This is a genomic window from Paraburkholderia sp. HP33-1 (assembly GCF_021390595.1).
Classification (GTDB): domain Bacteria; phylum Pseudomonadota; class Gammaproteobacteria; order Burkholderiales; family Burkholderiaceae; genus Paraburkholderia.
In genome coordinates this window covers 914947-971348 of record NZ_JAJEJR010000001.1, presented here as the reverse complement: position 1 = coordinate 971348, position 56402 = coordinate 914947, and the positions used below count along the sequence as shown (strand labels likewise).

General features: G+C 63.6%; 54 protein-coding genes, 1 tRNA gene and 1 pseudogene (2 of these 56 only partly in view). 32 read left to right on the top strand and 24 right to left on the bottom strand.

The window, feature by feature from the left end:
* A protein-coding gene (locus L0U81_RS04420; RefSeq protein ID WP_233800360.1) for a GNAT family N-acetyltransferase crosses the window boundary here: on the top strand, positions 1 to 275 show its 3' portion. The gene continues 220 nt to the left of window position 1, outside the view; 275 of the gene's 495 nt are visible here — the last part of the coding sequence; its start codon lies off the left edge, out of view; it ends in the stop codon at positions 273 to 275.
* A gap of 85 nt (positions 276 to 360) precedes the next feature.
* On the top strand, positions 361 to 591 hold the full coding sequence (locus L0U81_RS04415) for a YlcI/YnfO family protein (protein WP_233800359.1): 231 nt from the start codon (positions 361 to 363) through the stop codon (positions 589 to 591).
* Positions 592 to 829: 238 nt separating this feature from the next.
* Here the strand turns inward: L0U81_RS04415 and L0U81_RS04410 are convergent, their stop codons facing one another.
* Positions 830 to 1612 (bottom strand): ABC transporter substrate-binding protein, encoded by a 783-nt coding sequence (locus L0U81_RS04410; RefSeq protein WP_233800358.1) that lies wholly within the window; start codon positions 1610 to 1612, stop codon positions 830 to 832.
* 892 nt (positions 1613 to 2504) lie between these two features.
* On the opposite strand from L0U81_RS04410, the gene L0U81_RS04405 reads away from it, so the two are divergent.
* Genes L0U81_RS04405 through L0U81_RS04395 form a run of 3 tightly spaced genes read left to right on the top strand, consistent with a single transcriptional unit; the run spans position 2505 to position 4641 of the window.
* Positions 2505 to 2999, top strand: coding sequence for a DUF305 domain-containing protein (locus L0U81_RS04405; RefSeq protein WP_233800357.1), 495 nt, complete (start codon positions 2505 to 2507; stop codon positions 2997 to 2999).
* Positions 2999 to 4477, top strand: a complete 1479-nt coding sequence (locus L0U81_RS04400) for a YncE family protein (protein WP_233800356.1) — start codon at positions 2999 to 3001, stop codon at positions 4475 to 4477. The genes L0U81_RS04405 and L0U81_RS04400 overlap by 1 nt, the downstream gene beginning before the upstream one ends.
* Positions 4474 to 4641, top strand: coding sequence for a hypothetical protein (locus tag L0U81_RS04395; protein ID WP_233800355.1), 168 nt, complete (start codon positions 4474 to 4476; stop codon positions 4639 to 4641). The genes L0U81_RS04400 and L0U81_RS04395 overlap by 4 nt, the downstream gene beginning before the upstream one ends.
* Positions 4642 to 4665: 24 nt before the next feature.
* On the opposite strand, the gene L0U81_RS04390 is transcribed toward L0U81_RS04395, so the two are convergent.
* From L0U81_RS04390 to L0U81_RS04375, 4 genes are all read right to left on the bottom strand, one after another.
* Positions 4666 to 5142 (bottom strand): DNA-deoxyinosine glycosylase, encoded by a 477-nt coding sequence (locus L0U81_RS04390; protein WP_233800354.1) that lies wholly within the window; start codon positions 5140 to 5142, stop codon positions 4666 to 4668.
* Positions 5142 to 5858, bottom strand: a complete 717-nt coding sequence (locus tag L0U81_RS04385; RefSeq protein WP_233800353.1) for a chorismate--pyruvate lyase family protein — start codon at positions 5856 to 5858, stop codon at positions 5142 to 5144. Before L0U81_RS04385 ends, L0U81_RS04390 begins: the two co-directional genes overlap by 1 nt.
* A gap of 186 nt (positions 5859 to 6044) precedes the next feature.
* Complete coding sequence (gene htpG / locus L0U81_RS04380) at positions 6045 to 7943, bottom strand: molecular chaperone HtpG (RefSeq protein WP_233800352.1); 1899 nt, start codon at positions 7941 to 7943, stop codon at positions 6045 to 6047.
* A gap of 106 nt (positions 7944 to 8049) precedes the next feature.
* Positions 8050 to 9507, bottom strand: coding sequence for an aminotransferase-like domain-containing protein (locus tag L0U81_RS04375; protein ID WP_233800351.1), 1458 nt, complete (start codon positions 9505 to 9507; stop codon positions 8050 to 8052).
* A 223-nt stretch (positions 9508 to 9730) separates the two neighbouring features.
* Here L0U81_RS04375 and L0U81_RS04370 point away from each other — a divergent pair, with 223 nt between their 5' ends.
* The 6 genes from L0U81_RS04370 to L0U81_RS04345 all read left to right on the top strand — a co-directional run bounded on the left by L0U81_RS04370 (position 9731) and on the right by L0U81_RS04345 (position 17378).
* Positions 9731 to 10444, top strand: coding sequence for a VOC family protein (locus L0U81_RS04370; RefSeq protein ID WP_233800350.1), 714 nt, complete (start codon positions 9731 to 9733; stop codon positions 10442 to 10444).
* 106 nt (positions 10445 to 10550) lie between these two features.
* Positions 10551 to 11747 carry an aminotransferase-like domain-containing protein gene (locus L0U81_RS04365; protein WP_233800349.1) on the top strand — a complete coding sequence of 399 codons (1197 nt, stop codon included), beginning with the start codon at positions 10551 to 10553 and terminating at the stop codon, positions 11745 to 11747.
* 102 nt (positions 11748 to 11849) lie between these two features.
* Positions 11850 to 12314 (top strand): RidA family protein, encoded by a 465-nt coding sequence (locus L0U81_RS04360; protein WP_233800348.1) that lies wholly within the window; start codon positions 11850 to 11852, stop codon positions 12312 to 12314.
* Positions 12315 to 12510: 196 nt separating this feature from the next.
* Positions 12511 to 13410, top strand: a complete 900-nt coding sequence (locus L0U81_RS04355) for a PhzF family phenazine biosynthesis protein (protein ID WP_233800347.1) — start codon at positions 12511 to 12513, stop codon at positions 13408 to 13410.
* A 358-nt stretch (positions 13411 to 13768) separates the two neighbouring features.
* Positions 13769 to 16132, top strand: a complete 2364-nt coding sequence (locus L0U81_RS04350; protein WP_233800346.1) for a bifunctional diguanylate cyclase/phosphodiesterase — start codon at positions 13769 to 13771, stop codon at positions 16130 to 16132.
* A 37-nt stretch (positions 16133 to 16169) separates the two neighbouring features.
* Positions 16170 to 17378: a chromate transporter gene (locus tag L0U81_RS04345; protein WP_233800345.1), complete on the top strand. Its 1209-nt coding sequence runs from the start codon at positions 16170 to 16172 to the stop codon at positions 17376 to 17378.
* Positions 17379 to 17426: 48 nt separating this feature from the next.
* On the opposite strand, the gene L0U81_RS04340 is transcribed toward L0U81_RS04345, so the two are convergent.
* From L0U81_RS04340 to L0U81_RS04330, 3 genes are all read right to left on the bottom strand, one after another.
* Positions 17427 to 17885, bottom strand: coding sequence for a CopD family protein (locus tag L0U81_RS04340; RefSeq protein ID WP_233800344.1), 459 nt, complete (start codon positions 17883 to 17885; stop codon positions 17427 to 17429).
* Between the two features lie 193 nt (positions 17886 to 18078).
* Entirely contained in the window at positions 18079 to 20400 is a 2322-nt protein-coding gene (gene parC / locus L0U81_RS04335) for a DNA topoisomerase IV subunit A (protein ID WP_233800343.1), read from the bottom strand.
* 71 nt (positions 20401 to 20471) lie between these two features.
* On the bottom strand, positions 20472 to 22457 hold the full coding sequence (locus L0U81_RS04330; protein ID WP_233800342.1) for a DNA topoisomerase IV subunit B: 1986 nt from the start codon (positions 22455 to 22457) through the stop codon (positions 20472 to 20474).
* 53 nt (positions 22458 to 22510) lie between these two features.
* Here L0U81_RS04330 and L0U81_RS04325 point away from each other — a divergent pair, with 53 nt between their 5' ends.
* Entirely contained in the window at positions 22511 to 22702 is a 192-nt protein-coding gene (locus L0U81_RS04325) for a hypothetical protein (protein ID WP_233800341.1), read from the top strand.
* A 241-nt stretch (positions 22703 to 22943) separates the two neighbouring features.
* Here the strand turns inward: L0U81_RS04325 and L0U81_RS04320 are convergent, their stop codons facing one another.
* A complete protein-coding gene (locus tag L0U81_RS04320; protein WP_233800340.1) occupies positions 22944 to 24878 on the bottom strand; it encodes an ATP-binding cassette domain-containing protein in 1935 nt (644 codons plus the stop codon).
* A gap of 133 nt (positions 24879 to 25011) precedes the next feature.
* Positions 25012 to 25413 (bottom strand): DUF4399 domain-containing protein, encoded by a 402-nt coding sequence (locus L0U81_RS04315; RefSeq protein WP_233800339.1) that lies wholly within the window; start codon positions 25411 to 25413, stop codon positions 25012 to 25014.
* A gap of 308 nt (positions 25414 to 25721) precedes the next feature.
* Between L0U81_RS04315 and L0U81_RS04310 the strand changes: the two genes are divergently transcribed.
* The 4 genes and pseudogenes from L0U81_RS04310 to L0U81_RS33790 all read left to right on the top strand — a co-directional run.
* Positions 25722 to 25913, top strand: coding sequence for a rubredoxin (locus L0U81_RS04310; protein WP_230559936.1), 192 nt, complete (start codon positions 25722 to 25724; stop codon positions 25911 to 25913).
* A 235-nt stretch (positions 25914 to 26148) separates the two neighbouring features.
* Positions 26149 to 26223: transfer RNA gene (locus L0U81_RS04305), tRNA-Arg, on the top strand.
* Between the two features lie 211 nt (positions 26224 to 26434).
* Positions 26435 to 26686, top strand: a complete 252-nt coding sequence (locus L0U81_RS04300; RefSeq protein WP_233800338.1) for a hypothetical protein — start codon at positions 26435 to 26437, stop codon at positions 26684 to 26686.
* Positions 26589 to 27083, top strand: a pseudogene (locus L0U81_RS33790) (hypothetical protein); the annotation flags it as partial. The gene L0U81_RS04300 and the pseudogene L0U81_RS33790, both read left to right, overlap by 98 nt.
* 226 nt (positions 27084 to 27309) lie before the next feature.
* On the opposite strand, the gene L0U81_RS04295 reads toward L0U81_RS33790, so the two are convergent.
* The 3 genes from L0U81_RS04295 to L0U81_RS04285 form a co-directional block, all read right to left on the bottom strand.
* Positions 27310 to 28149: a hypothetical protein gene (locus L0U81_RS04295; protein WP_233800337.1), complete on the bottom strand. Its 840-nt coding sequence runs from the start codon at positions 28147 to 28149 to the stop codon at positions 27310 to 27312.
* Positions 28150 to 28338: 189 nt separating this feature from the next.
* Entirely contained in the window at positions 28339 to 29046 is a 708-nt protein-coding gene (locus L0U81_RS04290; RefSeq protein ID WP_233800336.1) for a glutathione binding-like protein, read from the bottom strand.
* Positions 29047 to 29175: 129 nt separating this feature from the next.
* A complete protein-coding gene (locus L0U81_RS04285; protein ID WP_233800335.1) occupies positions 29176 to 29397 on the bottom strand; it encodes a hypothetical protein in 222 nt (73 codons plus the stop codon).
* Between the two features lie 197 nt (positions 29398 to 29594).
* Here L0U81_RS04285 and L0U81_RS04280 point away from each other — a divergent pair, with 197 nt between their 5' ends.
* The 5 genes from L0U81_RS04280 to L0U81_RS04260 all read left to right on the top strand — a co-directional run bounded on the left by L0U81_RS04280 (position 29595) and on the right by L0U81_RS04260 (position 34289).
* Positions 29595 to 29918 (top strand): hypothetical protein, encoded by a 324-nt coding sequence (locus L0U81_RS04280; RefSeq protein WP_233800334.1) that lies wholly within the window; start codon positions 29595 to 29597, stop codon positions 29916 to 29918.
* 314 nt (positions 29919 to 30232) lie between these two features.
* The gene (gene dcm, locus L0U81_RS04275; RefSeq protein ID WP_233800333.1) at positions 30233 to 31525 is read left to right on the top strand and encodes a DNA (cytosine-5-)-methyltransferase; all 1293 of its coding nucleotides are present in this window, start codon (positions 30233 to 30235) and stop codon (positions 31523 to 31525) included.
* Between the two features lie 39 nt (positions 31526 to 31564).
* Positions 31565 to 32011, top strand: a complete 447-nt coding sequence (locus tag L0U81_RS04270; protein ID WP_233800332.1) for a very short patch repair endonuclease — start codon at positions 31565 to 31567, stop codon at positions 32009 to 32011.
* A gap of 231 nt (positions 32012 to 32242) precedes the next feature.
* The gene (locus tag L0U81_RS04265; protein ID WP_233800331.1) at positions 32243 to 32746 is read left to right on the top strand and encodes a YbhB/YbcL family Raf kinase inhibitor-like protein; all 504 of its coding nucleotides are present in this window, start codon (positions 32243 to 32245) and stop codon (positions 32744 to 32746) included.
* A gap of 124 nt (positions 32747 to 32870) precedes the next feature.
* Positions 32871 to 34289 (top strand): MFS transporter, encoded by a 1419-nt coding sequence (locus L0U81_RS04260; protein ID WP_233800330.1) that lies wholly within the window; start codon positions 32871 to 32873, stop codon positions 34287 to 34289.
* 42 nt (positions 34290 to 34331) lie between these two features.
* On the opposite strand, the gene otsA is transcribed toward L0U81_RS04260, so the two are convergent.
* The 6 genes from otsA to L0U81_RS04230 all read right to left on the bottom strand — a co-directional run bounded on the left by otsA (position 34332) and on the right by L0U81_RS04230 (position 38940).
* Positions 34332 to 35759, bottom strand: coding sequence for an alpha,alpha-trehalose-phosphate synthase (UDP-forming) (gene otsA / locus L0U81_RS04255; RefSeq protein WP_233800329.1), 1428 nt, complete (start codon positions 35757 to 35759; stop codon positions 34332 to 34334).
* Between the two features lie 232 nt (positions 35760 to 35991).
* Positions 35992 to 36204: a hypothetical protein gene (locus L0U81_RS04250; RefSeq protein ID WP_233800328.1), complete on the bottom strand. Its 213-nt coding sequence runs from the start codon at positions 36202 to 36204 to the stop codon at positions 35992 to 35994.
* Positions 36205 to 36402: 198 nt separating this feature from the next.
* Entirely contained in the window at positions 36403 to 36639 is a 237-nt protein-coding gene (locus L0U81_RS04245) for a hypothetical protein (RefSeq protein WP_233804208.1), read from the bottom strand.
* A 55-nt stretch (positions 36640 to 36694) separates the two neighbouring features.
* Positions 36695 to 38095, bottom strand: coding sequence for a sigma-54-dependent transcriptional regulator (locus L0U81_RS04240; protein ID WP_233800327.1), 1401 nt, complete (start codon positions 38093 to 38095; stop codon positions 36695 to 36697).
* Positions 38096 to 38311: 216 nt separating this feature from the next.
* Positions 38312 to 38563, bottom strand: coding sequence for a hypothetical protein (locus L0U81_RS04235; protein WP_233804207.1), 252 nt, complete (start codon positions 38561 to 38563; stop codon positions 38312 to 38314).
* Between the two features lie 59 nt (positions 38564 to 38622).
* Complete coding sequence (locus L0U81_RS04230) at positions 38623 to 38940, bottom strand: DUF883 family protein (RefSeq protein ID WP_233800326.1); 318 nt, start codon at positions 38938 to 38940, stop codon at positions 38623 to 38625.
* Positions 38941 to 39285: 345 nt separating this feature from the next.
* Between L0U81_RS04230 and L0U81_RS04225 the strand changes: the two genes are divergently transcribed.
* The 3 genes from L0U81_RS04225 (at position 39286) to L0U81_RS04215 (ending at position 41788) form a co-directional block, all read left to right on the top strand.
* Positions 39286 to 40344 carry a sigma-54 interaction domain-containing protein gene (locus L0U81_RS04225; RefSeq protein WP_233800325.1) on the top strand — a complete coding sequence of 353 codons (1059 nt, stop codon included), beginning with the start codon at positions 39286 to 39288 and terminating at the stop codon, positions 40342 to 40344.
* A gap of 332 nt (positions 40345 to 40676) precedes the next feature.
* Positions 40677 to 41255 (top strand): hypothetical protein, encoded by a 579-nt coding sequence (locus L0U81_RS04220; RefSeq protein WP_233800324.1) that lies wholly within the window; start codon positions 40677 to 40679, stop codon positions 41253 to 41255.
* Positions 41252 to 41788 carry a hypothetical protein gene (locus L0U81_RS04215; protein WP_233800323.1) on the top strand — a complete coding sequence of 179 codons (537 nt, stop codon included), beginning with the start codon at positions 41252 to 41254 and terminating at the stop codon, positions 41786 to 41788. The genes L0U81_RS04220 and L0U81_RS04215 overlap by 4 nt, the downstream gene beginning before the upstream one ends.
* A 90-nt stretch (positions 41789 to 41878) precedes the next feature.
* Here the strand turns inward: L0U81_RS04215 and L0U81_RS04210 are convergent, their stop codons facing one another.
* Together L0U81_RS04210 and L0U81_RS04205 are read right to left on the bottom strand one after the other, a co-directional pair.
* Positions 41879 to 43225, bottom strand: a complete 1347-nt coding sequence (locus L0U81_RS04210) for an ABC transporter ATP-binding protein (RefSeq protein ID WP_233800322.1) — start codon at positions 43223 to 43225, stop codon at positions 41879 to 41881.
* A 19-nt stretch (positions 43226 to 43244) separates the two neighbouring features.
* Positions 43245 to 44996, bottom strand: coding sequence for an ABC transporter permease (locus L0U81_RS04205; protein ID WP_233800321.1), 1752 nt, complete (start codon positions 44994 to 44996; stop codon positions 43245 to 43247).
* A 786-nt stretch (positions 44997 to 45782) separates the two neighbouring features.
* Here L0U81_RS04205 and L0U81_RS04200 point away from each other — a divergent pair.
* Together L0U81_RS04200 and L0U81_RS04195 are read left to right on the top strand one after the other, a co-directional pair.
* Positions 45783 to 47474 (top strand): sensor domain-containing diguanylate cyclase, encoded by a 1692-nt coding sequence (locus L0U81_RS04200; protein ID WP_233800320.1) that lies wholly within the window; start codon positions 45783 to 45785, stop codon positions 47472 to 47474.
* Between the two features lie 169 nt (positions 47475 to 47643).
* Positions 47644 to 47910 (top strand): double-stranded DNA-specific endonuclease, encoded by a 267-nt coding sequence (locus L0U81_RS04195; protein ID WP_008918151.1) that lies wholly within the window; start codon positions 47644 to 47646, stop codon positions 47908 to 47910.
* A gap of 61 nt (positions 47911 to 47971) precedes the next feature.
* Here the strand turns inward: L0U81_RS04195 and L0U81_RS04190 are convergent, their stop codons facing one another.
* Both L0U81_RS04190 and L0U81_RS04185 read right to left on the bottom strand, forming a co-directional pair.
* A complete protein-coding gene (locus L0U81_RS04190; RefSeq protein ID WP_233800319.1) occupies positions 47972 to 49288 on the bottom strand; it encodes an ATP-binding protein in 1317 nt (438 codons plus the stop codon).
* The gene (locus tag L0U81_RS04185; protein WP_018419780.1) at positions 49272 to 49997 is read right to left on the bottom strand and encodes a response regulator; all 726 of its coding nucleotides are present in this window, start codon (positions 49995 to 49997) and stop codon (positions 49272 to 49274) included. Before L0U81_RS04185 ends, L0U81_RS04190 begins: the two co-directional genes overlap by 17 nt.
* 218 nt (positions 49998 to 50215) lie before the next feature.
* Between L0U81_RS04185 and L0U81_RS04180 the strand changes: the two genes are divergently transcribed.
* Positions 50216 to 50740 (top strand): periplasmic heavy metal sensor, encoded by a 525-nt coding sequence (locus tag L0U81_RS04180; RefSeq protein WP_233800318.1) that lies wholly within the window; start codon positions 50216 to 50218, stop codon positions 50738 to 50740.
* Between the two features lie 126 nt (positions 50741 to 50866).
* Here the strand turns inward: L0U81_RS04180 and L0U81_RS04175 are convergent, their stop codons facing one another.
* The gene (locus tag L0U81_RS04175) at positions 50867 to 51577 is read right to left on the bottom strand and encodes a pirin family protein (RefSeq protein WP_233800317.1); all 711 of its coding nucleotides are present in this window, start codon (positions 51575 to 51577) and stop codon (positions 50867 to 50869) included.
* Between the two features lie 563 nt (positions 51578 to 52140).
* Here L0U81_RS04175 and L0U81_RS04170 point away from each other — a divergent pair.
* The 5 genes from L0U81_RS04170 to L0U81_RS04150 form a co-directional block, all read left to right on the top strand.
* Positions 52141 to 52917 carry an ABC transporter substrate-binding protein gene (locus L0U81_RS04170; RefSeq protein WP_233800316.1) on the top strand — a complete coding sequence of 259 codons (777 nt, stop codon included), beginning with the start codon at positions 52141 to 52143 and terminating at the stop codon, positions 52915 to 52917.
* 265 nt (positions 52918 to 53182) lie between these two features.
* Positions 53183 to 53872: an ABC transporter permease gene (locus L0U81_RS04165; RefSeq protein WP_233800315.1), complete on the top strand. Its 690-nt coding sequence runs from the start codon at positions 53183 to 53185 to the stop codon at positions 53870 to 53872.
* Complete coding sequence (locus L0U81_RS04160) at positions 53869 to 54582, top strand: ABC transporter permease (protein ID WP_233800314.1); 714 nt, start codon at positions 53869 to 53871, stop codon at positions 54580 to 54582. Before L0U81_RS04165 ends, L0U81_RS04160 begins: the two co-directional genes overlap by 4 nt.
* Positions 54583 to 54621: 39 nt before the next feature.
* Positions 54622 to 55401 (top strand): ABC transporter ATP-binding protein, encoded by a 780-nt coding sequence (locus tag L0U81_RS04155; RefSeq protein ID WP_233800313.1) that lies wholly within the window; start codon positions 54622 to 54624, stop codon positions 55399 to 55401.
* Positions 55402 to 56015: 614 nt separating this feature from the next.
* Positions 56016 to 56402 carry the 5' end (the start) of a porin gene (locus L0U81_RS04150; RefSeq protein WP_233800312.1) on the top strand. It continues 777 nt past the right edge of the window, so the window shows 387 of its 1164 coding nt (coding positions 1–387); its start codon is at positions 56016 to 56018; its stop codon lies off the right edge, out of view.

Sequence of the window (56402 nt, the reverse complement as noted above, 5' to 3'; positions counted from 1 at the left end):
CCGGTTGCGCGGGGCTGCTTCGTCATACGGCAGAGACCGCGGAAATCAAGCGGCTCTATGTTCGCGAAGCATTCAGAGGGTTGTCGCTTGGCGAAACGCTGGTCACATCGGTGATCAGGAAAGCGAAGTCATTGGGATTCTCGACGCTGGTTCTCGACTCAGTTCCGCAAACCCGTTTTGCACAGGGCATTTACGAGCGGTTGGGGTTCGTCGAAACCGCGCCCTACTACGAGAATCCGGTGGACGGCACCCGGTTCCTTGCACTCAAGCTATGACGGTGGATTCGGCCGACCGGTTGACTTGCGCCAGCATGGCTAGCGGCGGATAAAGCATCGCAATTGCGATGCTTTGTGAGACCCCATGAAATTTGCCGCCTTTCCATCCATCCGGGTTGAACCGGAACTACGCGACGCCGCCGAAAGCGTCCTCGGCGAAGGAGAAACGCTGTCGGGTTTCGTCGAGCAATCGATCCGCGAGAGCATTGAACGCCGTCGCAACCAAAGCGAATTCATTGCCCGTGGCATCGCATCGCGCGAAGCGAGCAGACATACCGGCGACTGTTCGAGCAACGCGTCGAGCCGGGCCGGATAGTCCATGTCAACCAGATCCCGTTCTATCACCTCACCGACCAGGAACCAGAATATGTTGGGGTTTTGGTCAATTTGACATCGACGAGCCCCTGACCGGCCGGCCCTTCCCGTAGCCCTCCTCCATGCGGGCCGTTGCCTCCGAGGTTGCGCGGCGCGCGTAGCTCGCGTTTTATCGCAGCATCGCGCGCTTCCAATCTCAGGCATCGTGCGCAGGGCTACGCCCCCCGCACAGCATCCCATCAACCGCCGTAAATGTCGAAGGCGAAGTACTTGGCCGCGAGTTTCTTGTAAGTGCCGTCCTTGAGCATGTCCGCGATGGCTTGATCGATCTTTGCCTTCAGGTCGGGGTCGTCCTTGCGCAGACCGATGCCAGCGCCGACGCCGAGCACCTTTTCGTCGACCAGTTCTTCGCCGACGAACTGGTAGCCCGCGCCGCGGGGCGTCTTCAGGAAGCCCAGGTCAGCCTGCACTTCGTCCTGCAGCGTCGCATCCAGGCGGCCCGACAGAAGATCGGCATAGACCTGATCCTGATTCTCGTATGACACGACGTTCGCTCCCTTCGGTGCCCAGAAGGTCTTCGCATAGGTTTCCTGGGTCGTGCCCTGCTCGACTCCCACCGACTTGCCCTTCAGCGACTCCACAGTCGGCAGGATCGTCGCGCCCTTCTTCACGACGAGGCGTGTCGGCTGGTTGTAGATCTTTGTCGAGAAGGCGATCTGTTCGGCCCGTTGCGGCGTGATCGACATCGACGACAGCACCGCATCGAACTTCCTGGCCTTCAGGGCCGGGATCATCCCGTCGAAGTCGTTTTCGGACCACACACACTTCGCTTTCAGGCGCGCGCAGATTTCATTGCCGAGATCGATGTCGAAACCGACAAGCTTGCCATCGGCTGCCTTCGATTCGAACGGTGCATAGGTCGCGTCGGTGCCAAAGCGGATGGTGCTCCAGTCCTTTGCGTGGGCGGCGCCTGCGGATATGGCAAGCAGGGTAACCGAAAAGGCTGCAATCAGTTTCTTCATCTTATTCGCTCCTAGGAGTGGTGTATCCAGTTCAGAACGGCTTGTTGTAAGGACTGCGCACCGGAGGCCAGCGACCTGAACGGCACTGTCCCCCCGGACGGCGCCCCTGTCCCTGGCGGCGTATCCGCATTGGGACTATAGGCGAAAAATAAAATAAAAGTCTGAAATGGACAAAAAAGACGTTACCGGTGATGATGCTCCGGTGTTGCCGAGCCTTTGGGCACTCCGCCCGAGCGGACGTCGCCTGATGCCGCTCCTGATGCACGCATTGAGCGGGTGCTTGCAGCGCTGCCGTCACTGCTGACAGACGCAATGCTGGGTGCGGGCGTGTTTCGTGACACGCTTGCTATCGGCCCGACATGACCGGGTTGCACGAGCGCCGTGCAGAAAGCGATCCTCGTGTCGAGTGACGCGGCAAGTGAAAACCGCGACGCTGATTCCAAAGGGCTTTTTCACTAACGGTGGCACGCATGTCCTGGCCTGTGCCGTGCGTTGTGAAAATTCCTGATGGTTGCGCCATAAATGATGAAAATTCTCAACGTAGGGCAGCAGGTCTAAATCGACCGGGCAGATTGCAAACCTCTGCAAGCGGTATGCGGCAAGATGCGGCCAACTCCGGCCTCTCCCCCGAGAGCCCGGGCTGTCACTCAAATGTCGGCTCGGCGTCCAGCAACGGACCTTCATGCGGCGATCATGTTCGTCGCGTCCTCGGACAAAGATGCCGTGATTCGGAGCGACACTTTGGTGTGGACTGCGAACATGGGCCTCCGGAAAGCTCGAAAGGTCAAGCCAGCACGTCTTCCGCGAAAAAAGTGTCAGGCACACGGAATAACCTCGCATCCGACGGGTTCACTCGAATGAGACACGTGCCAACCACAACAGGAGAATCATCGTGCGCACCCCCGTTCCTCGTACCGCGCGAACGATCCTGAGCGTCGTCATCGCCCTTGCGATCTCAGCGCTTTGTGATTCGCGTGCATTCACTGCAGGTTTGCAGACCGCGGCTTCTGACGAAGCGCCCTTTCTGGCGGAGAACGATGCCGCCATGACAAGGATGATGGAAGGTATGTCCGTGAAGCCGACAGGCGATGTCGATCGTGATTTCGTCGCAATGATGGTGCCTCACCATCAAGGCGCCATCGACATGGCACAGGCTGAACTGCGCTATGGCCACAACGAACAATTGCGTCGCATCGCGCAAGAAATCGTCGTCGAGCAACAGCAGGAAATTGTCGCCATGCGCGTCGCGCTCGGCCAGCCATTGCCGCCGTCGGCGCCTGCTCAAGACCAGCAAAAGCCGGCTTCCGCTCCCGCCGCCCACACCCACCCGACGCCCCACCCCGGCATGCAAATGGATATGCCGAACACTACGCGAGAGGAGCAGTGATGAAACCCACAACAATTTTCACCATCGCACTGTCTGCAGCCGCGCTGGCCGCAGCGCAGCACGCCTGGGCAGGGCAGGCGCCGGGATCGCTCGCCGATCCCGACATTCCGGTAAGCCACCATGATCGGGTTTATGCCGCCGAGCAGTTTTCGAACACGGTGTCGGTGATCGACCCGGCCGACAACAAGCTGGTCGGCCTGATTCGCCTCGGCGACCCGTCGCCGGGCAATTTCAGTCCGTTGTACAAAGGCCAATTGCTGGTGCATGGGATGGGTTACTCACCGGACCATCGCACGATCGCGGTCGTCTCCATCGGATCGAACTCGGTTTCATTCATCGATACGCAGACGAACGCCATCAATCATGTCACCTACGTTGGCCGCTCGCCTCACGAGGCCTTCTTTACGCCTGATGGAAAGGAAGTCTGGGTGACCGTGCGCGGCGAAAACTACGTCGCGGTACTCGACGGGACGACGTTCGAGGAGAAAACACGCATAACTGTCCCAGCTGGCCCTGGCATGCAAATCTTCTCATCGGACGGGAAGTATGGTTACGTCTGCTCATCCTTCAATCCGGAGACTGAGATAGTTTCCGTGGCTGACCACAAGATCGTCGGCGCAGTCAAGCAGGCAAGCCCGTTCTGTCCGGACATTGCCGCGACCCCTGACGGCAAGCAGGTCTGGTTCACGCTCAAGGACGTGGGTAAGGTGCAGGTGTTCGATGCGAGGCCGCCATTCGCGCTGATCAAGACACTCGACACGGGCCCGATTACCAACCATGTAAACATCGTGCATAACGCCAACGGCATGTTCGCGTACGTGACGGTCGGCGGCCTGAATGTTGTCAAGGTGTTCCGAACGGATGACTTCTCGCAGGTCGCGACAGTTCCGGTCGGTAACCTGCCGCATGGGCTCTGGCCGTCGGGTGACGGTAGCCGCATCTACGTCGGTCTCGAGAACGCCGATGCAATGACTGCAATCGATACGCTGACCAACAAGGTCATCGCAACCATACCGATCGGGCAGGCGCCGCAAGCAGTCACCTATGTGCCGAACGCGGTGCCGGAAGGTGATGGGTCGCAGAACCTGCAGGCACTCGGCCTCGCTGGTCAGAGTGCCCACATTACATTAGTGCCGGCGGGATCGACCAAGCCGACAGACGCCGCCGATGCACCGACGACTGTCGCGTTGTTTGATCAGGGTCTCGTGCAGGTGCTCCAGGCCGCCGTCACCGGCCTGCAAGCGAAGCAGCCCTATGTGCTGGGCCTGGCCGACAATCCCGACGGCACTGGCAACGTGCAAGTTCTCGCGAACTTCATGACCAATCCAGCGGGCTCCGCGATCGTCAACGCGCTCGGCCAGATTCGTCAACTGGTCACGCCAGGTGTGAGTTCCTCCGATGACAAGCACCGCTACCTCGTGATCGCCCCGCAGGCGTCGGGCCAGCCGTGGGCTCCGGTGCAGGTGCAGTCGCCATGAGCGAATTTGCCGCCGGATGCAAAGTTCGTATGGCTTGTTTGGCGCAGGACAGTGCGGCGATCTTGATCATGGCCAACGGCGGTTATAACCTTGGAACTCGCCGTTCGCCAGACCGCGCCGCACTGCCCACGTCGATCCAAACGAATCTATCGCGGCACTACTGATCCTGGAACGGGGATTCGCCGCAGTCAGCAGCGGATTCCCTGCCAAATGACAAGCTTCTGATCGAAAGAAAGCGTCGCATTCGCCGGGCTCGACGAAGGCAGCACGAGCGTTTCATACCCGGCAGCCCCGATCACTTCGGCAAATCGCCCTGCGGTCTTGCCGTTGAAGCAAACCTTCTTCAGCAACGGCGCATGCTCGAGCAGCGAATCGAAGTCGTTCGGCTTCGCATTCCGGATCGCCGAATCAAGACTGCCTTCACGATGGCACGCGGCGAGCACGTCCCAGATGCCGACGCCGTGCTTCAACACGCGTTCGAGACGCGCATCGTAGTCGAGCGCATGCAATTCCGATTCGCCAAACACGGCACCTAATAACTTCCAGAACTGATTGCGCGGGTGCGCGTAGTACTGCACCGCGGCCAGCGACGCTTCGCCGGGAAAACTGCCGAGTATCAGCGTGTGCGTGTCGGCAGCGACGACCGGGGGAAAGCCGCGCAACATCAGCGGCTCCGCTCGTCGGCGCTACGCGGCACGCTGTGCGCGCGCGACGCGGTGTGATCGAGTGGACGACCGTGTTCGCGCATCCGCCCGTGCGCGATATGCGCCGCGCCGGCGCCTGAGGCGGCAGCGTGCGCGCGAGCGGCCGCGTCCAACGCACGCAAATGCTCCCACAATGCCGGCAACATGCATTCGGTCACCATCAGCGGCGCGCCATGACGCTCGAACACCGAGCGACGCGCGACCAGCGCATGCGGCGCTTGCCGATCGCCGCCGTCGAATTCACGCGCGGCCAACCGATACAACGGATGCTGTTCCCCCACCCTGCGGCTCACCAGCGACGAACGCGCGACACTGCTATCGCTATACAGCAACTCCGCGAGGGGCCGCGTGCGCAGCCGCCGCGTCGCCTGCCAGATGCCGACGCTCGCGGCGCGTGGCGTCACGCTATGCGCGGCGACGAACGGCACGTCATCGACCGACAGCACCACTTCGCGCACCCACACCGGCGCGCGCGGCGCGAGTCCGAGCGCGGCGGCTTCGTCGGACCACGGCAGCGCGACCGCTTCGCGCGTCACGCGTACCGCGACCGCTCCGAGCGCGCGCAGATGCGCGGTCAGTGAACCGCCGCGGGTCAGCCAGTCTTTCTGGGCGGCGCTGAAAGTGGCCAAAGGCGCGACGCGCCAGTGGGCGTCAGCGGGATCGAAACGGATAGACATGGTGTCGGATTATAGCGGCGCGGTCTGACTGCATTTTTTCGCAGCAACGCTTGCGCTCATTGCGCGCACTCCTCCAGGCAAGAATCCGACGCAATCCAGAAGACAAAAAAATGCGCTGCCAAAGCAGCGCATCTCTCAACCACGAAGGGTCAATCCAACAACGTGATCAACGCTCCCAACTCACGTTCAACCCGCGCGCGACAGCAGCAACGCATTGGTGCGCTTCACGAAGCTCGCCGGATCTTCCAGCGCGCCGCCTTCGGCGAGCAGGGCCTGATCGAACAGCAGATGGCACCAGTCGTCGAAATTCGCGCTATCCGCATGCAGGCCCTTCACCAGCGCGTGCTCCGGATTCACTTCGAGAATCGGATGGAACTCCGGCGCCTGCTGGCCCGCGGCCTTCAGCATGCGCTGCAGGTAGCCGCTCATTTCGCCGTCGTCGGCGACGAGGCACGACGGCGAGTCGGTCAGGCGGAACGTCAGACGCACGTCCTTCGCCTTGTCCTTCAGCGCATCCTTCATCTTCTCGACGAGCGGCTTGAATTCTTCGCCGATCTTCTCCTGCGCCTGTTTTTCCTCGTCGTTCAGCGCGCCGAGATCGAGGTCGCCGCGCGCGACGCTTTGCAGCGGCTTGCCGTCGAATTCATTCAGGAACGACAGCATCCATTCATCGACGCGATCGGTCAGCAGCAGCACTTCGACGCCCTTCTTGCGGAACACTTCGAGATGCGGGCTGTTCGACGCGGCCTGCCAGGTGTCGGCGGTCACGTAGTAGATCTTCGTCTGCTCAGGCTTCATGCGAGCGACGTAGTCGGCCAGCGCCACCGTCTGCTCAGTCGTTCCCGTATGCGTCGACGCGAAGCGCACGAGCTTTGCGACACGCTCGCGATTGGCGGAGTCCTCGCCGATGCCTTCCTTCAGCACCTGGCCGAACTCTTTCCAGAAGCCCGCGTACTTTTCCTTATCGGCGTCGTTCTCCGAGTTCGCGAGTTCTTCGAGCATCGACAGCGCGCGCTTCGTCACGCCTTCGCGGATCGCCTTCACGTCACGGCTTTCCTGCAGGATTTCGCGCGACACGTTCAGAGGCAGATCGGCCGAATCGACGACGCCCTTCACGAAGCGCAGATACGTGGGCAGCAGTTGCTCGGCGTCGTCCATGATGAACACGCGCTTCACGTACAGCTTCAGGCCGCCACGCTGCTCGCGGTTCCACAGATCGAACGGCGCATGCGCCGGCACGTACAGCAGCTGCGTGTATTCGCTGCGGCCTTCAACACGGTTATGCGTCCACGTCAGCGGGTCCTGATGATCGTGCGAGATGTGCTGGTAGAACTGCTTGTATTGATCGTCGCTGATGTCGTTCTTCGAACGGGTCCACAGCGCGCTCGCCTGATTGACGGTCTCATCCTCGTCCTTCGTGACCATCTCGCTCTTTTCCGCGTCCCACTCTTCCTTGTTCATCAGGATCGGCAGCGCGACGTGGTCCGAGTACTTCTGGATGATCGACTTCAGGCGATACGACGACAGCAGCTCGTCCTCATCGGCACGCAGATGCAGCGTGATGGTCGTGCCGCGCGCGGCGCGCCCGATCGTCTCGACCGCGAAATCGCCCTCGCCCGCGCTTTCCCAGCGCACGCCTTCCGAGGCCGGCAAACCGGCGCGGCGCGTTTCGACAGTGATCTTGTCCGCGACGATGAAGCCCGAGTAGAAACCCACGCCGAACTGGCCGATCAGTGCCGCATCCTTCTGCTGGTCGCCCGACAGCTTGCCGAAGAACTCTTTCGTGCCCGATCGCGCGATCGTGCCGAGGTGCGCGATCGTTTCGTCGCGGCTCATGCCGATGCCGTTGTCGTCGATTGTGACGGTGCGCGCGGCCTTGTCGAACGACACGCGAATCCGCAGGTTCGGATCGTTTTCGTACAGCGCGCTGTTTTCGATTGCCTCGAAGCGCAGCTTGTCGGCCGCGTCGGACGCGTTCGAGATCAGCTCGCGCAGAAAGATTTCCTTGTTGCTGTACAGCGAATGGATCATCAGTTGCAGAAGCTGCTTCACTTCTGCCTGAAAGCTCATGGTTTCTTGTGCCATGGTCGGACTTCCTCTCTGTTGCGAATGGGGGGGTGGACAGCGGCGAAACGCGGTTCGGGCCTGCCGCGCCGATCGTCCGCGCAAATGGGGACGCTCCGGCGCGGTTTCAAGAGGCGCGCCGCGCGACGCCGTCCAGATACCGGCTCAGGAACGCCGGCAACTCGGGATCGCCGCAATTGGCGATATTGAAGCGCATCCATGTGCTCGGCGACTGCTGCGGGGAAAACAGCCCGCCCGGCGTCAGCAGAAAGCCGGCTTCGTGCCCGGCCGCGGCGAGCGCGCCCGCGTCGACGCCGGTGTCGGCCCACAGGAACATGCCGGCCGTCGGCGTCAGGAACAGCTTCATGCCGGTATTCTCGATCATCCGCACGGCCTTCTCGCGCACGCCGTCGAGCCGCGCGCGAATGCGCTCGACGTGCCGCCGGTAATGGCCTTCGGTCAAAATTTTGTAGATCACGCGCTCGTTGAGTTCAGGGCTCGTCATGCCGACCAGCATCTTCTGATTGGCGACCACCGTCGCGACCTCCGGCGCGCATGCGATGAAACCGACACGCAGATTCGGCGCAAGCGTCTTCGAGAAGCTGCCGAGATAGATCACGCGCTTGAGCTGATCGAGGCTCGCGAGCCGCGTACCCGCGTAGCTGGGCGGGCACAGATCGCCGTAGATATCGTCCTCGACGACGATGAAGTCGTACGCTTCGGCAAGCCGCAGGATGCGGAACGCCTGCGCGGCGGTCAACGACGTGCCGGTCGGGTTCTGCAGCACCGAGTTGATCACCAGCATTTTGGGGCGCCATTCCTGGACCAGCGCTTCGAGCGCGTCGAGGTCCGGGCCGTCCGGCGTGTACGGCATGCCGACGAGCCGCGCGCCCTGCGAGGCGAAGCAGCCGAACATCTGAAACCACGCAGGATCGCCGACGATCACCGCATCGCCCGGCTTCACGTAAATGCGCGAAAGGAGGTCGATCGCCTGCGTGATGCCGGACACCATTACGATCTGCTCGGGCGACGCCCCTATCTCCAGTTCCTCGAGTCGCGTCTGCAACTGCTGGCGCAGCGGCAGGAAACCTTGCGCGGTGCCGATGCCGAGCATCTGCATGCCGCTTTGCCGGCCCAGCGTGCGCAACGCGTTGGTGATCAGGTCGCCATCGAGCCAACCGGCCGGCAGATAGCCGAGCCCCGGGCTGCGCTCGGGCCGCGCGCCGGTATGCAGCATGTTGCGCAGCAGCCAGACGACGTCGATTTTGGCTGGCGCGGGCAGGGTTTCGGCGCGCGGGCGCAGCTCGGCGACCGTCGCCGCGCCGCCCTGGCGCTCGCGCACATAGAAGCCGGAGCCGCGCCGCGACTCCAGAAAACCCTGCGCGACGAGGCGCTCGTACGCTTCGACTACCGTGAAGCGCGACACGCCCTTGTCGAGCGCGAGCTTGCGGATCGACGGCATGCGCATGCCGGGGCGAAACACGCGCTCCTCGATGCGGCGGCGCGCCCATTGGACGAGCTGTTCGACCAGCGTCAGCGACGCGGTGTCATGCGGGGCAGGAATCTGGGCAAGCGGGACAGACATGACGGGCTCCAACTGTACTGAGCAGTATCGCGTCGATTGTACCGTTACTGTGCAGGTCTCGGCCGCTACATTGGGATTCAGCGAAGGATGGTGACGCAATGCAAAACCATCCGCATGGCGCGCCGATCCGGCAAACGGTTATGCTTACGGCCCCGGCAGCGCAGCCTTCACGCGTGGCGCGCACCGGGCCTTTGCGCAGAACAGCGTTTTCCGTCGACCCGCCATGACAGCCCTGACAACCCCGACAGCTCATTCGCTCAGTCTCGATCACCTGGTAGTCTGCGCGCGCACTTTGGACGAAGGCGTCCAGTACGTCGCCGATACGCTCGGCGTCGCACCAACCGGCGGCGGCGCGCATCCGCTGATGCGCACCCACAACCGCCTGCTGGGACTGTGGGGCGGCCTCTATCTGGAAGTAATCGCGGTCGATCCGCAGGCCGCGGCCGACACCGCAGCCGATCGCGTCGGGCCACGCCCGCGCCTGTTCGCGCTCGACGACCCGGCGACGCAGGCGCGACTCGAGAACGGGCCGTATCTATCGCACTGGGTCGCGCGCGTCGAGCGGCCGAAGCATCTCGCGACGTGGCAGGCGCAGTATCCGCAGCGCATCGCGCCAGTCGTGCCGATGACGCGCGGCGATTTCACATGGGGCCTGACGGTGCCTGAAGACGGCTCGTTCCCCGCCTGGCAAGGCGCCGGCGACGGCGTGCTGCCGTCGCTGATCCAGTGGGACTCGACGCGTCATCCGTCGCAGGTGCTCGCGCAGACGAACCTCGCGTTGAAGGCCCTGAAAGCGGTGCATCCGCGGGCCGAGCTGATTGGCGAGCAACTGCGCTGGCTCGACGCCGCGCACCTGCTCGACGTGCAGCCGACCGACGGCGCCGCGGCGCTCGTCGCTGAATTTGAAACACCCGAGGGTCCGCGGACCCTCAGATAAGCAGCGCGCGAGTCAGCAACCCCGTTGGCCCCCCAGCGGCACCGGTTGCCGAGTCGCGCGATAATCGAAGTTTTGACCGGTTCCAGAAACACCAGCAGAGGAGATCATGGACCAAAGCGACCTGAAAGCCCCGACGTGGCAATTGTCCGAACGCGCACGCAAGCTCACGAGCTCCGCGATCCGCGAGATCCTGAAGGTCACGGAACGGCCCGAAGTCATTTCCTTCGCAGGCGGCCTGCCCTCGCCGGCTACTTTTCCGGCCGAGCGCATGCGCGAGGCGGCCGACCGCATCCTGCGCGACACGCCTGCCGCGGCGCTGCAGTACAGCGCGACCGAAGGCTATTTGCCGCTGCGCGAATGGGTCGCGCAACGCTACTCGGTCAACGGCGCGCAGATCCGTGCGTCGCAGGTGCTGATCACGACCGGCTCGCAACAGGCGCTCGACCTGCTCGGCAAGGTGCTCGTCTGCGTGGGTAGCCCGGTGCTGGTCGAAACGCCGACCTACCTCGGCGCGCTGCAATCGTTCTCGATGTACGAGCCGCACTACGTGCAGGTGCCGACCGACGAGCAAGGCCTGATCCCCGAAGGCCTCAAGCCGGAACTGACCAAAGGCGCGCGTCTGCTGTACGCGCAACCGAATTTCCAGAATCCGACGGGCCGCCGTCTGCCGGTCGAACGCCGCCGCGCGCTTGCCGAGTTCGCGAAGACCGCACCGTTCCCGGTGATCGAGGACGACCCGTACGGCGCACTCGACTACGCGGGCGAACCGCTGCCGACGATGCTGTCGATGGCGCCCGATCACATCGTCTATCTCGGCTCGTTCTCGAAGGTGCTCGCGCCGGGTCTGCGCGTCGGCTTCATCATCGCGCCCGAAGAGTTGATCTTCAAACTCGTGCAGGCCAAGCAGGCCACCGACCTGCACACGCCGAGCTTCACGCAGCGCATCGTCCACGAAGTGGTCAAGGATGGCTTTCTCGACACGCACGTGCCGACGATCCGCGAGCTGTATCGCAACCAGTGCGACGCGATGCTCGCCGCGCTCGAACGCTATATGCCCGAAGGCGTGAGCTGGAACCGTCCGGAAGGCGGCATGTTCATCTGGGTCAATCTGCCGGCGCAGATCGACAGCATGAAGCTGCTCGAGGAAGCGGTCGCGCAGAACGTCGCGTTCGTGCCGGGCGGGCCGTTCTTCGCGAACGAAGCGCAGCACAACACGCTGCGTCTGTCGTTCGTCACGGTGCCACCGGCTAAAATCGACGAAGGCGTGGCGCGTCTCGCGGCAATCGTGCGCGCGAAAATCTGAACGGCGTAAGCCGCACTGACATCGGGGCGAAGTCCGCACGCGCATTGCGTGCGAACTTCGCCCGCCTGCATTCATGCAATCTCACCGAAACGAGGACACGACATGGCTCAATCGAATGTGTACGACAAGCTCAAGGAACTCGGCATCGAACTGCCGGCGGCGGGTGCGCCGGCAGCGGCCTATGTGATGAGCGCGCAAAGCGGCAACACGGTGTATCTGTCGGGCCACATCGCGAAGAAGGACGGCAAGGTGTGGATCGGCAAGCTCGGCGCAACGATGGGCACCGACGAAGGCAAGGCCGCGGCGCGCTCGATCGCGATCGATCTGCTCGCCACCTTGCATGCGCACGTCGGCGACCTGAACCGCGTCACGCGCATCGTCAAGCTGATGAGCCTCGTCAACTCGACGCTCGAATTCACCGAGCAGCATCTGGTCACGAACGGCGCGTCCGAGCTGATCGCCGACGTGTTCGGCGAGCGCGGCAAGCACGCGCGCTCGGCGTTCGGAGTCGCGCAGATTCCGCTCGGCGCGTGCGTCGAGATCGAGCTGATCGCCGAGGTCGAATAAGCATCGAAGCGATGTGACGATGCGTGCGGCATCGCGTGACATTCATCCATGATGCACGCCGCATTGAAAATCAAACGCGCCGTCTGGTGTCACGCACCGGCGGCGCGTTTTGTTTGACTGCAACGGTGGATCGCCGGTGCAGACGCGGATAGAATCCGCGAACTCCTTCCACGTCCATTGCGCCGGGGACCTGTCGATGTCCGCTCACACCGTTCGCTTCAAACAGGTCGACGTGTTTACGTCGACGCCGTTCAAGGGCAATCCGCTTGCCGTCGTGTTCGATGCCGACGCGCTCGATACCGCGCAGATGCAGGCCATCGCGCGCTGGACCAATCTGTCCGAAACCACGTTTCTGCTGCAGCCGACCGATGCGGCCGCCGACTATCGCGTGCGCATCTTCACGCCGGGCGGCGAGTTGCCGTTCGCGGGTCATCCGACGCTCGGCACCGCGCATGCTCTGCGTGAAAGCGGCTACCAGCCGAAGCAGGCCGGCAAGCTGATCCAGCAATGCGGCGTGGGTCTCGTCGAACTCGAAGCGCTCGACGGCGCTGACAGCGCTCACGGCACATGGGCGTTTGCCGCGCCGCCCGCGCGCGTGACGCCGCTCGCCGAGCATCGTTACGAAGAGCTGTCTACGGCCTTACGTAGTCAGGCGATCGACTTCAGCGCGCCGCCGTGCGCGGTCGACAATGGCGCACCGTGGCTCGTCGTGCGCGTCGACTCAGCACGCGCCTGCCTCGCGCTCGAACCGGATGCGGCCGCGCTCGCCGAACTCGCGCATTCGGTCGACACGCACGGCGTCGCCGTGTACGGCCCGCACGACGCCGACGGCCCGGCAACGTTCGAGGTCCGTTGCCTGATGGCGGGCGGCGGCTTCGGCGTCGGTGAAGACCCGGTGACGGGCAGCGCCAACGCCGCGCTCGCGGGTCTCCTGAACCTCCAGCAACGTCGTCCGGGCGCGCGCTACACCGCGCGTCAGGGCACCGTGCTCGGGCGCGCGGGCGAGGTGTCGGTCCACTACGACGATGCGCGCGGCAAGATCTGGATCGGCGGGCCTTCGGTGACGATCGTCGACGGTACGTGCCGGCTCGCGTAAGCGGCTTGCGGCCTCGCGCGCAGACCATGACGAGATGCCGCATGTCGCCGCGACACACCACAAAAAGCCGCAGCGCGATGGCATTGCCATACCTGGTTCTCCGAATTCGTCGCGCCCGGCGCGCCAGCGTATACCCCATGCCCGGACGCTTCCTTAATCCAGTGGCATTCAGTAATATCGAGACGGATATAACGAACGAACCGTATCCGATGACCTGCGGACGGTCAGGCGCGGCGCAACGCCCTCTCCTCCTGCGCGGCAGCTTTGGCACCTTGGTCACCATGCAGCTATCCAACTATTTCGCGCAGTCGATGCCCGTGCGTTTGCAAGCGGCTAACACCCAGTCAAGGGCCGAGCGATGACTCAGTCCCGTTTCTCCGACCCGCGCGAAACCAGGCCACACCGCGATCCAATGGCCACACGCCGTCGTGCGTTGCTCGTCATTCCCGCTCTCGGCATAGTGGTACTGGTCCTGCTGTGGACCGTGATCTTTGCGCGGCTGTCGGTAGAAAAGGATGCAACGTACCGCGAAGCGATGGCGTCGTCCGCAATTCTTTCCGCAGCGCTCGAGCAGCACACCATCAAGGCGATTCACCAGGTCGATCAGATCACGCGCTTCGTCAAATACGAGTACGAAAAGACGCCCGATCATTTCGATCTCGCGAGCACGGTCGAAAAAAGCGTCGTGCAAAGCGAAACGCTCGTGCAGGTGTCGCTGATCGACGAGCACGGCAGACTGATCGCTAATACGGCCGAACCCAATCCCGCTCACATCGACCTGTCCGACCGCGAGCACTTCAAGGTCCACGAGCACGAGAACGACGACCAGCTATACATCAGCAAGCCGGTGCTCGGCCGCATATCGGGTCACTGGACGCTGCAGATGACGCGGCGTCTGAATCATCCGGACGGCTCGTTCGCGGGCGTCGTCGTCGTCTCCGAAGACCCGAGCTATTTCACGTCGGACTTCTACAACAACGCGGCGATCGGCCGCGAAGGCGTGATTGCGGTCATCTCGGACAGCGGCACGGTGCTCGCGCGCCGCACCGGCAACGCGGACAAGGCGAGCGGCACGTTCACCGCGAGCGGCACGTATCCGACTTCGGAGCACGTGTCGGGCATCTACGTCGATTCGATCGACAACGTCACGCGCATCGTGTCGTACCGGCACATCGACGGCTATCCGCTCGGCGTGCTCGTGGGTCTCTCGCAGGGCGAAGAATTCGCCGACTACAACCACACGCGCAACGTCTATCTGCTGATGGCGGGCTTCGTCTCGCTCGCCATGCTCAGCTTCTTCGCGGTCGCGACCGGCCTGATCGGCAAGTTGCTCGGCCGCGAGCGCGAGATGACGCATCTCGTCGAATACGATCTGTTGACCGGCCTGCGCAATCGCTATGCGACGCTGCAGGCGCTGCGCCAGGACGTCGCGCAGCCGTTCAATCTTGGCCGCCTCGCCATTCTTTTTATCGATCTCGACAACTTCAAGACCGTCAACGACACGCTCGGCCACAACGCCGGTGACATCGTGCTGCAGATGACGGCCTCGCGCCTGTCCGCCGCGGTCGGCGACGGCGGCGCGCTCTCCCGCATCGGCGGCGACGAGTTCGTCGTCGTGATCAAGGGTGACGATGTCGAGAAGCGCGCGGTCACGCTCGCCGAAGCCGCCAGCAATGTGTTCTCAAAGCCGTTCGAGGTGCGCGGCAGCTCGTTCGTGCTGCATGCGAGCATCGGTATTGCGCTGTACTCGGTCGCGAACGAAAACGAGATCGACCTGCTGAAGAAAGCCGACCTCGCGATGTACAGCGCGAAGGACGCCGGCAAGAACTGCTACCAGTTCTATTCGCCGCATCTGTCACATCGCGCGGACCATCTGATGAAGTGGGAACAGCAGTTGCGCGTCGCGCTCGACGAAGGGCAACTGTTCCTCGCGTATCAGCCGAAGATCGATCTGACGCGTCGCTGCATCACCGGCTTCGAAGCGCTCCTGCGCTGGAATCATCCGCAGCACGGACTGATCCCGGCCAGCGAATTCATCCCCGTGGCCGAATCGACCGGCCTGATCGTGCCGATCGGCGACTTCGTGATCGAGACGGCGTGCCGCCAGCTCGCGCAATGGCAGCACCAGGGCTACGACACGCTGTCGCTCGCGGTGAATATTTCGGCGGTGCAGTTCTGGCGCGGCGACCTGTTCGAAACGATCTCGCGCGCGATCGAGGAAACCGGCATCTCCGCGCGCCGCCTCGAGCTCGAAATCACCGAGACAACGATGATGGAATATCCGGAAGTCGTCGCCGAAAAAATCTTTGCGCTGAAGCGTCTCGGCGTCCGCATCGCGCTCGACGATTTCGGCACCGGCTATTCTTCGCTGTCCTATCTGAACCGCTTCGCCGTCGATACGCTGAAGGTGGACCGTTCGTTCGTCCAGGCGATTCCGGGCGACCGCAGCGTCTGCGTGATGGTCACCGCGATCGTCAACCTCGCGCGCTCGCTCGGGCTCACGGTGGTGGTCGAAGGCACGGAGACCGAGGAGCAGATTGCGTGGCTGGCCGCGCTCGGCCATATCGAGGCACAGGGCTTCCTGTTCTCGCGTCCGGTGCCGGTGGAGGCGATTCCGGCGCTGCTCGAGCGCTTCGGCGTATGTGGCGTGAACAACGTCGGCGGCCGCCGCGCCGTGCACGAAACCGACAACATGAACAGCGTATCGAGCACCAACAATTAAAGGACGGACGCCCGCACGGCGGGCCACCGCAGCGCCGATGCAGACCATCACGAGCGAGGAGGCTGCCCGCCGTGGGCAACGGGAACCGCTATGGACGCTGTTTCGGGTTGTGTTCGGCCTGTCAGCGCTGTCGTGGGGTGGCCTCGCGTTGATGGCGCAGCTCGAGCATCACTACGTCGAACGCCAGCGGCGGCTGTCGCGCGTGGCGTTCTCGGATCTGATCGCGCTCGCGTGGATGGTGCCGGGACCCGTCGGCTGCAATGTCGCTGTGCAGCTCGGACACGCGTTGCGCGGACGCGCCGGCGCATGGGTCGCCGGTGTGGCATGCGTGCTGCCCTTCTTCACATTGATGACGCTGTTCGCGATCTTCTACCGCGTGTCCATCGTGCACACGATCGCGTCGCAAACGCTGCTGCATCACTTCAGCGTCGTGCTCGCGACGCTGATCGCGATCACCTGGTACAAGCAGACCCGCGCGCTCGTGCGCGGCAAGCTCGAATGGACGGCGGCATTGCTCGGCAGCATTGCGCTGTTCTATGCGCACAACGCCGCGGCCTATGTGGTGATGCTCGGCGCGGCCTTCGGCACCGGCTGGTTCGCGAGCCCGGAGCGCGACTCGCGTCTCACCGTGTCGCTGGAGCGCGGCGACTATCGGCTGCTGGCCGGGCTCAGCGCGCTACTCGTGCTGTTCGCGCTGCCGCTGCCGCAGCGCTATGAACTCGCGCTGCTGTGGCCACGCCTTGCGGGCGCCGGCATGACGCTGTTCGGCGGCGGCTTCTCGGCGTTGCCGGTGCTCAAGACGCTGTTCGTCACGCCGGCAGTCGGCGTATCGGATAACGACTTCACGCTCGCGTTTTCGCTGTCGCCGTTGTCTCCGGGCCCCTTGCTGAACGTGGTGCCGTTCTTCGGTTATCTGGTCGATGGCTGGCTGGGCGCGCTGATCGCGACGCTCGCGCTGTTCGTGCCGTCGGGATGCCTCGTCGTGCTTGCGCAGCGGCATCTGCATCAGTTGAAGGCGAACCCGCGCTTCGAGCACGGCATGAGGATTCTGCGCGCAGTCACGACCGCGTTTCTCGCGGTCGCGGTGCTGCGCATCGCCGTGCATGTACCGCTGGAGCCGATCTATCTGCTGACCGCGACATTCTCCGCGACGTGCTTCGCGAAGCTGAAGGTGCCGGTGTATGCCGTGTATGGAACGGTGGCGGTGGCGTGCGGTTTGTGGCTCGCGTACGGCGCTACGACCTGACGCGGCGCGGGCCGCGCTACGCCGGCCGCGCCATCGGCGAACTGGCGATCAGAACCCGCGTGCGAGCACCGCGACGCCGATCGTCACGACGCCCAGCACGAGATTGATCAGCACGAGACGGCGGACCGTACCGACCGCCTGCGCGCCGTCGGGCCACTTCTGTGCCTGCACCGCGCGGCGAATGCGCGGATACACCGCGAAGCGGATATGCCCGAAGATCAGCATCATCACGATGCCGAGACCGGCCATCGCATGCAGCGGCCAAAGCGCGTGAGCGCCGCCGAATTGCGTCAGCAGGAAGCCGCCAGTGATCAGGATCACGAGCACCGACACGCCGACCCAGTTGAAGAAGCGGCCGAACACCGACTCCCACAGCGGCAGGCGCAGTTGCGGCGACAGATCGCCAAGCGCCGGGCGCAGGCAGAAATGCGCGAACACCATACCGCCGACCCACACCGCCACCCCAAGCAGATGCAGAAAAAGCGCGACTTCGATAGCCTTGTTCATATTGTTTTCCTCTCCCGACGACGCCACACCGTTTAGGACACTTGATCCCGCTCAACAGCAACTGAGCGAGCCGCTCCCCGTTTGCTTTCCAAACCCTTCGCGCGACGGACTTTATTAAGACAGACCGCGAGCGCCCCGCATGCTAGCAGGCGCCCGTGGTTTTACAGCGTCAAACTACGTTAAATCGACTCCACTAAGCCGGCAGCACCGGACGCATGCCGTCGAGCTTCATCTTGCTGTCGGGCGCACGTCCCTTGCGCGCGCGTTTGCCGACATGCGCCGCAAGCTCGCCGCCGGCAAGCTTCTCCTCGTCGACACGGCCACCACGGCGCGTGCCGATCAGCATCACGCCGGCCTTGTTGATCGCCAGCGCCTGCACGAGCGTTTCGTTGCCGTCGAGCCCCATCAGCGTGACGCCGCGCCCGCCGCCCGACAAGGTCTTCATCTCGTCGAGGCCGAACACGAGCAGACGCCCGCCCGACGACAGACACGCGACCTGCGCCGCGTCCGGCAGCATCGGCATCGGCGCGAGCGGCGCGGCACCCGCGTCGATCGTCATGAACGACTTGCCGGCCTTCACGCGGCTCACCATGTCGCCGACCTTCGCAATAAAGCCGAAGCCGTTGCTCGACGCGAGCAACAGCGCCTGCTCCGCCGACGCCGCGTAGTAGTGCATCAGATGGCTACCCGATTCGAGCTCGATCAGCGACGTGACCGGCACGCCATCGCCACGCCCGCCGGGCAGTTGAGCCACCGAGACCGAATAGACACGGCCGTTGCTGCCCCATGCGATCAGCGTGTCGGGTGTGCGGCACTGGAACGCCGCGTAGAGGCCGTCGCCGGCCTTGAAGGTGAAGCCCGCGGTGTCGAGCCCGTGGCCCTTCAGCGCGCGCACCCAGCCCTTCTGCGACACCACGACCGTGACCGGCTCGTCGACCACGCGCGCTTCGAACGTCGCGCGCTTTTCCTGCTGGATCAGCGTGCGGCGCTCGTCGCCGAACTGCTTCGCGTCGGCTTCGATTTCCTTGATCAGCAGGCGCTTCATCGCCGATTCGCTGCCGAGCAGCTCTTCGAGCCGGGCCTTCTCTTCGCGCAGCTCGGCCAGCTCCTTCTCGATCTTGATCTTCTCGAGACGCGCCAACTGACGCAGCCGGATTTCGAGGATGTCTTCAGCCTGGCGGTCGGTGAGACCGAACGCGGCCATCAGCGCGGTCTTCGGCTCGTCCGATTCGCGGATGATGCGGATGACTTCGTCGATATTCAGGAAGACGATCATCCGGCCTTCGAGAATATGAATCCGGTCGTCGACCTTCGACAGACGATGCCGCGTGCGCCGCGTCACCGTCGCGAAACGGAACGCGATCCACTCGTGCAGGATTTCGCTCAAGCCCTTCTGACGCGGCCGGCCGTCGCCCCCGACCATCACCATGTTCAGCGGTGCGTTCGATTCGAGGCTCGTGTGCGCGAGCAGCGTGTTGACGAACTCGGTTTGGTCGATGCGGCTCGACTTCGGCTCGAACACGAGGCGTACCGGCGCATCCTTGCCCGATTCGTCGCGCACCGCGTCGACGAGCGCGAGCAGTGTCTGCTTCGTCTGCAACTGCTCGGGCGTCAGCGCCTTCTTGCCGAGCTTGATCTTCGGGTTGGTCTGTTCTTCGATTTCCTCGAGCACCTTCTGTGCGGCCGTGTTCGGCGGCAGTTCGGTGATCACGAGTTGCCACTGGCCGCGCGCGAGGTCTTCGATCTTCCAGCGCGCACGCACCTTCAGGCTGCCGCGGCCGGTCTCGTACGCGGCGGCGATCTCCGCCTCGCTCGAAATGATCTGGCCACCGCCCGGGAAGTCCGGCCCCGGCACAAGCTGCATCAGTTCCGCGTGCGAAAGCTTCGGATGGCGGATCAGCGCGACTGCCGCGCTCGCGACTTCGCGCAGGTTGTGCGACGGGATTTCCGTGGCGAGACCCACCGCGATGCCGGATGCGCCGTTCAACAGCACGAACGGCAGACGCGCCGGCAGCACCTTCGGCTCTTCGAACGAGCCGTCGTAGTTCGGCATGAAGTCGACCGTGCCCTGGTCGATTTCGCCGAGCAGCAGCTTCGCGATCGGCGTCAGACGCGCTTCGGTGTAACGCATCGCCGCCGCGCCATCGCCATCGCGCGAGCCGAAGTTGCCCTGGCCGTCGATCAGCGGATAGCGCATCGAGAAGTCCTGCGCGAGACGCACGAGCGCGTCGTACGCGGACTGGTCGCCGTGCGGGTGATACTTACCGAGCACGTCGCCGACCACGCGCGCCGACTTGACCGGCTTCGCGTTGTCGCCGAGGCCCATCTCGTTCATCGCGAACAGGATGCGGCGCTGCACCGGCTTCTGGCCGTCGCAAACGTCCGGCAGCGCGCGCCCCTTGACCACGCTGACCGCATACTCGAGGTACGCGCGCTCCGCGTAGTTGCCGAGCGTCAGCACGTCGCTATCCGACGGCGGTTCGTTGAAAAGGTCGAGAGTGTTATCGTCGTCCATCTAGATTCCGTGTCCGTGTTTGGCTTGAAGTGTCGTATGTCGCGTGAAGCTGAAACTGAAGCGCAACGCGCTCAGATGTCCGCTTCCACTTCGTTGCCCTTTTCTTCGAGCCAGCTGCGGCGCGACGCCGCTTCGCCCTTGCCCATCAGCATGGTCATGCGCGCGACGGTCGCGTCGTAGTCGAGTTCGCCGAGCGCGACCGGTTGCAGGCGGCGCGTGTCGGGGTTCATCGTGGTGTCCCACAGCTGCTCGGCGCTCATTTCGCCGAGGCCCTTGAAGCGGCTGATCGACCACTGGTTGTCGCGCACACCGTCCTTGCGCAGCTTGTCGAGAATCGCCTCGAGCTCGCCTTCGTCGAGCGCGTAGAGCTTCTGCGCGGGCTTCTTGCCGCGTGCGGGCGCATCGACGCGAAACAGCGGCGGACGCGCGACGCACACGTGGCCGCGCTCGATCAGCTGCGGGAAATGCTTGAAGAACAGCGTGAGCAGCAGCACCTGGATGTGCGAGCCGTCGACGTCCGCATCCGACAGAATGCAGATCTTGCCGTAGCGCAGATTCGACAGATCGACCTTGTCGTCGGGATTGTGCGGATCGACGCCGATCGCCACCGAAATGTCGTGCACCTCGTTGTTCGCGAACAGGCGATCGCGCTCGGTTTCCCACGTGTTCAGCACCTTGCCGCGCAGCGGCAGAATCGCCTGGTACTCCTTGTCACGACCCATCTTCGCGGAGCCGCCCGCCGAGTCGCCCTCGACGAGGAACAGCTCGTTGCGCCCGATTTCCGTCGATTCGCAATCGGTCAGCTTGCCGGGCAGCACCGCGACACCCGAGCTCTTGCGCTTCTCGACCTTCTGCCCGGCGCGCGTACGCGCCTGCGCCTGCTTGATCACGAGGTCCGCGAGTTTCTTGCCGTGCTCGACGTGCTGGTTCAACCACAATTCGAGCGCCGGCCGCGCGAATGACGACACGAGCTTGACCGCGTCGCGGCTATTCAGACGCTCCTTGATCTGCCCTTGAAACTGCGGGTCCAAGACCTTTGCCGACAGCACGAACGACACGCGCGCGAACACGTCTTCGGCGAGCAGCTTCACGCCCTTCGGCTGAAGGTTGTGCAACTCGACGAAGCTCTTGACCGCCTGGTAAAGACCGTCGCGCAAACCCGACTCATGCGTGCCGCCCGCAGGCGTCGGAATAAGGTTCACGTAGGACTCGCGCGTGAGCGGACCTTCCTCGCTCCACGCAACGACCCATGCCGCGCCCTCGCCCTCGGCGAACGTCTCTTCACTCGAACGCGAGCTTTCCGCGTAACGCTCGCCTTCGAACAGCGGGATCAGCAGATCGCTGCCGTTCATGCCTTCGAGCAGATAGCCGCGCAAGCCGTCTTCGTATTTCCAGCTTTGCTGCTCGCCGGTTTTTTCGTTGACGAGCGTGACTTCGACGCCCGGTAGCAGCACCGCTTTCGAGCGCAGCAGACGCTGCAGTTCGCCGAGCGGCAGGTTCGGCGAATCGAAGTACTTCGGATCGGCCCACGCGGTCACGCGCGTGCCGGATTTCTTCTCGCCCTTCGCGGCGGCGCGCACTTCGAGCGGCTTCGCGACGTTACCGTGCGCGAAGCTCAACTCAGCCACCTTGCCGTCGCGCCACACGGTGACGTCGAGTCGCGTGGACAGTGCGTTCGTCACCGAGACGCCGACACCGTGCAGGCCGCCGGAGAACGTATAGGCGCCGCCGGCGGCCTTGTCGAACTTGCCGCCCGCATGCAGGCGCGTGAAAACGATTTCGACGACCGGCACGCCCTCTTCTGGGTGCAGGCCGAACGGAATGCCGCGGCCGTCGTCGTCAACCGAGACCGAATGGTCGGCGTGCAGCGTGACCGTAATTTGCCGGCCGTAGCCACCGAGGGCTTCGTCCGACGCGTTGTCGATGACTTCCTGAATGATGTGCAGCGGATTCTCGGTGCGGGTGTACATGCCGGGTCGTTGCTTGACCGGCTCCAGACCCTTCAACACCTTGATCGACGCTTCGCTATACGCGGCGTTTGGCTTTTTCGTAGACATGATTGACTCGGTGCGTCGGTTCATCGTTGTCCACAGGTCCTGTGGACAGGGCCGTGGACAATGCGTTGAGTTTTCAAAAAAAGCGAAACGAAACAACAGGGTTAGGCGGGGTGCCCGCGATGCGGGCAAGCTGTTTTGTTGCGCGGCTTCCGCTGGCGCGCTGGAAAGCCGGACGTGGCCGTGGAGCCCGCCGGGGAAGCCTGTTCGCGGGGTATTGTACTGATTTCAATCACGACGGCAATTGACGTCGCGCTGAACTAGCCGACTGGATAAGGCGCGGCAGGCGCTGGGGGACATGCGCCGCAGTGGCAATGAAGGCTTGCGGGACCGCTGCGCGGCAGGTACCGGTGAAAAGGCACGGGCGTGCGCTCGCTGCATATATGGGTGCGGTGCGCGGCGGCGTTTTCTATTGTTTTTTGTGCCGGCCGCGCACGTCGGGTCGAATCATGGGTGTGGAGCGCACCACGGCGCTCGCACCATTTTGCGTTACTTGACGCGGTTTTCCAGCTCGTCCCAACGCTCGAGCGCGAGCATCAACTCTTCGTCGATCTCGGCATAGCGCTCGGTCAGACGCGCGCCCTCACGCGCATCCTTCGCAAACACCGAGCCGTCTTCGAGCTGCGCGCCGATCGACTTCTGTTCGGCTTCGAGGTCGGCAATCATTTTCGGCAGCGCCTCCAGTTCGCGCTGCTCCTTGAACGACAGCTTCACGGTGCGCTGCGCATTGCGGCCCCCGGCGCTTTCCTTCGGTGCCGCTTCTTTCGGCGCTTCCTTGCTCGCCTCTTTCTGCGCTTCGAGCGCGAGTTGCTCCGAGCGATCGCGTTGCGTCTGCCAGTCCGTGAAGCCGCCGACGTATTCTCGCCACTTGCCGCCGCCTTCCGATGCGAACACCGACGTCACGACGTTATCGAGAAACGCGCGATCGTGGCTGACGAGCAGCACCGTGCCGTCGTAGTCGATCAGCAGTTCTTCGAGCAGTTCGAGCGTCGGGATGTCGAGGTCGTTGGTCGGTTCGTCGAGCACCAGCACGTTGGCCGGCCGCGCGAACAGACGCGCGAGCAGAAGCCGGTTGCGCTCGCCGCCGGACAGCGACTTGACCGGCGAACGCGCGCGCTCCGGCGCGAACAGGAAGTCGCCGAGATAGCTCATCACGTGCTTCTTCTGGCCGTTGATTTCGACCCACTCGCTGCCGGGACTGATTGTGTCCGCGAGACTCTTTTCCAGATCGAGCGCCGCGCGCATCTGATCGAAATACGCGACCTGCAGGTTCGTGCCGACGCGCACGTTGCCGTTGTCCGGCGCGAGTTCGCCGAGGATCAGCTTCAGCAGCGTGGTCTTGCCCGCGCCGTTCGGACCGATGAAGCCGATCTTGTCGCCGCGCATCACCGTGGCCGTGAAGCGATCGACCACCGCGCGCTCGCCGTAGCGCTTCGTGACATCCGTCAGTTCCGCGACGATCTTGCCGGACTTCTCGCCCTGACCGACGTCGAGCTTCACGTTGCCCTGTACGTTGCGACGCTCGGCGCGCTCGTTGCGCATCTGCACGAGCCGCGCGATGCGCCCGACGCTGCGCGTGCGGCGTGCCTCGACGCCCTTGCGGATCCACACCTCTTCCTGCGCCAGCAGCTTGTCGAACTTCTCGTTCTCGATGCGCTCGACTTCAAGCTGCTGCGCCTTGCGCGTCTGGTACGCGGAAAAATTGCCCGGATACGACAGCAGCCGCCCACGATCGAGTTCGACGATGCGCGTCGCGACCCGGTCGAGAAAGGCGCGATCGTGCGTGATGAACAGCAGCCCCGCGCGCAGCGAGACCAGCAGATCTTCGAGCCAGCGGATGCCGTCGAAGTCGAGATGGTTGGTTGGCTCGTCGAGCAGCAGCACATCGGGCTGCACGACCAGCGCGCGCGCGAGCGCGGCGCGCTTCTGCATCCCGCCCGACAGCGAGCCGACGCGCGCTTCGCCGTTCAGGCCAATCTGCTGCAGCGTGGTCGCGACGCGGGTGCTCCAGTTCCATGCGTCCGCGGCGTCCAGCGACGATTGCAGCGTGTTCATGCGCGCGAGCAGCGCGTCGTGTTCCGCGCCCTCGGGCGTGTCGGCGAGCTGATGCGCAACCGCATCGTATTCGTCGAGCAGCGCGCGCGCCTCGGTGAGACCGGCGGCGACCGCGTCGAACACGGTGTCGTCGGCGTCGAACTCAGGCTCCTGCGGCACGTAGACCGTGCTCAGATGCTGCTGACGCGTGACGAGGCCGTCGTCGGGTTTGGCGAGATCGGCGACGATCTTCAACAGCGACGACTTGCCAGCGCCGTTGCGCCCGATGAGCCCGACGCGCTCGCCCGCTTCGAGCGAGAAATCCGCGTGGTCGAGCAGCGCGACGTGGCCGAACGCCAGCTGGGCTCCGGTAATGGTGTAAAGCGACATGGGAATGGAAGAAGACAGCGATGAGCCGGAACCGCTCATTGTACCGGGCGGGAGGACCCGCTCAACGCAACGAGCAATGCAATCGGCGCGGGCGGGCCATACGTGCGCCGGCCCGGCCGTGTCGAACCGCTGCTTACTTGACGTGCACCGTGATCGTCTTGCTCATCTCCGGTCCATACGAGCGATGCGCGCCGTCGCCGAATTGCAGGGTGAGCGTATGGTCGCCCGGTGGCAGCGTCAGATCGGTTTCGGTCTGGCCTTTGCCGAAGTGCAGAGATTTGTCGGTCGCGGGAATGACCTCGCCCTTCGGTACAGGCTTGCCGTCGATCAGCAGATGGTGATGCCCGGTGCCCTCCGTCATCGTGCCGGCGGGCGCGACCTTCATGCCGTCGAGGCCGAACACGACGTGCACCGGATTGGTGACGGTCGCACCGTCCGCCGGTTGCACGAAGCTCACGCCCGCCGCCTGCGCCACGCCCGACGCGGCGAGCAGCCCAGCCGCCGCGATGCCAATCAACCATCTGTTTTTAAACATCGTTTTCTCCTTTGGGAACGAAGATCCGGACACTCGACACCGCCTGCCCCCTCGCCTGAGACCGATCGTCGCAATACGTGCGAGGCGCGCGCCGCGTCAATCTAATCAAGTAGTTACAAATCGAAGCATACACGCGGTGTGTGACGAGGCTCGTCGCTCGCGCACGGACCCGCCGCGGATGCGTTGCGGCGGCGCCGCATCGGGCGCCTGGGGTCGATTTGACAAATTCCTGTAATATTGCGGGTCGCCGCGCCGCCCCGAAAAGGGGCAGAGCAAGCCGGCCATTGCATTGAACGAGAGAGTGTGTCGTGAGCGCAGTAATCGAAGTGACCGAATACAAGAGCTGGGTCTGCCTGATTTGCGGCTGGATCTACAACGAGGAAGACGGCCTGCCCGAAGAAGGCATCGCGCCGGGAACGCGCTTCGCGGACATCCCGGAAGACTGGCGCTGCCCGCTGTGCGACGTGGGCAAGGCGGAGTTTGCGGTGGTGGAGTTTTAATGCTGCGATGACCTGGGCGATGGGTGCGGTTGTGTGCACTTCGCCGGATGGTCATGGTGGTTGGCAGGGCCCGGCAGGCGATGTCTGCGGGGCCGTTTTGTTTTTGTGGGATTGGTGAGAGGCGCGCGCGGCTCCTCGCCTGGCTCTCCTTTTGCCTGCGCCGGTTTGATATACTCTGCGCTCGCTGGTCAATCTGAACTCGACGATTCCTCGCCGATCTGCCCAGCGCGGTCCTCTCCCTGTAGTTCAATGGATAGAACAAGTGCCTCCTAAGCGCTAGATACAGGTTCGATTCCTGTCAGGGGGACCAAGTAGAGCCCTGGCGGCTCCCAAGTTTGCTCGTAAAAGCCCCGTATGCGTTGCGCTGCGGGGCTTTTTGCTTCCATCACTGCCCGAGCAGCTCAGCAGGAATCGCCGGCAGCTTTGCAGGAGCGGTTTTCGGTTTGCGAGGCATATATTCTCCTAGGGAGCATCATATGCCTTGACCACGAAATCACTGACAGGCCCTGTTGGAGGTGTTTATGTGGGAAAAAATCGACTGCAAGGGACTTGAGATCTGGGTGCTGCCCATCCTCGCGTACGGGCCCCCGACGCCAAATACCCCATACCATTACAACGGGTATGTATGCCGACCAGGCGCTGACCTGCGTCATGCCGGGCAACGCACACAGTTTTATGAACTCGGCGACGTCTTTGCGACCGAAGCCGAGGCGCTTGATGCGGCCTATCGCAAGGGACGCGAACTCGTTGACTCGATGGTCGGCACCGGCTGAAAAGTCAGCTCGCCATAATCTGCGAGCCCACTTCGGAACGTTGCCGAGGACAGACATGGATCAAGCGCTTGAACGCGCTACCCAGCTGAACTTTTGCGAGCAGGCCTATCTCGCCGCGAATCCGGACGTCGCTGAGGCTGTCAGGCTTGGAGCACTACGATCGGGAAGGTCGCATTTCGATATTTACGACTCGGAACTGGCCGGAAGCAATCTGTATGATCCGGACGCACTGGGTATGATCGAGCGCCACCTGTTGGGGATCATTCTGGATTGTGGGGCGGGCAGCCGTCCCGCGATCTACGAAAATGTGGTCAATTTCGACATCACCAACTATCCGTCCACTGATGTGCGCGGTGTCGGAGAAGTTCTGCCCTTCAAAGATCCATCATTCGATGGCGTTCTGTCGTTGAATGTTCTCGAACATGTGAAAGATCCATTCACCGTCGAAGAAATTCTGCAGGGACCGCCGACATTGCTGAATCGATCGTTTGTGAAGCAACTCAGCGAAAAAAGAGAATCTCGACATCGCGAGTTCGACGACCGTTATTGCAAAACGCGTCTGAAACGTGCTCCCCGGAGGGACCAACTTTCTCTGCGAAGCACGCGCAAATCCAACGGCTCCATTATTTTTGCAGCGGCCGACGGACACTTTGCTCGTATATCGACGGATCGACGATGTTCATCTCATCGCTTGGGCGTACGCCGAAAACCCGCTCAAAGTCTTCGGGACCCAGAATGTCGGCAGCATCGTGGAGAAACGACGAATAGGCCTTGTTCAGTTCCGAGGCCGGCGGAACATCGCTGCCCTGCGGGGCGTACTGCAAACGCTCGACCCGGACCATAAAGGCGCGCCGATGATCCATCAACGCCTTGATCTTCGCGTCCGCGCCAGGACCTTTCAGGGTCGCCCGGAGATGCTCCTGAAAATCATCGACATCGGAATCCGCATGTCCAGAATTCATAGCGTTACTCCCGCCTGGGGTTGAGCACTGAATCTTTTTGCTCGCCCATGCAGCATGCTGTTTGCCATATGTGCCGAAAATCGCGTTGCTTAACCAGTAACCCCTGGACAGGTGGACCGTAGCAGGAGTCACTCCACTGCGGCCGGTCGCCCAAAGAATCTGGTTTGACAGCTGATGGCATACGCCGTCGCGGCCATAGCTAAATATCGTTCCACGAGCCGCCGCATTGATGTTCGAGTCAACATCGGGCCGACATAGACAACCAGCATAAAGCAGATTTGCCCCGGCGGAAGCCAAAAACCCGTCTTTGCTGACCGGCGTCCCGCCTTGCGCATGGAAGCTGCCCCAGTTGTACCAATAGTGCTCTCCGGCGGTCAGAACGTCCGCCAGCGCCGGGTAGATCTTCAGCCGGCTGTCATAGGTCGTCACCCAGGTATGATCGACCACCGAACCTCGGAAATACGCCGGAACGGACCATGCGAACAATGTAACGGCGCTCATTGCTTCACCTTTTTATTCGGTCGCGTCGCAGCTGCCGCGCGACGCGTCGCCCGAAAAGCCGGTAAAAACTTGACTCTCCCCAAAAGTTATACGTATTGAGTGGTATTAATTTCAAGGACGCGAAAATACCCATTCTGCGAGGCACGGTTAGCGGTTCGCATCGGTCAAACCGGCGAACCACTCAGGCCATCAAGCCGGTCGCCTGGGGATATTCAGGCCGCGCACCACCGCCGGACGCTCGACGAACGCGGCCAGCACGCGCCTCACGTTCGGGAAGTCCTGAATGCCGACCAGCTCACCCGCTTCGTAGAAGCCGACCAGGTTGCGCACCCACGGGAAGATCGCGATATCGGCGATCGAATACAGATCGCCCATCACCCATTGGCGTCCTTCGAGCCGCTGCTCCAGCACGCCGAGCAGCCGCTTCGATTCGGCGATGTAGCGATCGCGCGGACGCTTGTCCTCGTACTCCTTGCCGGCGAATTTGTGGAAGAAACCGACCTGCCCGAACATCGGACCGATCCCGCCCATCTGGAACATCACCCACTGGATCGCTTCGTAGCGGCCGGCGGGGTCCTGCGGAATCAGCTGGCCGCTTTTGTCGGCGAGGTAGATCAGGATCGCGCCCGACTCGAACAGCGGCAGAGGTTTGCCGCCGGGACCGTGCGGATCGAGGATCGCAGGAATCTTGTTGTTCGGGTTCAGCGACAGAAACGCCGGCGTCATCTGATCGTTGGTATCGAAGCGCACCAGATGCGGCTCGTACGGCAAGCCGGCTTCCTCGAGCATGATCGAGATTTTTACGCCATTGGGCGTCGGCAGCGAATAGAGCTGAATCCGGTCCGGATGCTCGGCCGGCCATTTCTTCGTGATCGCGAAAGCGGATAAATCGGTCATGGGTTCGGGTCGCCCTATGGGGCAAAAATTGCAGGACCGCCCAATATAAACCGACCCGGCCCAACGCGTGCGCCACCGAGCAAAGACCTTACAAACTCTGCCACACCGCCGCCGTTCGCGATCAACGCTTCACCACAAGTCCTTCGTCGCCGTGCCCGCGCGCATGTTGAAGCCTTCGCGCCATAGCGCCGCGCCGACCGTCAGCAGCAGGGTTTTCTCGTTGCCATCGAGCAGTTCCCACGCCCCCGCAAGCCACGTCGCGAAGTTCGCGCAGGTCACTTCGAGATCCGGCGGCGCCTTGCCTTCCAGGTACTGCCGTTCGAACATCGAAAGTATCTTTTCGGGTGTCATTGGCGCGACCTCCTGGTGGGATTGAGCCAAGTCTAAAGGCCTCACACCGCGCGCGGAATGCCCATGATCGCGATCACGGGTTACTCCCAGGCGGCGCCTCGCCATCGATGAGCGCCGACGCGCGATCAAGGAAAATTTCTTGTCAAAAGGCCTAAAGTCTTGCCGCGCGCCGCCGTATACACGTTCAGGGAGGTGCCATGGACGATACGGGGACTACGTTTTCGGGATCATCGCAGGCTGCGTTGATCGATCACGACATTGCGCATATCGCGCGCGTCATGCCCGTGTCGCTGCGTGGCGATCTGGGCGGTCCGATTCTGCCGGCTGCGTACTGGCGCAAACGGCTGACCTCGCTGCTCGAAAGCGGCCAGCTCGGTCCCGCGCAAGTGCGTAAAGTCGACAGCCTGCTGCTGCGGCTCGATCAGCTCGCCTCGACGCCGCCGCCCGAATGGGAACGCTTCGCGCCCGACCCCGCGCCGTTCGAGCCGTCTGACGCGACCAGGAAGTTGCGGTCCGCCTGATCCACCAGCCCGCTTCACCGTCTCTACGTCCGCTCAACCCGCACGCGTGCCGCAACGCCGGCACGCGGCTCGTCGTGCCCCAGCAAAAAAAAGCGGCCGCGCACGAAGTCGCGGCCGCTAACACACATCGCAACGCAGGGAACGAGCGTCACGTGAGAAGCGTACACGCGAATTCGTGACAACCGTGTTTCGCTACGGACAAACGTAGCGAAACGACGTATCGCGAAAAATTCCTGATGGATCGACGGTAAAAATGGGAAATGGGGACGACCTTAGGTCATAATGTCCGCAAAAATTCCCAGCAAGGACGCCACGTGACCCTCGTCGCCCCGTTCGACCTGCTCAAGCAGGCGCGCGCCCGTTTCACCCAACGCGAAATCGCCGCGCATGTCGGCAAGGACATCAAGACGGTGCGTCGCTGGGAAAAAGGTGAAACGCCTTGTCCCGCTATGCTGGAGCCCGCATTGCGCGATCTGCTGCGGCAAGGCGCGTACGCGGCGCAACACGCGGGCGACGCGGCACGGTTTCGCTTCATCGATCTGTTCGCGGGTATCGGCGGCATTCGCATGGGCTTCGAGGCGCACGGCGGCGAATGCGTGTTCACCAGCGAGTGGAACGAGTTCTCGACGCGGACGTATCGTGAAAACTACGGTGAAAGCGCCGGAAGCGGCAGCGCGCATGCGCTGATCGGCGATATCGTCGCGTTTCCCGCCGAGGATGTGCCGAGCCACGACGTGCTGCTCGGCGGCTTTCCGTGCCAGCCGTTTTCGATCGCCGGCGTGAGCAAGAAGAACGCGCTCGGCCGGCCGCACGGCTTCGAATGCACGACCCAGGGCACGCTCTTTTTCGACGTCGCGCGCATCATCGCCGCGAAGCGCCCCGCCGCATTCCTGCTCGAAAACGTGAAGAACCTGCTGTCTCACGACAAGGGCCGCACCTTCGACGTGATCCTGCAAACGCTGCGCGACGAACTCGGCTACGAGGTGCACTACCGCGTGATCGACGGTCAGCATTTCACGCCGCAGCATCGCGAACGCATCATCATCGTCGGCTTTCGCGGCAAGACCACGTTCACATGGGACGACCTGCGTCTGCCCGAACACGGTCCGCGGCTCGGCGCGATCCTGCATCGCACGGACGGCAGCGAACCCGTGCTGCCGTGGGACCACGACCGCTTTTTCGACCACACCGCGCGCCGCGTGCAGCCGAAGTACACGCTCACACCGAAGCTGTGGGCGTATCTGCAGAACTACGCGGCGAAGCATCGCGCGGCCGGCAACGGCTTCGGTTTCGGCATGGCGTATCCGGATAGCGTCACGCGCACGCTGTCGGCGCGCTATCACAAGGACGGCTCCGAAATTCTCGTCCATCAGGGCGAGGCGCTGCGACCGCGCCGTCTGACGCCGCGCGAATGCGCGCGCCTGATGGGCTTCCCGGACACCTTCCGGATTCCGGTCAGCGATACGCAGGCCTATCGGCAGTTCGGCAACAGCGTCGTGATGCCGGTGATGCGCGAAGTGGCGCGTATCATGCTCCCGCATGTGCAAACCTTGCTCGCCCACCCGACACGCGATGCTTCGAAACGCTCCCTCCCGCTCTACGCATGAGCGGTCTGGCTGTGCGCGCGGCGCGGCGGCCCGCTGACGATGGTCGATATCGTCGATAGCGCGACGCGAAGCCGGATGATGTCCGGTATTCGCGGCCGCAACACCAAACCCGAGATCCTGATCCGCAGCCTGCTGCATCGCCAGGGCCTGCGCTTCAGACTCGACGCGCGCGATCTGCCTGGTCGCCCCGACATCGTGCTGCCGCGTTATCGCGCGGTGGTGCTCGTGCATGGCTGCTTCTGGCATGGCCACGACTGCCATCTGTTCAAATGGCCGCAGACCCGGCCCGACTTCTGGCGCGACAAGATCGGCCGCAATCGCAGCAACGACGCCAAGGTTCGTGCCGCGCTGCTCGCGAGCGGCTGGCGCGTCGCGGTCGTATGGGAATGCGCATTGCGCGGCGCGAATCGCGATATCGCGGGCGTGATCGAGCGGCTCGTCGCGTGGATCAGAAGCGACGCGCCGCAGTTCGAGGAGCGCGGCTGAAAACCAGCTGCGACCTGCCCGGCTCGCGCGAGTCTCGCGGCCGCTGGTGATACACTCGAAAAGCTCACTCGGGGCGCTTTCGAGGCGCCTTCGAGGCACGCTTCGGCGGCGTTTTCTTCGCGCTTTCACGGCATGTCCTCAAGCCCTTCGGCATGTCAGAAGATGCGCCTCGCCCGCCGCGACATTGCGCACTCCGACGATCCCAGAACCAATCAACAAGGGAGGCACATCATGGCTGACTTCCGTCTCTGGTCCGACGACTTTCCCACCAACGGCTTCATGCCGAAAGCCCACGAATACAACGACAAGGCGTTCGGCGTCGACGGCGAAAACATCTCGCCGTCGCTGCAGTGGGAAGCGCCGCCCGCGGACACGCAAAGCTTCGCGCTCACCGTTCACGATCCCGACGCACCGACCGGCAGCGGTTTCTGGCACTGGGTCGTCGTGAACATTCCGGCCGAGGCGCGCTCACTGCCGCGCAACGCCGGCAAGGCCGACGGCTCGCTGCTGCCGCAAGGCGCGATGCAGATGCGCAACGATTACGGGACGGTCGGCTTCGGCGGCGCGGCACCGCCTCGCGGCGACCGCACGCATCGCTACATCTTCCGGCTGCACGCACTAAAGGTGCCGCATCTGCCGGTCGCCGCGGAGACCACCAACGCGATCGCGCGCTTCATGACGCACCTGAACGAAATCGACTCGACGACCCACACGGGCCTTTACGAACTCAAGTAACTCGCACGCATGCGCGGCGCCGTTGCTTTGGTAACGCCGGCGCCGCGCCAGCCGATACGCCCACGGCGGCCAGAACGTAAGCCGCGCGCGGGCGCGCCAACAGCTCCGACAAATCAAACAATCGATGCACGCACCCTCCCCGCGCACGGACGGCCCGACGCCCTCCGCTTCCCGCCTCGAAGGAAAGGAACTGGGCCTGCCGATTCCGCAACGCTACTGGGCGATGCTCGTCATCGCGCTCGGGCTCACGCTCGCGGTGCTCGATAGCGCGATCGCCAACGTCGCGCTGCCGACGATCGCGCGCAACCTCAACGCGAGCGCCGCCGCATCGATCTGGGTCGTCAACGCGTATCAGCTCGCGATCACGATCACATTGCTGCCGCTTGCGTCGCTCGGCGACCGCATCGGCTACCGGCGCGTTTATCTGTCGGGCCTGATCCTGTTCACGGTCGCGTCGTTCGGCTGCGCGCTGTCCAGCTCGCTGGCGACGCTCGCGCTCGCGCGCGTGATCCAGGGCTTCGGCGCGGCCGGCATCATGAGTGTGAACACCGCGCTCGTGCGCATGATCTATCCGCCGTCGCAGCTCGGGCGCGGCGTCGCGGTCAACGCGATGGTCGTCGCGGTGTCGTCGGCGGTCGGGCCGACGGTCGCCTCGGGCGTGCTCGCGATCGCGACGTGGCCGTGGCTATTCGCGATCAACGTGCCGATCGGTATCGCGGCGATCGTCGGCGGCTTCAAGGCGTTGCCACTGAACCCCGGCCACGAATCGCCGTACGACTATCTGAGCGCGGTCATGAACGCGTTCGTGTTCGGCCTGCTGATTTTTGCGGTCGACGGCCTTGGGCACGGCCAGCGCGTCGGCTACGTGACGCTCGAGGCGCTCGGCGCCCTCGTGATCGGCTACTTCTTCGTGCGCCGGCAACTGACGCAGCCCGCGCCGCTGCTGCCGATCGATCTGCTGCGTATTCCGGTGTTCGCGCTGTCGGTCGGCACCTCGGTCTGCTCGTTCTGCGCCCAGATGCTCGCATTCGTGTCGCTGCCTTTCCTGCTGCAGGAAACGCTCGGCATGTCGCAAGTCGAAACGGGTCTCCTGATGACGCCGTGGCCCGCGATCATCATCATCGCCGCGCCGATCTCGGGCGTGCTGTCGGACAAGGTCTCGGCGGGCTGGCTCGGCGGCGTCGGGCTCGCGGCGATGACGGTCGGACTGCTGCTGCTCGCGACGCTCGGGCCTCACCCCGACGCGCTGCAGATCGTGTGGCGCATGGCGCTGTGCGGCGCGGGCTTCGGCATCTTCCAGTCGCCGAACAATCGCACGATGCTGTCGTCCGCGCCGCGCGAGCGCAGCGGCGGCGCGAGCGGCATGCTCGGCACCGCGCGCCTCACCGGGCAGACGCTCGGCGCCGCGCTGGTCGCGTTGATCTTCGGTGTCGCACCGCAGAATGGGACGATCGTGGCGCTGTATGTGGCCGCGGGGTTCTCGGCGGTTGCGGCAGTCGTCAGCACGATGCGGGTCATGCAGAAGATGGCACGGCCGACGTGACCGGCAACGCGCGGCCCGCCCAGGCGAGCCGCACCTGTCCGCTCAGGACGATGCCGTCACGTCAGCGAGCTTTACCGCTTTGGCCGTCACCGAAGACGCGGTCGCGACGTGGCGCAGATCGTCAAGGAACGTATCGCGCCATACCGACAGATTGTTCTCGCGCATCGGCTTCATCATGTCGGCGTGACGCGCCTGACGCTCGGCGAGCGGCATCGAGAGAGCGCGCTCGAGCGCTTCGGCCATCTGCGACAGATCGAACGGATTGACGACGAGCGCGCCCGGCAACTGCTCGGCCGCGCCCGCGAATTGCGACAGCACGAGCACGCCCGGATCGGCCGGGTCCTGCGACGCGACGTATTCCTTGGCCACCAGGTTCATGCCGTCGCGCAGCGGCGTCACATAGCCGACCTGCGACTGGCGGAATAGCGCCATCAGCAGATTGCGGTCGTATTTGCGATTCAGATACTGGATCGGCGTCCAGTCGAGTTGCGCGAAACGGCCGTTGATCCGGCCCGCTTCGCCCTCCAGCGTTTGGCGGATGCGCTGATAGGTCTGCACGTCGGCGCGCGTCGGCGGTGCGATCTGCACGAGCGAGACGCGGCCATGCCAGCCGGGCGCGTTCTGCAACAGCCGCTCGAACGCCTGGAACCGCTCGACCAGCCCCTTCGAATAATCGAGCCGGTCGACGCTCATGATCAGCTTGCGCCCGCGCATGCCGTCGCGCAGGCTGCGCACCGCCTTGCGGTCGATGAACTGCTCGGCGGTCTTCGCGATCGCATCCGGATAGATGCCGATCGGGTACGCGCCGACCTTCAGGAAGCGGTTGTACGCGTGCACCATGCCGTCTTCGCTTGATGTGCCGTGCTGACCGCGCTCGACATAGTCGACGAACGACTGACGATCCGCCTCGGTTTGAAAACCGATCACGTCGTAGCTGCACATCGCCTTGACGAGTTCCTCGTGCGGCGGAATCGTGCGCAATACTTCGGGCACCGGAAACGGAATGTGCAGGAAAAAGCCAATCGGATTCATCACACCGAGCTCGCGCAGGCAACGCGCGAACGGCAGCAAATGGTAGTCGTGCACCCAGATGATGTCGCTGGGCTTGAGCAGTTCCTTGAGCTGCCTCGCCAGCGTCGCGTTGACGCGCTGGTAGCCGGCATATTCGCCGCGGTCGTAGCGGGACAGGTCGTTGCGATAGTGGAAGGTCGGCCACAACGTCGCGTTCGAAAAGCCGCGGTAGTACTCGTCGTAGTCGCGCTTGGTGAGGCCCACCGTCGCGTAGGTGACGTTGCCCTGCTTCTCGATCACGGGCGCGGATGGCTCGCTGACCGTTTCACCGCTCCAGCCGAACCAGACGCCACCAGTCTCCTTCAGTGCGTCCAGTACGCCGATCGCGAGCCCGCCTGCTGCCGGACGCGCCTCCTGAATCGGTGCGACACGATTCGATACCACGATCAATCTGCTCATTGGTGCTCCATTGTTTCGTTGTATGCGGAAATGTGCCAAAACGGTGCATGCAAGCAATGTGCCGATATTTGAGATTCCGGAAATAAATTTGTATGGAAATGTGACGGACGAGCTAAACCCCGCGATCATCGCGTATCGCGAAGAAAATTCTTCTGTCTTATATGACGCAAGCAGAGGTCTTTCTTACCGGCATCGAGGCCCTCGCGGCACCACACCCGGGTGCGGCGCTGCTTCAGGCGTCCTGCTCCGAGCCCAGATCGCGCTGGTATTCAAGGCCTTCCTGACGTACCCCGCCCTGGTTGTGCTCGCCGTCCGGTGGCGTATGCGGAGCGATCCGATTCTGGGCGGCCGGGTCCGGCGACTCCGCCGGCTCGGCCTTGACGTCGGCCGGACGGGGCCCGCGCCTGGAATGCCGCGCGGAACGTCGCAATGCGGGATGTCTCATGATCGTGCCTCCGGGGGAAGCCTGCCACCTGTCGCGGCATCCTTACAGTCTAGGGGGCGAGAGCGTAAATTGCCGGTAAAACATGCGCCGGCTTTGTAACAAATACAGCAATTCGCTGCACCGGCTTGGGGCGACTTGCCTAGTGCGGTGCGGCGGCTGCATCGGATGCGGGACCGCGCACCGGCATGGAAGGCCGCATCAGCATTGCAGCGCTCGCGTCGGACGGGGGCCGGCTTGAGGCGTTTGTGCCGGCTCTGGCGGCGGATCGCCGATCGGGGGCTCGAACGGTTCGTCGGGTTCGATCGGCTCGGGTGTCGGGCCGGGAACCGTATCGGGTTCATCAGGGTCGGGCGGAGCGATGGGAGGCTCGACCGGCTCGGGCCGGTGAGCCCGCATCGGCAGGGAGGACGCGGGAACGGCGGCGTAATGCGGCATGTCGGTGACCTCGTATTGCGTTCCATCCAGGCGCTGCAAGGCCTGTGCCGTCAGATCAGGCGTCCGCGCCGCCGAGCGCACGCGATTCGTCGGCGGGATCGCCGTCTTCGCGCGCGTCATTGCCGTATTCGACGAGCCGGTTGTACAGCGTCTTCAGGCTGATGCCGAGAATTTCCGCGGCGCGCGTTTTCACGCCGCCGCATTGCTCGAGCGTCGCCAGGATCAGTTGACGGTCGGCCTGCGCGAGCGAGGTGCCGAACGGGATCGTGATCGCGGTGCCCGCCGCGGGCTTCGACAGCGTGATCTGCAGCGGCACCGTAGCCGTGCTATCCGAATCCGCGCTCGACATGATGTGCGCACGCTGCACATAGTTCTTCAGCTCACGCACGTTGCCCGGCCACGGATAAGACAGCAGCATCTCTTTCACCGCGGCCGGGAAATGCTTTTTCGTGGCGTGGCGCTCGTTGAGCTCATCGAGGAACGCTTGCGCGAGCAGCTCGACGTCCTTGCCGCGCTCGCGCAACGGCGGCAGGCTGATCGGAAACACGTTCAGGCGGTGGTAAAGGTCGAGCCGCAGCTTGCCTTCGAGCACCGCCTGCTCCGGATCACGATTGGTGGCCGCGATCAGGCGCACGTCGGTTTCGATCTCCTTCGTCGTGCCGACCCGCATGAACATGCCGGTCTCGAGTACCCGCAGCAGCTTCACCTGCAACTCGATCGGCATCTCGGTGATTTCGTCGAGAAACAGCGTGCCGCCGTTCGCGCGCTCGAAATAGCCCTTGTGCTGCCGGTCCGCGCCGGTGAACGAACCGCGTTCGTGTCCGAACATTTCCGATTCGATCAGATTCGGCGAAATCGCGCCGCAATTGACCGCGAGGAACGCATGCTTGCGGCGCAGGCTCAGCTCGTGCAGCGTCTGCGCGGCGACTTCCTTGCCGGTGCCCGATTCGCCCACCAGCATCACCGAGGCCGCCGTCGGCGCGACGCGGCTGATCTGGTCGTAGACCTCCTGGATCGCCGGCGAATTGCCGAGCATCAGACCGAAACGCCCCATGCGGCGCAATTCGCCGCGCAGCGTGCCGATCTCGGCCTTCAGGTCGCCAGCGCGCGGCAGGCGCGACAGGATCGCCTTCACGCGCTGCATGTTGATCGGTTTCACGAGGTAGTCGGCCGCGCCCATTTTCAGCGCGCTGACCGCCGACTCGACCGTCGCGTGACCGGTGATCACGATCACTTCCACGCCGGAGCGCGGATCGAGATCCTCGAACAGATCGACCCCGCTGCCGTCGGGCAGCTTCAGGTCGGTGAACACGACGTCCGGCATCTGCCGAACCAGTTGAATACGCGCTTCGCGCAGATCGCCCGCGGTGGCGGTGGTCAGTCCGTCTTGCCCGATGATGGCGGAAAGCGCCTCACGGGTACCTGCGTCGTCATCGACAATCAGTACATGTGGCATTGCGTTTCGAAAGCCTGCAAGCGCGGATCAGACAATGGGCGGGACATGCCGCTGGTCGGATCGGCTGATTTGGTGAGAAATTGCAACAATAATATGCGAATTCCGGCCTATTTCCGCGCTATTGTTGCCTATTCACCTATTATACGGCCTTTTAAGATTCATTTAACAATCCCCCCTCCCGTCGCTTCCGGCCGCCTTGAATTCGGGCGCACCGGATCAGCCACGCGGAAACGGCCATGCACCGCTTTCGCCGTTCACCTGCCCCGAGCCGTCGGTGCTATGCGTGGCAGGCGCCATTTCCGTCGGCGAGGCCGCCGGCGCCGCCACCGCGCCGCCCTCGTTTTCCCAGCGGCTCAGGTCGCGCGCCGGATACAACTGGCCCGTGCGTTTGTGCTGCACGTAGCGAACCGCCAGAAAGCCGCCGAGTACCATCAAAGCGCCGAAAATACCAATCGTGGGTCGTGCCATCATGAACTCCTTGGATCGTGATGCGGGTGAGTACAGGCTGTCCAAAGCGTGCGCCGCGTTTAACGCGCGACCAGCACGCCGAGCAGAAAACCGCTGGCCGCCGCGAACGCAAGCGAACGCCAGGGGTTATGGCGCACGTAGCGCTCGGTGCCGACCGTCACCTCGCGATACCGGCGATGCACGTTGCGCTGCGCGTCGCCGAGCGCCGATTGCAGCGTTTCCACATGGGTACCGAGCCGGGCGCGCAAGGCATCGACGCCTTCGCCCGGCACGTTGGCGGCGAGCCGCAGCATTTCCTCCGAGTCCCTCAGCAGCACCCGGAGATCCTCGACGATTTTCTGTCCGCCGAGTGCAAGTTGTTGCGTGGTGTCAGTCATCGTTCACTCCTCGTCTGATTCGGCGTTCGCGCGAAGTCACAGGATGCGCGAGTCGATCGGTGAGCATGCGACCTAGCGGTCAAAAGCTCGCACGACTCGATAACGCGGTCAATGGGGCAAAGCATGTGGCCGGTATATTTACCGCTTTAGCGCGCTGGAAAAAGCCAACCTCAAGCACTTTCGACCGATTGCGAGCACGTCTATTCCAGCAGCGGCCAGTTCGATTGCGGGAATCTGTGTCGAAGTGGTTAAATCGTCTTTTATGAGATAGTGGCTGTACGGTCTATCGCATTCAAGGCCTGCGCGCCGCAACACGAACTTCATTTGCACAGGACTCCCCCCTTTATGGCGTCAACCGATCTGGACTCGCCCGCCGTGTCCGCCGGTGACAACGCTTCGCCACGAACGAAGCAGCGCGTCGCGGACGGCGTCGCGGGACTGAAATCGTATGGATTGCTGTACGGCTCGTCGCCGGTGATGCTCGATTTGTACGAGCAGATCGAACGCGTCGCCGATACGGACGCGACCGCGCTGATCATCGGCGAATCGGGCACCGGCAAGGAGCTGATCGCCCGCACCATCCACGAGCGCAGCGCTCGCAAGGACGGCGCGTTCGTCGCCGTGAACTGCGGCGCGATTCCCGACGAGCTGATCGAAGCCGAACTGTTCGGCCACGAAAAAGGCAGCTTCACCGGCGCGGTCCAGGGCCGCATCGGCTACTTCGAACACGCGAACGGCGGCACGCTGTTTCTCGACGAAATCACCGAAATGGCGCCGGTGCGCCAGGTCAAGCTGCTGCGCGCGCTCGAGACCGGCACGTTCTATCGCGTCGGCGGCAACGAGCTGATCAGCGGTAACGTGCGCGTGATCGCTGCCACGAATCGCGATCCCGCGGTGGCCGTGAAGGAAAACGGCCTGCGCGAGGATCTGATGTACCGGCTCGCAGTGTTTCCGCTGCGCGCGCCGCCGCTGCGCGAGCGCGAAAACGATCGCGAACTGCTCGCGCAACACTTCCTCGCGCAATTGAATCAGCAGGAAGCCACGAACAAGAGCTTCAGCAAACGCTCGATCGAAACACTGCGTTCATGGTCGTGGCCGGGCAACGTGCGCGAGCTCAAAAACGCCGTGTATCGTGCGTTCATCCTCGCTGAGAAGACCGTTGAATTGCCGCATCCACATCTCACGTCGCGGGTCAAGAAGGCGGTCACGCAAGGCGATGCGATGAGCGTGTGGATCGGCACGCCGCTCGCCGATGCGCAGAAGCAGATCATTCTCGGCACGCTCAAGTACTGCGGCGGCGACAAGCGGCGCGCGGCGAAAGCCCTCGGCGTGAGCCTCAAAACGTTGTACAACCGGTTGAGCGCATACGGCGACGAAAGCGGGGATGACGAAGCCGAGCAATAGGCACCGCAACGCGGTGCCGTTCGCCGATCAGGGCGGTCCGCTGCGACGTCGCTCGTCGTGATCGTTTCGCGGCACTGAATTCGTCTTCCCCTGGAGTAGCTCCGACTGCAGATTTGCGTCTTATCTCAATTACCTGGCACAGCCAGGCAAATTCTCCCGCCCTCGCTACACGAAACATCGCAGTGCGCACGATGTTTTGCAATTTCTTGCATTTTTTCGCTGCCAATTACAAAAGGCATCCTGCACAATGCGGCAGCGTATTAAACGACGTGCCCATCGCTTACACGCCCGACGTGTGATCGAAGGCACCTGTACGGGCAGGGACGGGAGAAATGCAAAAGAACATGGGGTGGGCTGGCAACGTGAAGTCCGTTGTCGCAGGCAAACGCCCTCACGCAATGGCGTTGATCGCGTTGGCGCTGGCGGTTTCGTCGACGTTGAGCGGCTGTAGTTCGTTGTACTCGGAAGGCGCGGTCGCGGGCGCCGGTGTCGCGGGTGCCGCGGTCGCCAACAAGGTCACCAGCAACGCGGCGGTCGCGACCGGTATCGGTCTTGGCGCGGTCGCCGCGGCGCGGGCCGGCGTGCAGTACTCGGAGCGCGTGGTCCACACGAATACCCAGAACAACATCGCGCAGGCGGCCGGTCCGCTCGAAATCGGCGCAGTCGCCCCCTGGAGCATCACCCATTCGTTCCCCATCGAAGACGACGAGCACGGCCGCGTGACCGTCAGCCGTCTGATCAGCACCGGCGCGCTCGACTGCAAGGAAATCGTCTTTTCCGTCGATCAGAACGCCACGCGCGACAAACCCGCGAGCAGCGCGTTTTTCATCGCATCGGTGTGCCGTGATGGTCAGAACTGGCGTTGGGCGTCGGCCGAGCCCGCCACCGAGCGCTGGGGTGCGCTGCAATGAAGGCATGCTCGCTTGGTGTTCCGATGCGTGGCAGGCTGCGGCTCTTCGCTGCCGGCGCGATATGCGTCGGCGCGGGCCTGCTCGGGGGCGGCTGCTCGTCGATCGGCGCGGCGAGCGGCGCGGCGGCCGGTGTCGCGTCGGGCATCGTGACCAGTAATCCGGCCGTCGCGCTCGGCGTCGGCGTCGCGGTGCAGGCCGCGACCGACGAAGCGGTCGCGCGCTACATGCGCAGCATGCACCAGGACCAGCAGGATCTGATGGCGGCGCTGGTCGGCACGATGCCGGTCGGCGAAACGAAACCGTGGTCGGTCAAGCATACGTTGCCGATCGAGAACGGCCACGGCCAGGTGCGCGTGACTCGCGCGTTCGGCTCGGCGCTCGCACTATGCAAGGAATTCGTGTTCTCGGTGCAGGACGGCGACGGCCCGAACGCGCCCGCAATGTGGTTCACCGCGAACGCGTGCCAGCAGGAACAAGGCTGGAAATGGGCGACGGCCGAGCCGGCGGTCGCCCGCTGGGGCAATCTGCAATGACCCTCTGCAATGAAAAAGCGGCGGGGCCGATCCGAACCCGCCGCTTTTCTGTCTGAAGCGCTCGACGCTATTGCGAACGTTGAACGACGCTCAGGCCTCGACGTCTTCCAGACTGAAGATCTCGGTCTGGTCGTTATACGAAAAGATTTCGCCGTAACGGCCCCAGTTGATGACCGCGTCGAGCGTCTCTTCTGCCGCGCTGTCCGACAGGAAGTCTTCGAGTTCCTGCTCGAAGCGCACGCGCGGCGCGCGATGTCCGGGCCGCTCGTTCAACACCTTCTTGATCCGCGCCGCGAGCGGCACGTGCCGCAGCAGATGCTCGGCGAACATCATCTTCCGTTCCTGCGTACCGAACTCGGAGAACACGCGCGCCGGCGGCGTCAGGAAAATGTCGCCCTCGCGCACGTCGGCGAAACCGAGGTGCTGCAGCACTTCGGCGATCGGGAACAGATCGTCGACCTCCAGATGCAGCGAGCGCGCGATTTCCGGCATGTCCGCGCGGCCGTGATACGGCGCGGCGGCGAGCGTTTCGATCAGACCGGCCATCAGGTTGGTCGACACGTGCGGCAGCCAGCTACCCAGTTCGAGCCCCTTCCTGGTCTTTTCGTCGGTCTGACGCGCGGTCATCTTCGCGTAGATCTCGTCGACGAGACGGCGGAACGCCGGGTCCAGACGGTTGCGCGGATGCTTGAACGGCACCTTGATCTCGGCGATCACGCGGCCCGGGTTCGACGACAGCACCAGAATGCGATCGCACATGAACACCGCTTCCTCGATGTTGTGCGTGACGATCAGCACCGCCTTGATCGGCATGCGGCCCTGCGTCCACAGATCGAGCAGGTCGGTACGCAGCGTTTCGGCGGTCAGCACGTCGAGCGCGGAGAACGGCTCGTCCATCAACAGCAGCGTCGGATCGACGACGAGCGCGCGCGCAAAGCCGACGCGCTGACGCATGCCGCCCGACAGCTCGCGCGGATACGCGTTTTCGAAGCCGTCGAGACCGATCAGGTCGATCGCCGCGAGCGCGCGCGTGCGCCGCTCGCTCGCGCCGACGCCTTGCGCCTCGAGACCCGCCTCCACGTTCTGCAGCACGGTCAGCCACGGGAACAGCGCGAAGGTCTGGAACACCATCGCGACACCCTTCGCAGGGCCTCCGAGCGGCTTGCCCATATACGTGACTTCACCGTCGGTCGGCTCGATCAGGCCGGCGATGATGCGCAACAGCGTCGACTTGCCGGAGCCCGAACGGCCGAGCAATCCGACGATCTCGCCTTCGCGCAGCGAGAGGTTCGCGTCGTCGAGGACGAGCAGCTCGCCCTGCGTCTTGTTGAAGCCGCGGCACACGTCCTTCACGCGCAGGATTTCCTCGCCGAGGCGCGGGGGCTTCGGCGGCGTCTGGATCGGCGCGGCGGTCATAGCAGCTTTAGGATTTTGCATCGCGTTAAGCCTTCATTTCTCAATCTAGGCGGAGCTTGCCTTCGGCATAGGCGTACATCGGACGCCACAGCAGACGGTTGAACAGGGTCACGAACAGGGACATCACGGCGATGCCCACGATGATCTTCGGAAAATCCCCCGCGGCAGTGGTCTGCGCGATATAGGCGCCTAGACCGTGCGCGGCGACTTTGGTATCGCCCCACTGCACGAACTCGGACACGATGCTCGCGTTCCACGCACCGCCCGATGCGGTTATTGCGCCGGTCACGTAGTACGGGAAGATGCCCGGCAACATCACCTGACGCCACCACTGCCAGCCGCGAATGTGGAAATTGGTGGCCGCCTCGCGGTAGTCATTCGGATACGAGCTTGCGCCGGCGATCACGTTGAACAGGATATACCACTGCGTGCCGAGCACGATCAGCGGCGACAGCCAGATGTCCGGGTTCAGGTGAAAGCGCACGATCACGATCACGAACACCGGGAACAGCAGGTTCGCGGGGAACGCGGCGAGGAACTGCGCGAGCGGCTGGACCTTTTCCGCGAGCGCCGGCCGCAGGCCGATCAGCACGCCGATCGGCACCCAGACCACGGAAGCGATCGCGATCAGCAGCACCACGCGCAGCAGTGTGATCAGGCCGAGCACGAACACGTGACCGACCTCGTCGAGCGTCACGCCGGTGCGCACATACAGGAACACGCGGTACACCACGTACACCGTGGCGAGCAGCACGATCGCCGCCCAGATGATGTCGCCGAGCTTCGAGCTCTTCTCGCTCTGCGGAATGTGAAAGCGCGGCGCGCTGAACGCAGGCAGCTGAAAGCGCACGCGAGCCGCACGCGCGAACATCCAGCCGAGCGGCACGAGCAGCCGGTGAATCAGCCGCGTGCGGCGGATCAGGTCGAGCAGCCATGATTCCGGCGCGTTGCCCGAACTCGTGGTCTCCATGCGGAACTTGTCGGCCCACGCGACGAGCGGACGGAACAGCAACTGGTCGTAGGCCAGAATCACGACCGTCATCGCAAGGATCACCCAGCCGATCGCATGCAGGTTCTGGTCGCTGATCGCCTGCGCCAGATAAGCGCCGATACCCGGTAGCGTAATCGTGTTGTTGCCGACCGTAATCGCTTCGGAAGCCACGACGAAGAACCAGCCGCCCGACATCGACATCATCATGTTCCAGATCAGGCCCGGCATCGAGAACGGTACTTCGAGCTTCCAGAAACGCTGCCATGAGGTCAGATGAAAGCCGCGCGACACTTCATCGAGATCGCGCGGCACCGTGCGTAGCGACTGATAGAAGCTGAACGTCATGTTCCACGCCTGGCTCGTGAAGATCGCGAAAATCGCGGCGAGCTCGGCGCCGAGCACCCGGCCTGGGAACAACGCGAGGAAGAACGTGACCGTAAACGAGATATAGCCGAGCACCGGCACCGACTGCAGGATGTCGAGAATCGGCACCAGCACGAGACCGGCGCGGCGGCTCTTGGCGGCGAGCGTGCCGTACACGAGCGTGAAGACGAGCGATGCGACCATCGCCGCGAGCATGCGCAGCGTGGTGCGCATCGCGTACTCGGGCAGGTTGGCCGGATCGAGCGAGATCGCCTGCGTCTTTAGCGTCGACATCGGCGCAAGCGTCTCGTGAAAGCCGATCGACGCCATCGCGATCAGACAGATGATCAGCGGGAACGCGACGAAGTCCCAGCGATTGGGCAGTACGCGCCATGCGGATGCATTGGCGGTGCGCTTCAGGTCGAAGCTGAAATCCATCAGATGCCCTCCCCCTTGAAACAGGCATTCGAACGCTCGAAGGAGGCCGCGGCTACCGCGCGGCGGTCTATGGGTCGGTCCGGAAAGCGGAAATCGGGCATGGCAAAACGCGCGTGCGTGGTAAATCGTTAGCGTTGGAGACACGTGTGCCGGCAACGGGCATGGTCGTGGACGCGTCACCCACGACCACAACCATCACGCCGGACTCCTGTCGCCGCGGGCGCCGCCCGAGGGCTGGCGGGCTTTCCTCGTTTTGGACGGCACGACACTACACCATCCTATGTTTCAGGCACAACCTTTGGCCGCGAATTGCGATCCAGCACCGCGAGGCCGTGGCGTAAGCCTTCGGCAAACCCCGGTTCGCGTCGCCGCGCCGCACTGTACCTTGCTCCTGGGTACTTCAGGATGACACGTCGCGTGGCCGTCTCGCGGCGTGGCGCGCAAGCCACATCAACACGTCGCATCGGCCATCCTTGCTCCATCGTTCCATCACTCAGGAAGGCCGGACAGCTATCAAGAATGCGGCGCGGCTGCCGTTAATAACCTGATCGGCGCGACATATGCAGGCGGCATCCCAGCAATAACGGTGGCGTCGGGCTCAACGACGGTTAAAATCGGAAATCGACGTGCCTGTTTATCAGCGGTTCATCCCGAGCCGCGGCAACGACGTAACACGCGTCGCTTTTGACGGGACGAAACCGTGGCCGACGCGGGCACCGGTACAGCGCAAGCGCGCTGCCATGAACGAGCAAGTCGCATGTCACAGCCAGACGGATCAGAGGGTCGATGAACAGGACAACCTTGCGCCAGGTAGCCGGGCCGGTCAGCTTCGTGCTGATCGTACTGGTGTGCTGGTTCGTGGCTGGCATGGTCGCGGACCGGATGGTACAGCAAGAGCTGGACGCGGCGTTGCGCACGCAGCGGCAAATGTCCACGTCGATCGTCGACAACATGGCGGAAGTGATCGCCAGCGACCTCGCGATGTCCCGCGCCATCCCCGCAACCATGGCTGAAATGGACGTGGTCCAGCGCGCCCTGGTGCAATCGCAGAATTATGCCGCGAACAGCGCGGCGGCGGAACCCGCCCTACGTGCCGCCTTGCTGAAGGACCCGAAGATGGCCGCGGTCAGCAGGTTTCTGCACGAGGCGCAGGGCTTCTCCGGGCTCGATCAGGTCTGGATCGTCAACGCGAACGGCATCTGCGTCGCGTCGAGTGGCACGATGTCGGGCCCGGACGGCGCGCAGAAATCGTTCGTCGGCGTGGACATGCGGGCGCGCGGCTATCTGACCAATGCGCTACTCGGCGCGTTCTCCGAGGCCTACGGCGTGGGTCACGCGAGCGGGGAGCCGGGTATCTTCATCGCCGCGCCGGTCTATGCGGACGGGCTGCTGGTCGGCGCGGTGGTCGCGAAGGTCGGTATCGCGCGGTTGCGCCACTGGGTCGCGCACGCGGGCACCTTCGTCTCCGACGACAACGGCGTCATCATCATGGCGCACAACAGCGCGCTCGAAGGCCGTGTGCTGCCGAACTCGCGCGTCACGCAGATGAGCCCCGCCGAGCGGCGCATCATCTACCGCCGCGAGACGTTCCCCGACATGCTGATCCTCGAAGACACGCAGATGCGCGAGCAGGCGCCGTGGGTGCCGGCGGCGGCCGCCGCGCAGCTGTTCGGCATGATCGAACAGCCGGCCCCGGCGCTCTATCAGAACCGCGGCGGCCTGAACTCGGGGCTCTCCGCGCATCTGGTCGATCCGCTCGCCGCGTGGCCGGAGCTGCTGCGCAACCACAAGCGCGACCATCTGCTCGTGTTTCTGACGCTGGCCGGCACCGTCGCGCTCGCGTGGGTGATCACCGTGTCCTACGTGCGCGAGCGGCGTCACCATCGCGCTACACGCGATCTCGCTGAGCAGTTGCAGTCGGCCAATACCCTGCTTTCGGCGGAGGCGCGGCAAGATGCGCTGACGGGCGCGCTGTCGCGGCGCTATTTCCTCGATTTGCTGCGCCACGAGATCGATCGCGCGCATGCGGGCCGCGAGCCGCTGTGCATGGCGATCGCCGATCTCGACCACTTCAAGCAGATCAACGACCGCTTCGGCCATGGCGCCGGCGACCGCGCGCTCGAACATTTCGTCGATACTTGCCGCGCGGAGCTGCGCGGCTCCGACGCGATCGGCCGGCTCGGCGGCGAGGAGTTCGGCCTGCTGCTGCCGGCCACCAATCTCACGGCGGGGCGCGAGGTCGTCGAGCGTCTGCGGCTGCGATTGAAAGCGGTGCCCTCGCCGAAGCTGCCGGCATCGGTGGCACTGAGCGTGAGCATCGGCATCACCGAACTGTCGCCCGACGATCTGCCCGAGCGCATCATGAGCCGCGCCGATACCGCGCTGTACGCGGCGAAGACCGGCGGGCGCGACCGCACCGAAGCACTGCCGCCCGACGATACCGCACCGCCCACCCGCACGGCGGTCAATGCCTGGTGACGCCCCGACGCTCGCCGAAGCACGCGACGCGCGTTGGTAGTCCTCATCCGTTCAGCCGACTCATGCCGGCACCCTGCCCGCGCCGAAACGACGCCGAGCATCCCGCAACGAAGCAGGTATCATCAATCCCAATATTGGATTGTCACTACCGCTCTAACGGGAGATTTGCATGAAGGGAAATCTGGTGATCGTCTGTCGCGATCAGGACGCTGATGCATTCGACCAGCTGCTCGCCGAATACGGCGCGTTCCAGACGCGTCTGTCGTCGACCGCGTGGTATCTGAAACTGGAGGTAGCGCCGGAACTGATTCAGGAGGAAATACTCGCGCGTCTCGGCAAATATACGACGCACTACATTTTCGAGGCGGAATCGGTGACGTGGAATACCGTGGATAGCGAAACGGCGAACGCGTTGAATACGCTGTTTTCAGACTGACCTCTCCCCGCTCGCGATGCCGACGCCCCGCGCCCGCATCGCGACTCGAACACCCCCGCTACTACCAGGCGTTTTCCGAAGCCGCCGCAACCCGCGGCAGCACTTCGAACGAAAAGCTCATCAATATGCGCAAGCCACGGCCGCCGTGATTGCCGATCTCCCATTCACCGCCCGCGCGCCGCACGAGCCGCTCGACGATCGCGAGGCCCAGTCCGCTATGGCCGTTGCCGCCGCGAGCCGGATCGAGCCGCACGAACGGCCGGCTCGCGTTGATCAGATCTTGCGCGGCGATGCCGTGACCGTTGTCGCTAATGGATAGCGTAAAACCCTGCGGCGTGCGCGCGGTCGCGACAATCACCGGCGGCGCGCCATACGCATGCGCGTTGTCGAGCAGGTTCGACAGGATCCGGTCGAGCGTGGCGGCGGGCAACACAAACGACGGCCCCGCGTTCAGTTCCGTCCGTACGGTCGGCGCGCCGGCCGCCACCGCCCGATAGCTGCGCACGACACGCTCGCACTGCGCATCCACTTCCACGGGTTCGCTGCGGTCCGCGCCGTCGTGCGCGAACACCAGGAACTGCTCGACGATATGCGTCATCGAATCGACATCGCGCACGACGCCGTCGCGCGCCTTCGCGTCGTCCATCATTTCGGCGCGCAACCGCAGACGTGCGAGCGGCGTCTTCAGGTCATGCGCCACACCGGCCAGCATCACCGCGCGATCGTGCTCGGTGCGCCCGACTTCCTGCACCATCTGATTGAAGCCGTGCGTGAGTTGCCGCAACTCGCGCGGGCCGCGCTCGGGCACCGGTGGCACCGGCAGCCCACGGCCGAAGCGCGCGACCGCCTGCGCGAGCGAGCGCAGCGGTTGCTGCAGCGCCCATGCCGCGAACAGCGCCGCCATCACCGCGAACGAGAAGATGGTGGCGAGCCATAGCACCGTGCGGTCGAGCGAACGCGGCATGCGCAGCGGCTGCGCGGGCACGACGATCCAGTTCTGGTCGGTCGCGGCGCGCACCCACAGCATGGGCGGAGCACCGGGTGGACCGACGCGCACCTGGGTGCCGGCCGGCATGCGGTCGCGCACGTCCTCGACGAAACGCTCGAGCGACGCCGGCATGTTCGGGTTCGCGGCCGGCACGTCCGGGCTCGCCGGGTCGACGAGTTTCACGCGCGACGGCAACGGTTGATCCGGTGTGCGGGCGACGTGCTGACGCACCGCGTCGACGAGGAAGGTCGCTTCCTCGACCGCGTAGCGCGTTTGCAGTTGCGTGCGCTCGACCCGCATTAGCGCATACCACGCGAAATGCGACAGCATCAGCACCGCGACGACGAGCAGCGCGAGCCGCCCGAACAGCGAATCAATGGGCCGACGCATGCTGCTCGCCGTCCGGCACGAACACGTAACCGCGGCCGCGCACCGTCTGGATGAAGCGCGGCGTGGACGGGTCCGTCTCGAGAATGCGGCGCAGGCGCCACACCTGCACGTCAATGCCGCGGTCGGTGCCGTCGTACTCGGGACCGTGCAGCAGTTCCAGCAGGCGCTCGCGCGTGAGCGTGCGCATGGGGTGATTGACGAAAATCTTCAGCAGAGCGAACTCGCTGCCCGACAGCGTGAGCGGCTTGTCTTCCAGATGCAGCGTGCGCGACTGGAAATCCAGCGTGAAGCGGCCGAAGCTGAACGGCTCGCGCTGCTCGGGCGCCGCCGCCGACGGCAACGTGCGGCGGCGGCGCAACACCGCCTGCACGCGCGCGAGCAATTCGCGCGGATTGAACGGCTTGCCGAGGTAGTCGTCCGCGCCGAGTTCGAGGCCGACGATACGGTCGACGTCATCCGCGCGCGCGGTCAGCATGATGACGGGGATATCGTCGCCCGACGCGCGCAGCTTGCGCAGCGCGGTGAGGCCGTCCACGCCCGGCATCATGAGGTCCAGCACGATGAGGTCGGGGCGCTCGCGTTCGAGGCGCCGTTCGAGCGAGCCCGCGTCGTGCAGCACCGAAACTTCGATGCCTTGACGGGCGAGATAGTCGCGTAACAGATCGCGAAGTTCGACGTCGTCGTCGACGACAAGGATTTGAGTAGCCATGGAATGAAGTTTAACGCGCGGCAGAAAGGGTTTTCGTTTTCCGAACCGCCTCAAGGGTTACTGGGTGTTACGGTGAAAGCAGCACGTAATTGCTGGTAATCGCCGCGTCCCGACGCGTAACACAGCGGCCCGTGCGGTTCTCTACGCTGTGGCTTACCGAGTGCAGGCAGTCCCACGACCGGTTGCATCGTCGGCTATTCCATTACAAGGAGCCTCATATGTCCACCAAAAAGATGTCGCGCGTTCTCGCCGTTGCTGCCACCGCTCTCGCCATCGGCGCGGGCGCCGCTTATGCCGCGCAACCCGCCCACGGCGGCCCCGGCGGCTGGCACGGCCACTTCATGCAGGAACTGACCCAACTCCACGACCAGCTGAAGCTGAACGCGGATCAGGAAAAGCTGTGGCAAAACGCGCTCGACACGATGAAGCAGAACCGCGAAGCGATGCGCGCCAACCACGAACAGGCTCGCAACCAGTTCAAGGCCGCGCAGCAGCAGCCGATCCTCGATCTGAACGCGATGGCCGCATCGCATCAGCAGATCGAGCAGAAGGACGCGCAACTGCGTCAGCAAACCACCGACGCGTGGCTCAAGTTCTATAACGGCCTGAACGACCAGCAGAAGACCACCGTCAGCACCGCGCTGAAGAAGCGCTTCGAGCGGATGGAACAGCGTCACGAGAAGATGGGCGAGCGCTGGGAGCATCAGAAGGGTGCGGCATCGGCGCCGGCCGCTAATCAGTAAGCGGCGCGATGCATCCGCGAGGCGGGCCAGGGAGGGCGCCTCGCACATGAAAAAACGCCACGGAAGAGGTTTTCCGTGGCGTTTTCGTTGGGCGATGCTCGCGGCTTTACGCGCGGCCCACGCGAATCAGCCGTTCAACTGACCGAGGTCGAACAGCAACACTTCCGCGTTGTCACCCTGCTCCAGTGTCACCGTGTCGACATCGCTGAGCTTCGCGGCATCGCCCGCCGCGAGCACCGTACCGTTCACGCTCAGCGTGCCGCGCGCGACGTGCAGATAGGCGAGGCGCCCCGCCGGCAGCGCGAACGTCGCGTGTTCGGCGGCGTCGAACAGTCCCGCGTAGATCGACGCGTCCGCGTGGATCGTCACCGAGCCGTCGCGGCCATCGGGCGACGCGATCACGCGCAGGCGGCCGCGCTTGCTGTCGGCGTCGAAACGCTTTTCCTCGTAGCCGGGCTGGTCGCCCGCGCGGCGCGGAATGATCCAGATCTGCAGCAGATGCGCGAGTTCGTCGCGCGACGCGTTGAACTCGCTATGCTGCACGCCAGTGCCGGCGCTCATGCGCTGCACATCGCCGGGACGGATCGTCGAGCCGTTACCCATACTGTCGCGATGCGCGAGCGCGCCTTCGAGCACGTACGTGACGATCTCCATGTCGCGATGACCATGGGCGCCGAAACCCTGGCCGCCGGCGATGCGGTCCTCGTTGATCACCCGCAGCGGCCCAAAATGGACGTGCTGTGGGTCGCGGTAATCGGCAAACGAGAAGCTGTGATACGAGTCGAGCCAGCCGTGGTTGGCGTGGCCACGTTCTTCGGAGCGGCGAATCTCGATCATGGAGAGTCTCCCGGTAAGTAATCAATCAGAGCGATGCCGGGAATGTAGGGGCTACGCGCCCACTTAACAATCGTGCGCGGCCGCACCGGAGCGTTCCATCGATGCATGCAATCGCGCGCACGGCGCGACCGGCGAGCCCGTCGCCGGGAAAACCGCGCCGGCGTCGCGCACGAACCACGCCCTGCGCGGCGACTTGTCGCTCGTTGCCGTCCCGCAGTGGCACGTTGCCGCTCTTCGGGTAAAATACCGCGCTTTTCAAGACGCGTGGACGTCCCGCGGGACGTTCAGGACGCACCGGCAAGCCTCGCCGGGACGGCCGCGAGCGCCGCGCGGCGGGCTTCGGCCCCGCGCGACACCCTCGCAAGGCGCACCCGATAAGTACCGAACGCGCCGGATCAGCGCACGCCGCGCCGGACGAACCGCCCGCGAAGGACGACCAGGGCGAGGCGACATCCCGGCGGCACGGCAATTTTGACCGCCTAGAATAGCGACCGTCGGCCCTTGGCCGGCGGGCGTCGAGTCGTGTCGAATCATCACGACGATCAGTTTGTTTCAGGAGAAATATGAAGAAGTTCGCACTTTGCGTGGCTCTGGCAGTCTTGGCCACCGGAGCGATGGCGAAGGAATGGAAAACGGTGCGCATCGGGGTCGACGCCAGTTATCCGCCCTTCGAATCGAAGGCGACTGACGGCAGTATCGTCGGTTTCGATGCCGACTTGACCCGCGCACTGTGCGCGAAGATGAACGTGAAGTGCGTGTGGGTCGCGCAGGATCTCGACGGCATCATTCCGGCGCTGAAGGCACGCAAGTTCGACGCGATCATTTCCTCGCTCAGCGTCACCGACCAGCGGCGCGAGCAGATCGACTTCTCCGACAAGCTGTTCGACGCCCCCGCGCGGATGATCGCGAAGACGGGTTCGCCGCTTCTGCCCACCCCTGAATCGCTGAAAGGCAAGCACGTCGGCGTCGAGCAGGGTTCGACGCAGGAACAGTATGCGAAGGCCTGGTGGGAACCGAAGGGCGTGGTCGTCGTGTCGTACCAGAATCAGGACCAGGTGTACGCGGATCTCACGTCGGGCCGCCTCGATGCCGCGCTGCAGGATGAAGTGCAGGCCGACGTCGGCTTTCTGAAGACGCCGCGTGGCAAGGGCTTCGCCTGGGCCGGTCCGGAAGTGAATGATCCGAAGACGATCGGCGAAGGCACCGCGATCGGTCTGCGCAAGGGCGATGCCGATCTGAAAGCGAAGTTCAACCAGGCGCTAGCCGAGGTTCATCAGGACGGCACGTTCAAAAAGCTCGAAAAACACTACTTCGACTTCGATATTTATCCTGGCCGTTGAGCGAAACAGGCAGGATACGGAGTAGCAAGCCGGCGCAGGCCGGCGGCAGTAGCAGTGTCAGTGTGAGCACCCGGCAGTAGATTCAAAACAATCCGAGACGAAAGTCCCAAAAGCGCGCTGCAGGAGCGTCAACGTTTCTGCAGCATGATTTGCACAGCGGCACGCTGTGCGCCGCGGGTCACGAGCCAACCGCTCGCCCCCGACGCGGCGCAACGCGGGCCGCGTCTTTCGCGGTGCGCGAAGAGCGCATCGTCGAGGACTACCTATGTTCCTTCAAGGCTACGGCCCGCTGCTTCTCAGCGGCACCTGGCAAACCGTCAAGCTGGCGGTGTTCTCGCTCGTGCTCGCTTTCGTGCTGGGTCTGCTCGGCGCGGCGGCGAAATTGTCGAAGAACCGCCTCTCGAACGGCATCGGCACCGTGTACACCACGCTCGTGCGCGGCGTGCCCGATCTCGTGCTGATGCTGCTGCTGTTCTATAGCATCCAGATCTGGCTAAACAACCTGACCGACGCGTTCGGCTGGGACCAGATCGACATCGACCCGTTCGTGGCCGGCGTCGCAGTGCTCGGCTTCATCTATGGCGCGTACTTCACCGAGACCTTCCGCGGCGCGTTTCTCGCGGTCCCGCGCGGCCAGCTCGAAGCGGGCGCGGCCTACGGCATGACGAGCTGGCAGGTGTTCTCGCGCGTGATGTTCCCGCAGATGATGCGCTTCGCGCTGCCGGGCATCGGCAATAACTGGCAGGTGATGGTCAAGGCGACCGCGCTCGTGTCGATCATCGGCCTCGCCGACGTCGTCAAGGCATCGCAGGATGCCGGCAAGGGCACGCTGCGGTTCTTCTTCTTCACCCTGCTCGCGGGGGCGATCTATCTCCTCATCACCACAGTGTCGAACTTCGTGCTGATGTACCTCGAAAAGCGTTACTCGACCGGCGTGCGAAAGGCGGATCTATGATCGAGATCATTCAGCAATATTGGCGTAACTATCTGTTCAGCGACGGCTACCGCTTCACCGGCGTCGCGATCACGTTGTGGCTGCTGGTCGTGTCGATCGGCCTCGGCTTCTGTCTGTCGATACCGCTCTCGGTCGCGCGCGTGTCGAAGAAGAAATGGCTCGCTGGCCTGGTGTGGCTGTATACGTATATCTTCCGCGGCACACCGCTCTACGTGCAGTTGCTGCTGTGCTACACGGGCCTCTACAGCCTTGAGATCATCCGCAACAACGAGCTGACCAACGCGTTCTTCCGCGACGGCATGCATTGCACGCTGCTCGCGTTCACGCTCAACACCTGCGCGTACACCACCGAGATCTTCGCGGGCGCGATCAAGGCGACGCCTTATGGGGAGATCGAAGCGGCGCGCGCGTACGGCATGTCGTCGTTCACGCTGTACCGGCGCGTCATTCTGCCGTCGGCGCTGCGCCGCGCACTGCCCTACTACAGCAACGAAGTGATCCTGATGCTGCACGCGACCACCGTCGCGTTCACGGCCACGGTGCCGGACATCCTGAAGATCGCCCGCGACGTGAACTCCGCGACGTATCAGTCGTTCAACGCGTTCGGCATCGCCGCGCTGCTGTATCTGTGTATTTCTTTCGCGCTCGTGTGGCTGTTCCGCCGCGCCGAGCGTCGCTGGCTCGCTTACCTGCGGCCGCAAGGCAAGTAACTGCGCGTCCCTGGACAAGCAAGCTCGTTAAGGATCCTGATGAATTCCATGAAGCAGAAGCTCTTCGTCGATGAGCTTCACAAAAAGTACGGCGACAACGAAGTCCTGAAGGGCGTGTCGCTGAAAGCCAATGCCGGCGATGTGATCAGCGTAATCGGTTCGTCCGGTTCGGGCAAGAGCACGATGCTCCGCTGCATTAACTTTCTCGAACAGCCGAACGCGGGGCGCATCTTCGTCGACGGCGAGGAAGTGCGCACGCAGACCGCCAAGGACGGTGCGTTGCGCGTGTCGGACCCGAAGCAGTTGCAGCGCGTGCGCACGAAGCTCGCGATGGTGTTCCAGCACTTCAATCTGTGGTCGCACATGAACGTGCTCGAAAACATCATCGAGGCGCCGGTGCACGTGCTCGGTCTGAAGCGCAAGGAAGCCGAGGATCGCGCGCGCGAATATCTCGAGAAGGTCGGTCTCGCGCCGCGTCTCGAGAAGCAGTATCCGTCCCATCTGTCGGGCGGCCAGCAGCAGCGCGTCGCGATTGCGCGGGCTCTCGCGATGCATCCCGACGTGATGCTGTTCGACGAACCGACCTCCGCGCTCGACCCGGAACTCGTCGGCGAAGTGCTGAAGGTGATGCAAAAGCTCGCCGAGGAAGGCCGCACGATGATTGTCGTCACGCACGAAATGGGTTTCGCGCGCAACGTGTCGAACCATGTGATGTTCCTGCACCAGGGCCGCGTCGAGGAAGAAGGTCATCCAGACGAGGTGTTCAAGAACACGAAGAGCGAACGTTTAAAGCAATTCCTGTCAGGTAGTCTCAAATAATAAGATTACCCAGGACTACTTATGATGCGGATCGCATCTGAAATGTAGTCGAAGTAGTTTTACAAGGCGCTTTCGAGCGCCTTTTTCATTGTTATTGCCTCCTTCCTCCCGGCCATTCGTACCACGAAAAAGCGCCGAAAACCTCGCCAAAGTGGCCATTCGGGCCACGTTTTCGCCTTAACCTGCCACTTTCGAAACGTCAATAGTGGCAATCCTTAATACGCCCCCTCCCACGCCTTCAATCCCTTACCGGACAAGGCTTTGGGCGTTTTCTTACGGGATCGCTCCGGGTCCCGGCCCACATTCGTATTGCAATTTGGCGACACCCCCTGTGGCTGGTCCTAATTTCTTCTCCCAGTTAAAGTTATTTTTGATAAATTAGTAACCAAAGTAGCAAAACAAAGTTGATTAAAAGTAGTTTCACTTCAAACAGAGGAGAACCGGTCGGCGAGGGATCGGCATGACGCAAAGACAGCTCGACGCTGCAAGTCATGGCAGGAGACCCTATCCGCCCGCCACTCTCCCCTGGTACCGCTTTTCTGTTCGGTGCTGATCGCGTCCGAACACCACTCGCAGTACTGGGTTTCTTTTTTTGACAGGGTATGGAGGAGAAGATGAAGAAAGCTTTGCTCGCCGCTGCGCTGATGTCGGCCGGCGTTGTTGCACACGCTCAGAGCAGCGTCACGCTGTATGGCCGCCTCGATGCGGGCATCGAATACATGTCGGGCGTTCCGGGTTCGAACAATCTCAACGCCAACGGCGCGGCCACCCAGCACACGACCCGCTGGAAAGCGGAAAGCGGCGACTGGGGTACCAGCCTGTGGGGCATGAAGGGTGTCGAGGACATCGGTGGCGGCAACAAGGTCCTGTTCCAGTTGGAAGGCTCGTTCAACACGATGACGGGCGCGGGTCCTGGCAACGGCGGTCTCTTCAATCGCTGGGCAACGGTCGGTGTGTCGAACGCGCAGTACGGTACGTTCACGATGGGCCGCATGCTCTTC

Coding starts and splice junctions, on each gene's coding strand:
- L0U81_RS04415 (WP_233800359.1), top strand. CDS start 361: ATGAAATTTGCCGCCTTTCCATCCATCCGGGTTGAACCGGAACTACGC.
- L0U81_RS04410 (WP_233800358.1), bottom strand. CDS start 1,612: ATGAAGAAACTGATTGCAGCCTTTTCGGTTACCCTGCTTGCCATATCC.
- L0U81_RS04400 (WP_233800356.1), top strand. CDS start 2,999: ATGAAACCCACAACAATTTTCACCATCGCACTGTCTGCAGCCGCGCTG.
- L0U81_RS04395 (WP_233800355.1), top strand. CDS start 4,474: ATGAGCGAATTTGCCGCCGGATGCAAAGTTCGTATGGCTTGTTTGGCG.
- L0U81_RS04390 (WP_233800354.1), bottom strand. CDS start 5,142: ATGTTGCGCGGCTTTCCCCCGGTCGTCGCTGCCGACACGCACACGCTG.
- L0U81_RS04385 (WP_233800353.1), bottom strand. CDS start 5,858: ATGTCTATCCGTTTCGATCCCGCTGACGCCCACTGGCGCGTCGCGCCT.
- htpG (WP_233800352.1), bottom strand. CDS start 7,943: ATGGCACAAGAAACCATGAGCTTTCAGGCAGAAGTGAAGCAGCTTCTG.
- L0U81_RS04375 (WP_233800351.1), bottom strand. CDS start 9,507: ATGTCTGTCCCGCTTGCCCAGATTCCTGCCCCGCATGACACCGCGTCG.
- L0U81_RS04370 (WP_233800350.1), top strand. CDS start 9,731: ATGACAGCCCTGACAACCCCGACAGCTCATTCGCTCAGTCTCGATCAC.
- L0U81_RS04365 (WP_233800349.1), top strand. CDS start 10,551: ATGGACCAAAGCGACCTGAAAGCCCCGACGTGGCAATTGTCCGAACGC.
- L0U81_RS04360 (WP_233800348.1), top strand. CDS start 11,850: ATGGCTCAATCGAATGTGTACGACAAGCTCAAGGAACTCGGCATCGAA.
- L0U81_RS04355 (WP_233800347.1), top strand. CDS start 12,511: ATGTCCGCTCACACCGTTCGCTTCAAACAGGTCGACGTGTTTACGTCG.
- L0U81_RS04350 (WP_233800346.1), top strand. CDS start 13,769: ATGACTCAGTCCCGTTTCTCCGACCCGCGCGAAACCAGGCCACACCGC.
- L0U81_RS04345 (WP_233800345.1), top strand. CDS start 16,170: ATGCAGACCATCACGAGCGAGGAGGCTGCCCGCCGTGGGCAACGGGAA.
- L0U81_RS04340 (WP_233800344.1), bottom strand. CDS start 17,885: ATGAACAAGGCTATCGAAGTCGCGCTTTTTCTGCATCTGCTTGGGGTG.
- parC (WP_233800343.1), bottom strand. CDS start 20,400: ATGGACGACGATAACACTCTCGACCTTTTCAACGAACCGCCGTCGGAT.
- L0U81_RS04330 (WP_233800342.1), bottom strand. CDS start 22,457: ATGTCTACGAAAAAGCCAAACGCCGCGTATAGCGAAGCGTCGATCAAG.
- L0U81_RS04320 (WP_233800340.1), bottom strand. CDS start 24,878: ATGTCGCTTTACACCATTACCGGAGCCCAGCTGGCGTTCGGCCACGTC.
- L0U81_RS04315 (WP_233800339.1), bottom strand. CDS start 25,413: ATGTTTAAAAACAGATGGTTGATTGGCATCGCGGCGGCTGGGCTGCTC.
- L0U81_RS04300 (WP_233800338.1), top strand. CDS start 26,435: ATGTGGGAAAAAATCGACTGCAAGGGACTTGAGATCTGGGTGCTGCCC.
- L0U81_RS04295 (WP_233800337.1), bottom strand. CDS start 28,149: ATGAGCGCCGTTACATTGTTCGCATGGTCCGTTCCGGCGTATTTCCGA.
- L0U81_RS04290 (WP_233800336.1), bottom strand. CDS start 29,046: ATGACCGATTTATCCGCTTTCGCGATCACGAAGAAATGGCCGGCCGAG.
- L0U81_RS04285 (WP_233800335.1), bottom strand. CDS start 29,397: ATGACACCCGAAAAGATACTTTCGATGTTCGAACGGCAGTACCTGGAA.
- L0U81_RS04280 (WP_233800334.1), top strand. CDS start 29,595: ATGGACGATACGGGGACTACGTTTTCGGGATCATCGCAGGCTGCGTTG.
- L0U81_RS04270 (WP_233800332.1), top strand. CDS start 31,565: ATGGTCGATATCGTCGATAGCGCGACGCGAAGCCGGATGATGTCCGGT.
- L0U81_RS04265 (WP_233800331.1), top strand. CDS start 32,243: ATGGCTGACTTCCGTCTCTGGTCCGACGACTTTCCCACCAACGGCTTC.
- L0U81_RS04260 (WP_233800330.1), top strand. CDS start 32,871: ATGCACGCACCCTCCCCGCGCACGGACGGCCCGACGCCCTCCGCTTCC.
- otsA (WP_233800329.1), bottom strand. CDS start 35,759: ATGAGCAGATTGATCGTGGTATCGAATCGTGTCGCACCGATTCAGGAG.
- L0U81_RS04250 (WP_233800328.1), bottom strand. CDS start 36,204: ATGAGACATCCCGCATTGCGACGTTCCGCGCGGCATTCCAGGCGCGGG.
- L0U81_RS04245 (WP_233804208.1), bottom strand. CDS start 36,639: ATGCCGCATTACGCCGCCGTTCCCGCGTCCTCCCTGCCGATGCGGGCT.
- L0U81_RS04240 (WP_233800327.1), bottom strand. CDS start 38,095: ATGCCACATGTACTGATTGTCGATGACGACGCAGGTACCCGTGAGGCG.
- L0U81_RS04235 (WP_233804207.1), bottom strand. CDS start 38,563: ATGGCACGACCCACGATTGGTATTTTCGGCGCTTTGATGGTACTCGGC.
- L0U81_RS04230 (WP_233800326.1), bottom strand. CDS start 38,940: ATGACTGACACCACGCAACAACTTGCACTCGGCGGACAGAAAATCGTC.
- L0U81_RS04225 (WP_233800325.1), top strand. CDS start 39,286: ATGGCGTCAACCGATCTGGACTCGCCCGCCGTGTCCGCCGGTGACAAC.
- L0U81_RS04220 (WP_233800324.1), top strand. CDS start 40,677: ATGCAAAAGAACATGGGGTGGGCTGGCAACGTGAAGTCCGTTGTCGCA.
- L0U81_RS04215 (WP_233800323.1), top strand. CDS start 41,252: ATGAAGGCATGCTCGCTTGGTGTTCCGATGCGTGGCAGGCTGCGGCTC.
- L0U81_RS04210 (WP_233800322.1), bottom strand. CDS start 43,225: ATGCAAAATCCTAAAGCTGCTATGACCGCCGCGCCGATCCAGACGCCG.
- L0U81_RS04205 (WP_233800321.1), bottom strand. CDS start 44,996: ATGGATTTCAGCTTCGACCTGAAGCGCACCGCCAATGCATCCGCATGG.
- L0U81_RS04200 (WP_233800320.1), top strand. CDS start 45,783: ATGAACAGGACAACCTTGCGCCAGGTAGCCGGGCCGGTCAGCTTCGTG.
- L0U81_RS04195 (WP_008918151.1), top strand. CDS start 47,644: ATGAAGGGAAATCTGGTGATCGTCTGTCGCGATCAGGACGCTGATGCA.
- L0U81_RS04190 (WP_233800319.1), bottom strand. CDS start 49,288: ATGCGTCGGCCCATTGATTCGCTGTTCGGGCGGCTCGCGCTGCTCGTC.
- L0U81_RS04185 (WP_018419780.1), bottom strand. CDS start 49,997: ATGGCTACTCAAATCCTTGTCGTCGACGACGACGTCGAACTTCGCGAT.
- L0U81_RS04180 (WP_233800318.1), top strand. CDS start 50,216: ATGTCCACCAAAAAGATGTCGCGCGTTCTCGCCGTTGCTGCCACCGCT.
- L0U81_RS04175 (WP_233800317.1), bottom strand. CDS start 51,577: ATGATCGAGATTCGCCGCTCCGAAGAACGTGGCCACGCCAACCACGGC.
- L0U81_RS04170 (WP_233800316.1), top strand. CDS start 52,141: ATGAAGAAGTTCGCACTTTGCGTGGCTCTGGCAGTCTTGGCCACCGGA.
- L0U81_RS04165 (WP_233800315.1), top strand. CDS start 53,183: ATGTTCCTTCAAGGCTACGGCCCGCTGCTTCTCAGCGGCACCTGGCAA.
- L0U81_RS04160 (WP_233800314.1), top strand. CDS start 53,869: ATGATCGAGATCATTCAGCAATATTGGCGTAACTATCTGTTCAGCGAC.
- L0U81_RS04155 (WP_233800313.1), top strand. CDS start 54,622: ATGAATTCCATGAAGCAGAAGCTCTTCGTCGATGAGCTTCACAAAAAG.